This window comes from Nonomuraea marmarensis (assembly GCF_043197025.1).
Lineage (GTDB): Bacteria > Actinomycetota > Actinomycetes > Streptosporangiales > Streptosporangiaceae > Nonomuraea > Nonomuraea marmarensis.
This window is the reverse complement of the sequence record NZ_JBICRM010000049.1, coordinates 1-51,410: the sequence shown is the minus strand read 5'-3', so window position 1 is coordinate 51,410 and position 51,410 is coordinate 1. Positions and strand designations below refer to the sequence as shown.

General features: G+C 69.0%; 55 protein-coding genes and 1 pseudogene. 23 read left to right on the top strand and 33 right to left on the bottom strand.

Annotated features, from left to right (window positions below; translation table 11 throughout):
• Nucleotides 1-70: 70 nt before the first annotated feature.
• The 4 genes from ACFLIM_RS45705 to ACFLIM_RS45690 form a co-directional block, all read right to left on the bottom strand.
• The gene (locus ACFLIM_RS45705; RefSeq protein ID WP_393176302.1) at nucleotides 71-1,009 is read right to left on the bottom strand and encodes an FAD-dependent oxidoreductase; all 939 of its coding nucleotides are present in this window, start codon (nucleotides 1,007-1,009) and stop codon (nucleotides 71-73) included.
• 170 nt (nucleotides 1,010-1,179) lie between these two features.
• The gene (locus tag ACFLIM_RS45700) at nucleotides 1,180-2,079 is read right to left on the bottom strand and encodes a LysR family transcriptional regulator (protein WP_393176300.1); all 900 of its coding nucleotides are present in this window, start codon (nucleotides 2,077-2,079) and stop codon (nucleotides 1,180-1,182) included.
• A 223-nt stretch (nucleotides 2,080-2,302) separates the two neighbouring features.
• On the bottom strand, nucleotides 2,303-2,626 hold the full coding sequence (locus ACFLIM_RS45695) for an SDR family oxidoreductase (RefSeq protein ID WP_393176308.1): 324 nt from the start codon (nucleotides 2,624-2,626) through the stop codon (nucleotides 2,303-2,305).
• A complete protein-coding gene (locus ACFLIM_RS45690) occupies nucleotides 2,608-2,805 on the bottom strand; it encodes an integrase core domain-containing protein (protein WP_393176298.1) in 198 nt (65 codons plus the stop codon). The genes ACFLIM_RS45695 and ACFLIM_RS45690 overlap by 19 nt, the downstream gene beginning before the upstream one ends.
• On the opposite strand from ACFLIM_RS45690, the gene ACFLIM_RS45685 reads away from it, so the two are divergent.
• Both ACFLIM_RS45685 and ACFLIM_RS45680 read left to right on the top strand, forming a co-directional pair.
• Nucleotides 2,737-3,150 (top strand): hypothetical protein, encoded by a 414-nt coding sequence (locus tag ACFLIM_RS45685; RefSeq protein ID WP_393176310.1) that lies wholly within the window; start codon nucleotides 2,737-2,739, stop codon nucleotides 3,148-3,150. The two genes, ACFLIM_RS45690 and ACFLIM_RS45685, sit on opposite strands and share 69 nt — an antisense overlap.
• An 89-nt stretch (nucleotides 3,151-3,239) precedes the next feature.
• Nucleotides 3,240-3,773: an urease accessory protein UreF gene (locus ACFLIM_RS45680; RefSeq protein ID WP_393176296.1), complete on the top strand. Its 534-nt coding sequence runs from the start codon at nucleotides 3,240-3,242 to the stop codon at nucleotides 3,771-3,773.
• A gap of 156 nt (nucleotides 3,774-3,929) precedes the next feature.
• On the opposite strand, the gene ACFLIM_RS45675 is transcribed toward ACFLIM_RS45680, so the two are convergent.
• Nucleotides 3,930-4,865 carry a LysR family transcriptional regulator gene (locus ACFLIM_RS45675; protein WP_393176294.1) on the bottom strand — a complete coding sequence of 312 codons (936 nt, stop codon included), beginning with the start codon at nucleotides 4,863-4,865 and terminating at the stop codon, nucleotides 3,930-3,932.
• Between the two features lie 132 nt (nucleotides 4,866-4,997).
• Here ACFLIM_RS45675 and ACFLIM_RS45670 point away from each other — a divergent pair, with 132 nt between their 5' ends.
• Together ACFLIM_RS45670 and ACFLIM_RS45665 are read left to right on the top strand one after the other, a co-directional pair.
• Complete coding sequence (locus tag ACFLIM_RS45670) at nucleotides 4,998-6,254, top strand: MFS transporter (RefSeq protein ID WP_393176292.1); 1,257 nt, start codon at nucleotides 4,998-5,000, stop codon at nucleotides 6,252-6,254.
• Nucleotides 6,251-6,847 (top strand): cysteine hydrolase family protein, encoded by a 597-nt coding sequence (locus ACFLIM_RS45665; protein WP_393176290.1) that lies wholly within the window; start codon nucleotides 6,251-6,253, stop codon nucleotides 6,845-6,847. The genes ACFLIM_RS45670 and ACFLIM_RS45665 overlap by 4 nt, the downstream gene beginning before the upstream one ends.
• A gap of 96 nt (nucleotides 6,848-6,943) precedes the next feature.
• Here ACFLIM_RS45665 and ACFLIM_RS45660 read toward each other — a convergent pair whose 3' ends face one another.
• From ACFLIM_RS45660 to ACFLIM_RS45640, 5 genes are all read right to left on the bottom strand, one after another.
• The gene (locus ACFLIM_RS45660) at nucleotides 6,944-7,537 is read right to left on the bottom strand and encodes a DsbA family protein (RefSeq protein ID WP_393176288.1); all 594 of its coding nucleotides are present in this window, start codon (nucleotides 7,535-7,537) and stop codon (nucleotides 6,944-6,946) included.
• 377 nt (nucleotides 7,538-7,914) lie between these two features.
• Complete coding sequence (locus tag ACFLIM_RS45655) at nucleotides 7,915-8,328, bottom strand: SgcJ/EcaC family oxidoreductase (RefSeq protein WP_393176286.1); 414 nt, start codon at nucleotides 8,326-8,328, stop codon at nucleotides 7,915-7,917.
• Between the two features lie 267 nt (nucleotides 8,329-8,595).
• A complete protein-coding gene (locus ACFLIM_RS45650) occupies nucleotides 8,596-8,856 on the bottom strand; it encodes a GMC oxidoreductase (protein WP_393176306.1) in 261 nt (86 codons plus the stop codon).
• Nucleotides 8,820-9,398, bottom strand: coding sequence for a GMC family oxidoreductase N-terminal domain-containing protein (locus ACFLIM_RS45645; protein WP_393176304.1), 579 nt, complete (start codon nucleotides 9,396-9,398; stop codon nucleotides 8,820-8,822). The genes ACFLIM_RS45650 and ACFLIM_RS45645 overlap by 37 nt, the downstream gene beginning before the upstream one ends.
• An 87-nt stretch (nucleotides 9,399-9,485) precedes the next feature.
• A complete protein-coding gene (locus ACFLIM_RS45640) occupies nucleotides 9,486-10,475 on the bottom strand; it encodes a sigma-70 family RNA polymerase sigma factor (protein ID WP_393176284.1) in 990 nt (329 codons plus the stop codon).
• Between the two features lie 50 nt (nucleotides 10,476-10,525).
• On the opposite strand from ACFLIM_RS45640, the gene ACFLIM_RS45635 reads away from it, so the two are divergent.
• From ACFLIM_RS45635 to ACFLIM_RS45625, 3 genes are all read left to right on the top strand, one after another.
• Nucleotides 10,526-10,906, top strand: coding sequence for a hypothetical protein (locus ACFLIM_RS45635; RefSeq protein WP_393176282.1), 381 nt, complete (start codon nucleotides 10,526-10,528; stop codon nucleotides 10,904-10,906).
• Between the two features lie 278 nt (nucleotides 10,907-11,184).
• Complete coding sequence (locus ACFLIM_RS45630; RefSeq protein WP_393176280.1) at nucleotides 11,185-12,348, top strand: DegT/DnrJ/EryC1/StrS family aminotransferase; 1,164 nt, start codon at nucleotides 11,185-11,187, stop codon at nucleotides 12,346-12,348.
• Between the two features lie 312 nt (nucleotides 12,349-12,660).
• Nucleotides 12,661-13,464 carry an SAM-dependent methyltransferase gene (locus tag ACFLIM_RS45625; RefSeq protein WP_393176278.1) on the top strand — a complete coding sequence of 268 codons (804 nt, stop codon included), beginning with the start codon at nucleotides 12,661-12,663 and terminating at the stop codon, nucleotides 13,462-13,464.
• A gap of 238 nt (nucleotides 13,465-13,702) precedes the next feature.
• Here ACFLIM_RS45625 and ACFLIM_RS45620 read toward each other — a convergent pair whose 3' ends face one another.
• Nucleotides 13,703-16,666 (bottom strand): family 20 glycosylhydrolase, encoded by a 2,964-nt coding sequence (locus ACFLIM_RS45620; protein WP_393176276.1) that lies wholly within the window; start codon nucleotides 16,664-16,666, stop codon nucleotides 13,703-13,705.
• A gap of 424 nt (nucleotides 16,667-17,090) precedes the next feature.
• Nucleotides 17,091-17,753 (bottom strand): FadR/GntR family transcriptional regulator, encoded by a 663-nt coding sequence (locus ACFLIM_RS45615; RefSeq protein ID WP_393176274.1) that lies wholly within the window; start codon nucleotides 17,751-17,753, stop codon nucleotides 17,091-17,093.
• A gap of 143 nt (nucleotides 17,754-17,896) precedes the next feature.
• Here ACFLIM_RS45615 and ACFLIM_RS45610 point away from each other — a divergent pair, with 143 nt between their 5' ends.
• The 4 genes and pseudogenes from ACFLIM_RS45610 (at nucleotide 17,897) to ACFLIM_RS45595 (ending at nucleotide 20,900) form a co-directional block, all read left to right on the top strand.
• The gene (locus tag ACFLIM_RS45610) at nucleotides 17,897-18,781 is read left to right on the top strand and encodes a fumarylacetoacetate hydrolase family protein (RefSeq protein ID WP_393176273.1); all 885 of its coding nucleotides are present in this window, start codon (nucleotides 17,897-17,899) and stop codon (nucleotides 18,779-18,781) included.
• Nucleotides 18,778-19,116, top strand: a pseudogene (locus tag ACFLIM_RS45605) (alpha/beta fold hydrolase); the annotation flags it as partial. The gene ACFLIM_RS45610 and the pseudogene ACFLIM_RS45605, both read left to right, overlap by 4 nt.
• Nucleotides 19,079-19,558, top strand: a complete 480-nt coding sequence (locus ACFLIM_RS45600) for an alpha/beta fold hydrolase (protein WP_393176271.1) — start codon at nucleotides 19,079-19,081, stop codon at nucleotides 19,556-19,558. The pseudogene ACFLIM_RS45605 and the gene ACFLIM_RS45600, both read left to right, overlap by 38 nt.
• 43 nt (nucleotides 19,559-19,601) lie before the next feature.
• Entirely contained in the window at nucleotides 19,602-20,900 is a 1,299-nt protein-coding gene (locus ACFLIM_RS45595; protein ID WP_393176269.1) for a metal-dependent hydrolase family protein, read from the top strand.
• Nucleotides 20,901-21,136: 236 nt separating this feature from the next.
• On the opposite strand, the gene ACFLIM_RS45590 is transcribed toward ACFLIM_RS45595, so the two are convergent.
• Genes ACFLIM_RS45590 through ACFLIM_RS45550 form a run of 9 tightly spaced genes read right to left on the bottom strand, consistent with a single transcriptional unit; the run spans nucleotide 21,137 to nucleotide 30,137 of the window.
• Entirely contained in the window at nucleotides 21,137-22,354 is a 1,218-nt protein-coding gene (locus ACFLIM_RS45590) for a phospholipase D-like domain-containing protein (protein ID WP_393176267.1), read from the bottom strand.
• Between the two features lie 3 nt (nucleotides 22,355-22,357).
• Nucleotides 22,358-23,395: an ABC transporter ATP-binding protein gene (locus ACFLIM_RS45585; RefSeq protein ID WP_393176265.1), complete on the bottom strand. Its 1,038-nt coding sequence runs from the start codon at nucleotides 23,393-23,395 to the stop codon at nucleotides 22,358-22,360.
• Nucleotides 23,379-24,368, bottom strand: a complete 990-nt coding sequence (locus ACFLIM_RS45580; RefSeq protein WP_393176263.1) for an ABC transporter ATP-binding protein — start codon at nucleotides 24,366-24,368, stop codon at nucleotides 23,379-23,381. Before ACFLIM_RS45580 ends, ACFLIM_RS45585 begins: the two co-directional genes overlap by 17 nt.
• A gap of 2 nt (nucleotides 24,369-24,370) precedes the next feature.
• Nucleotides 24,371-25,255, bottom strand: a complete 885-nt coding sequence (locus ACFLIM_RS45575; protein ID WP_393176261.1) for an ABC transporter permease — start codon at nucleotides 25,253-25,255, stop codon at nucleotides 24,371-24,373.
• Nucleotides 25,255-26,181 carry an ABC transporter permease gene (locus tag ACFLIM_RS45570; RefSeq protein ID WP_393176260.1) on the bottom strand — a complete coding sequence of 309 codons (927 nt, stop codon included), beginning with the start codon at nucleotides 26,179-26,181 and terminating at the stop codon, nucleotides 25,255-25,257. The genes ACFLIM_RS45575 and ACFLIM_RS45570 overlap by 1 nt, the downstream gene beginning before the upstream one ends.
• Nucleotides 26,178-27,233 (bottom strand): LacI family DNA-binding transcriptional regulator, encoded by a 1,056-nt coding sequence (locus ACFLIM_RS45565; RefSeq protein ID WP_393176258.1) that lies wholly within the window; start codon nucleotides 27,231-27,233, stop codon nucleotides 26,178-26,180. Before ACFLIM_RS45565 ends, ACFLIM_RS45570 begins: the two co-directional genes overlap by 4 nt.
• A gap of 33 nt (nucleotides 27,234-27,266) precedes the next feature.
• On the bottom strand, nucleotides 27,267-28,814 hold the full coding sequence (locus ACFLIM_RS45560; RefSeq protein WP_393176256.1) for an ABC transporter substrate-binding protein: 1,548 nt from the start codon (nucleotides 28,812-28,814) through the stop codon (nucleotides 27,267-27,269).
• 13 nt (nucleotides 28,815-28,827) lie between these two features.
• On the bottom strand, nucleotides 28,828-29,166 hold the full coding sequence (locus tag ACFLIM_RS45555) for a hypothetical protein (RefSeq protein WP_393176254.1): 339 nt from the start codon (nucleotides 29,164-29,166) through the stop codon (nucleotides 28,828-28,830).
• Nucleotides 29,167-29,174: 8 nt separating this feature from the next.
• A complete protein-coding gene (locus ACFLIM_RS45550; RefSeq protein ID WP_393176252.1) occupies nucleotides 29,175-30,137 on the bottom strand; it encodes a DUF6772 family protein in 963 nt (320 codons plus the stop codon).
• 291 nt (nucleotides 30,138-30,428) lie between these two features.
• Between ACFLIM_RS45550 and ACFLIM_RS45545 the strand changes: the two genes are divergently transcribed.
• From ACFLIM_RS45545 to ACFLIM_RS45535, 3 genes are all read left to right on the top strand, one after another.
• Nucleotides 30,429-30,740 carry a hypothetical protein gene (locus ACFLIM_RS45545; protein ID WP_393176250.1) on the top strand — a complete coding sequence of 104 codons (312 nt, stop codon included), beginning with the start codon at nucleotides 30,429-30,431 and terminating at the stop codon, nucleotides 30,738-30,740.
• 10 nt (nucleotides 30,741-30,750) lie between these two features.
• Nucleotides 30,751-31,008: a hypothetical protein gene (locus tag ACFLIM_RS45540; RefSeq protein ID WP_393176248.1), complete on the top strand. Its 258-nt coding sequence runs from the start codon at nucleotides 30,751-30,753 to the stop codon at nucleotides 31,006-31,008.
• A gap of 83 nt (nucleotides 31,009-31,091) precedes the next feature.
• Nucleotides 31,092-31,508: an SgcJ/EcaC family oxidoreductase gene (locus ACFLIM_RS45535; protein WP_393176246.1), complete on the top strand. Its 417-nt coding sequence runs from the start codon at nucleotides 31,092-31,094 to the stop codon at nucleotides 31,506-31,508.
• A gap of 588 nt (nucleotides 31,509-32,096) precedes the next feature.
• Here the strand turns inward: ACFLIM_RS45535 and ACFLIM_RS45530 are convergent.
• Together ACFLIM_RS45530 and ACFLIM_RS45525 are read right to left on the bottom strand one after the other, a co-directional pair.
• The gene (locus ACFLIM_RS45530; RefSeq protein ID WP_393176244.1) at nucleotides 32,097-33,053 is read right to left on the bottom strand and encodes an MBL fold metallo-hydrolase; all 957 of its coding nucleotides are present in this window, start codon (nucleotides 33,051-33,053) and stop codon (nucleotides 32,097-32,099) included.
• A gap of 461 nt (nucleotides 33,054-33,514) precedes the next feature.
• Nucleotides 33,515-33,748: a hypothetical protein gene (locus tag ACFLIM_RS45525; RefSeq protein WP_393176242.1), complete on the bottom strand. Its 234-nt coding sequence runs from the start codon at nucleotides 33,746-33,748 to the stop codon at nucleotides 33,515-33,517.
• On the opposite strand from ACFLIM_RS45525, the gene ACFLIM_RS45520 reads away from it, so the two are divergent.
• The gene (locus ACFLIM_RS45520; protein ID WP_393176240.1) at nucleotides 33,747-34,316 is read left to right on the top strand and encodes an imine reductase family protein; all 570 of its coding nucleotides are present in this window, start codon (nucleotides 33,747-33,749) and stop codon (nucleotides 34,314-34,316) included. The genes ACFLIM_RS45525 and ACFLIM_RS45520 overlap by 2 nt on opposite strands.
• Here the strand turns inward: ACFLIM_RS45520 and ACFLIM_RS45515 are convergent.
• Together ACFLIM_RS45515 and ACFLIM_RS45510 are read right to left on the bottom strand one after the other, a co-directional pair.
• Nucleotides 34,267-34,746, bottom strand: coding sequence for a pyridoxamine 5'-phosphate oxidase family protein (locus tag ACFLIM_RS45515; RefSeq protein ID WP_393176238.1), 480 nt, complete (start codon nucleotides 34,744-34,746; stop codon nucleotides 34,267-34,269). The two genes, ACFLIM_RS45520 and ACFLIM_RS45515, sit on opposite strands and share 50 nt — an antisense overlap.
• Nucleotides 34,747-34,764: 18 nt before the next feature.
• Entirely contained in the window at nucleotides 34,765-36,198 is a 1,434-nt protein-coding gene (locus ACFLIM_RS45510) for an MFS transporter (RefSeq protein WP_393176236.1), read from the bottom strand.
• Nucleotides 36,199-36,291: 93 nt separating this feature from the next.
• Between ACFLIM_RS45510 and ACFLIM_RS45505 the strand changes: the two genes are divergently transcribed.
• Together ACFLIM_RS45505 and ACFLIM_RS45500 are read left to right on the top strand one after the other, a co-directional pair.
• The gene (locus tag ACFLIM_RS45505) at nucleotides 36,292-36,792 is read left to right on the top strand and encodes a winged helix-turn-helix transcriptional regulator (RefSeq protein ID WP_393176234.1); all 501 of its coding nucleotides are present in this window, start codon (nucleotides 36,292-36,294) and stop codon (nucleotides 36,790-36,792) included.
• Nucleotides 36,793-37,015: 223 nt separating this feature from the next.
• On the top strand, nucleotides 37,016-38,083 hold the full coding sequence (locus tag ACFLIM_RS45500) for a helix-turn-helix domain-containing protein (protein ID WP_393176232.1): 1,068 nt from the start codon (nucleotides 37,016-37,018) through the stop codon (nucleotides 38,081-38,083).
• Here ACFLIM_RS45500 and ACFLIM_RS45495 read toward each other — a convergent pair.
• Nucleotides 38,058-38,369, bottom strand: coding sequence for a hypothetical protein (locus tag ACFLIM_RS45495; protein WP_393176230.1), 312 nt, complete (start codon nucleotides 38,367-38,369; stop codon nucleotides 38,058-38,060). The two genes, ACFLIM_RS45500 and ACFLIM_RS45495, sit on opposite strands and share 26 nt — an antisense overlap.
• Nucleotides 38,370-38,415: 46 nt before the next feature.
• Here ACFLIM_RS45495 and ACFLIM_RS45490 point away from each other — a divergent pair, with 46 nt between their 5' ends.
• Nucleotides 38,416-38,550, top strand: a complete 135-nt coding sequence (locus ACFLIM_RS45490) for a hypothetical protein (protein WP_393176228.1) — start codon at nucleotides 38,416-38,418, stop codon at nucleotides 38,548-38,550.
• A gap of 241 nt (nucleotides 38,551-38,791) precedes the next feature.
• Here ACFLIM_RS45490 and ACFLIM_RS45485 read toward each other — a convergent pair whose 3' ends face one another.
• A complete protein-coding gene (locus ACFLIM_RS45485) occupies nucleotides 38,792-39,796 on the bottom strand; it encodes a hypothetical protein (protein ID WP_393176226.1) in 1,005 nt (334 codons plus the stop codon).
• Between the two features lie 163 nt (nucleotides 39,797-39,959).
• Between ACFLIM_RS45485 and ACFLIM_RS45480 the strand changes: the two genes are divergently transcribed.
• Both ACFLIM_RS45480 and ACFLIM_RS45475 read left to right on the top strand, forming a co-directional pair.
• Nucleotides 39,960-41,261 carry a sensor histidine kinase gene (locus ACFLIM_RS45480; RefSeq protein ID WP_393176224.1) on the top strand — a complete coding sequence of 434 codons (1,302 nt, stop codon included), beginning with the start codon at nucleotides 39,960-39,962 and terminating at the stop codon, nucleotides 41,259-41,261.
• Nucleotides 41,262-41,313: 52 nt separating this feature from the next.
• Nucleotides 41,314-42,009, top strand: coding sequence for a response regulator (locus tag ACFLIM_RS45475; RefSeq protein ID WP_393176222.1), 696 nt, complete (start codon nucleotides 41,314-41,316; stop codon nucleotides 42,007-42,009).
• A gap of 205 nt (nucleotides 42,010-42,214) precedes the next feature.
• On the opposite strand, the gene ACFLIM_RS45470 is transcribed toward ACFLIM_RS45475, so the two are convergent.
• Nucleotides 42,215-42,994 (bottom strand): alpha/beta fold hydrolase, encoded by a 780-nt coding sequence (locus ACFLIM_RS45470; protein ID WP_393176220.1) that lies wholly within the window; start codon nucleotides 42,992-42,994, stop codon nucleotides 42,215-42,217.
• A gap of 130 nt (nucleotides 42,995-43,124) precedes the next feature.
• On the opposite strand from ACFLIM_RS45470, the gene ACFLIM_RS45465 reads away from it, so the two are divergent.
• The gene (locus ACFLIM_RS45465) at nucleotides 43,125-43,523 is read left to right on the top strand and encodes a winged helix-turn-helix transcriptional regulator (protein WP_393176218.1); all 399 of its coding nucleotides are present in this window, start codon (nucleotides 43,125-43,127) and stop codon (nucleotides 43,521-43,523) included.
• Nucleotides 43,524-44,221: 698 nt separating this feature from the next.
• Here the strand turns inward: ACFLIM_RS45465 and ACFLIM_RS45460 are convergent.
• A complete protein-coding gene (locus ACFLIM_RS45460) occupies nucleotides 44,222-44,773 on the bottom strand; it encodes a TetR/AcrR family transcriptional regulator (RefSeq protein WP_393176216.1) in 552 nt (183 codons plus the stop codon).
• 130 nt (nucleotides 44,774-44,903) lie between these two features.
• Between ACFLIM_RS45460 and ACFLIM_RS45455 the strand changes: the two genes are divergently transcribed.
• On the top strand, nucleotides 44,904-45,545 hold the full coding sequence (locus ACFLIM_RS45455; RefSeq protein ID WP_393176214.1) for an oxidoreductase: 642 nt from the start codon (nucleotides 44,904-44,906) through the stop codon (nucleotides 45,543-45,545).
• Nucleotides 45,546-46,058: 513 nt separating this feature from the next.
• Here the strand turns inward: ACFLIM_RS45455 and ACFLIM_RS45450 are convergent.
• Together ACFLIM_RS45450 and ACFLIM_RS45445 are read right to left on the bottom strand one after the other, a co-directional pair.
• Nucleotides 46,059-46,943, bottom strand: coding sequence for an alpha/beta fold hydrolase (locus tag ACFLIM_RS45450; protein ID WP_393176212.1), 885 nt, complete (start codon nucleotides 46,941-46,943; stop codon nucleotides 46,059-46,061).
• 116 nt (nucleotides 46,944-47,059) lie between these two features.
• The gene (locus ACFLIM_RS45445; RefSeq protein ID WP_393176210.1) at nucleotides 47,060-48,139 is read right to left on the bottom strand and encodes an RNA polymerase sigma factor; all 1,080 of its coding nucleotides are present in this window, start codon (nucleotides 48,137-48,139) and stop codon (nucleotides 47,060-47,062) included.
• Here ACFLIM_RS45445 and ACFLIM_RS45440 point away from each other — a divergent pair.
• A complete protein-coding gene (locus ACFLIM_RS45440) occupies nucleotides 48,123-50,162 on the top strand; it encodes a S9 family peptidase (protein WP_393176208.1) in 2,040 nt (679 codons plus the stop codon). The two genes, ACFLIM_RS45445 and ACFLIM_RS45440, sit on opposite strands and share 17 nt — an antisense overlap.
• On the opposite strand, the gene ACFLIM_RS45435 is transcribed toward ACFLIM_RS45440, so the two are convergent.
• Nucleotides 50,144-50,575: a VOC family protein gene (locus tag ACFLIM_RS45435; protein WP_393176206.1), complete on the bottom strand. Its 432-nt coding sequence runs from the start codon at nucleotides 50,573-50,575 to the stop codon at nucleotides 50,144-50,146. The genes ACFLIM_RS45440 and ACFLIM_RS45435 overlap by 19 nt on opposite strands.
• Before the next feature lie 24 nt (nucleotides 50,576-50,599).
• Nucleotides 50,600-51,410 (bottom strand): MFS transporter (locus tag ACFLIM_RS45430; protein WP_393176204.1); only part of this gene is annotated, 811 nt, incomplete at its 5' end.

The following is a 51,410-nucleotide window of genomic DNA, read 5'->3' as shown; positions in this document are numbered from 1 at the left end:
GGACACAAGGTCACCGTGGAACCGAACCAGAGCACCTGACTCATATCGCACCCCATAAGCCCGACCATGATCACCAGGTCGAGGTTCGCTGCCGCCTGCCCAGTGACCGACCGATCTTCGAGTCAGTACCGGTCGCCCGCATGCTCGCGTCCACCGTGATCGGCCCGTCGGCCGCGAGGCCGACCGTCTCCAGGCCGATGCCGTCCACGGCCAGCCTGCGGCCGGTGGCGACGAGGATCTCGTCCGCGTCGATCCGGGAGCCGTCGTCGGTATGGACGGTCACCGGGCCGCCCGGGATCGGCCGTTCGACACGAACAGCCGAGCGTCCGAGGCATACCTCCATGCCGGATGCGGCGAATGATTTGGCCACCAGTTCCCCGGCGATCGGCTCCGTCCGGGTGAGCAGGCGATCTCCGCGTACGAGCACGGCGGTCTCCTGCGCGCCGAGGGCATGCAAGGCCTGGGCCATCTCGCACGCGACGGGCCCGCCGCCGATCACGACGAGCCGCTTGGGCACCTGCTGAACACTGGTCGCCTCCTGGTTCGTCCAGGGGCGCGCCTCCCGCAACCCGGGTACGCCGGGGATGACGGGGGCGCTGCCGGTGGCCAGGACGACGGCGTGCCGGGCCCGCAGCGGCCGCGTTCCGCCGTCAGGCATCCGCACCTCGACACGCAACGGCCCGGCCAGGCCGCCGCGGCCCCGGATGAACGTCGCGGGGAGATCATGCAGCCAGCTCACGTAGCCGCTGTCGTCGAAGTGGGACACGAACTCGTCGCGGCGGGCCAGCACCGCGGCGGCGTCGATCGGGCCACGCAGTTCGAGACCCGGCATCCGGCCGACCTCGGCCGCGAGTTCCATCGGCCACAGCAGCGCCTTGCTCGGGATGCAGCCGTAGTAATTGCACTCGCCGCCCACCAGGCGCTCCTCGACGACGGCCACCGTCAAACCGCCCCGTACGACACGTGCGGCCGCCGTCTCCCCGACGGGCCCTGCACCGATGACGATCACATCGAAAACGTTATTCTCGTCCGCCACGAAGGCCTCCGATCTCATCGGCACTGACATCTGACTAGAAATAATTGGAGTAATAAGGCGCTAGATCGCCTTTGGAATATCGGGCACACGGAAGCGCGCAATGTGAACGAGAGGCGGTCAGCCGAGCAGGCGCCGCCTCCCGGTTACGTCGGCGTGGACTGGCCGAGAGCGACGATGAGGTGGCCCAGGTCGCGGCGATGGGACTCGGCCTTCCAAGCGGCCCAGGTACGCCGGACGAGAGGATGACCGACCAGCGGGGACCAGGTGATGCCGTCGGGGATGGGATGTGGCCAGTCGGGGGGCGCCAAGGCGAACGCATGGCCCGTACTGACGGCGGCGAATTTCACCGGGGCGATCAGTTCCTGCCCCTCCGGGGCGGGCGGTCCCAGGTCCAGGCCGTGGCTGCGCAGAATGGCGGTGAGTTCGTCGTACCAGGCAGGGCTGCCCGAGCGTGGAAATCCCACCCAGTCCAACCCCGCGAGCGCGTCCAGGTGGATGCCGCCGGGACCGACGATCTTCGCGGCGTGGTCGGTGGAGACCAGCACCCCGAGTCGTTCCTCGGCGACCTGGACGGCATCCAGGTCCGGGCCGACGGGATGCTCGCGCAGCAAGCCGACATCGAGCTCGTCAGCGCGCAGCGCGGCCACCTGCGCGGCCGTGGACAGGTGATAGGGCTGCACCCGGGTGTCCGGATAAGCCTCGGCCAGATCGGCGAGCGGCCGGGTGAGCAGGTCGAGCGGCAGCTCGAGCGGGATGCCGATCCGCAGGACGCCCCCGCCGGTCGCGGTGTGCCGAGCGACGGCCGCCAGCGCCTGATCGTGCCGCGCCAGAACGGCGCGGGCCTCGGTGAGGAGCGTAAGGCCGGCCTCGGTGATCTTCACACCGGTGGAACTGCGCATGAGCAACTCCACCCCCAGTTCCCGCTCCAGGGTGCTGATCGTCTGGGACAGCGCCGGCTGGCTCAGGTGCAGGCGACGCGCGGCCGCGGACAAACTGCCCTCTTCGGCGACCGCGACGAACGCCCGCATCTCCCGCAATTCCACATATCGATCGAATCACGCCTGGTAGCGCAGGTGCCACCAACCGGCCATAGGTATGGCTTATGCCGGTCTTCTGTAGATCGTCTACCCCGATCAAAGACCACCTTCATGGGAGGCATGCCTGATGACCCCCAACGCGAGTGGCGGCAGCAGCTCGAACACTCCCGGCAACGACCACGCCGACGCCCGCAGGTCGCCGATGGCACGGCCCGGCGGGCTCTGTATGTCAGACGGCCGTACGGCCGCCGTCTACGGGCAGCACCGCGCCCTGGACGTAACTCGCCGCGTCACTCGCCAAGTAGGCCATCGCCTGGGCGATCTCCTCCGGTGCGGCCGGGCGGCCGATCGGGGCCTGCGCCGCAAGGGCGTCGAGGTCGTCGCTCATGCCGGCGGTGCTCTCGGTACGGGTAGGGCCGGGTTCCACCGCATTGACCCGCACCCCGCGTGGCCCGAACTCGGCGGCCCATGCTTTGGTGAGCAGGTTCAGCGCCGCCTTGCTCGACCGTGTGGGGTCCGAGAATCCGCGTTCAGTTAGGCGACCTGGGAGTATTCGTTGATCAGTCCGCCGAGGATCTTGCGTCGGGTGAGTCGCGCACGGGCGAGGTCGGTCGCGGTGCAGCGGGGTTCGGGCGGGCGTTGCTGCAGAGCCCGATGCGGGCGGTGACAGTTATAGTGCTGGAGATACTCAGCCAGGACCGTCCGCAGGTGACGTTCACTTACGATCAGCATCCGGTCGGAGCATTCGCGGCGGACGGTGCCCACCCAACGCTCGGCATAATCCTGCCCCGGCCCGCGTGGGGCGCGACCGGCAGTGCCCCTGCCGCCAATTCCGTCAACTTCGCCACCCAAGCCGCCATCAACGCCGGCCTGGCCGGCCGGTTCGAGGTGAGCAAGCCGTTCGCGGCCATCGGCGACACCCGCAAGGTCTTCAAGGCCGACATGCGGGAGAACAACGACTGCCCGGCCATCGAGGTCAATGCCAGGACCCTGGAGGTGACGATCAACAATCGGCTTGTCGACAGGACGGAGTACGCCACCATCCTGCCGATGGCCCAGCGGTACTTCCTGTTCTGACCCTCCCACACCACACCGTCCCACACGGTCCCGCACCGCTTCGCGGGGCACACGACCCGCACGGGGAGATGAAAGGTAGACCGCGCACGATGAATCACGCCGCCCTGCTCGTCCTGGCCGACGGCCGTTTCCCCGCCGGAGGGCACGCCCATTCCGGCGGCGCCGAGGCGGCCGTCACCGCCGGGCGGGTGCGTGACGTGGCCGGCCTGCAAGAGTTCTGCCGCGGCCGGCTGCACACCAGCGGTCTGGTCGCGGCGGGCTTGGCCGCCGCGGCCGCCGCCGGCTACGCCCCGCTCCTGCTCGATGAGGCCGCCGACGCCCGCACCCCCGTCCCCGCCCTGCGCCACGTCGCGCGCAGGCTCGGCCGGCAACTGCTGCGAGCCGCCCGGGCCGGATGGCCCTCGGCCGACCTCGACGCCCTCGCGGTGCTCACCAGAGCGTCGTGCTCGGCCTGGCCGCCCGCGCCGCAGGCCTGGCTCCGCTGGACGCGGCGTACGCGGCGGCCTATGAGAGCGGCCCGGCCCGGCCACCGCCACCGTCCGCCTGCTGAGAGCCTCTTCGTGACGCCCCAAGGCGGCCAGGTGGGTGGCTTTCATCGCAACAGCCGCCGCACGGTCCGGTAGGTAGGCCGGGTAGAGCTGGGTCAGCAACGTGCGGCTTTGATCACCGTCAAGGCGTATGAGGTGTGCGGAGGGGGAAGGCCGGAGTGTGTCGATGGCCATGCCTGCCCCGAGCCACCGTCGGTCGATCCGGCCACGAGGTCGCAGACGCGGCGGCGTTCAGTGCGGAATCACCCAGCCCGGCGCCCAGGTCCCGGCGGCGTCGTGGCTGGTCGCTGTGGCGGCGAGGTGGGCGCGGAGGGTGGCCAGCCCTGGGTGGGGGTTGTCGCGGTGCCACAGGAGCGAGTGCGGGTAGACGGGCGTCGGGTCGGTCACCGGGATGCGGCGCAGGCCGTGGTCGGCGGGCCAGACCAGGCGGGTCTGCTCGCTCATGAAAGTGGCTAGGGCCGGGGTGTCGGCGATGGTGTCGAGGAGCGCGTCGGAGCCGAAGTTGGGGCCCGTCGCCTCGATGGTGAGGCCGAACTCGGCGACGAGATCGTCGTAGTAGGCGGCCCACTCGGTACCGGGGACGATGCCGGGCATCCAGATCCGGTGCCCGGCGAGCTGAGCGACGGTCACCGTCCGGGCGCCCGCCAGCGCGTGGGCGGGCCCGGTGAGGAGCTGGAGCGGCTCGTCGAGCACCCGGACGGACTCGATGTCCTCGGGAAGGGGACGGCCGGGCACGGCGACGGCGCGGAAGGACGCGTCGATCGCACCGGACCGGATGGCGGCGACGGCCGTCTCGACATCGAACAGCATCACCACGTCGAGCTCGATCTCGGGGTGCGCGCGGTGGAAGCCGCGCATCAGGCCCGAGGCCGCGCTGCGTGAGGCGATCACGTCGACGCGCAGCGGACGGCTGCCGGGGAGCACGGACGCGACCGCGCGCTCGGCGACGCGCAGCAGTTCGCGCGCGTGGGGCAGGAACGCCTGCCCGTCGATGGTGAGCCGGGCCCCGCGCGCAGTGCGGGTGAACAGCCGCACGGCGAGGTCCTTCTCCAGCCCGGCGATGCGCTTGGAGACGGCCTGCTGGGTGATCGACAGATCTGCGGCGGCGTGCTGGAACTGGCCGGTGTCTACGACGGCGACGAACGTGCGCACAGCATCGAGATCCACACCAACTGACCTTAGTGCACAACTCACAGTTGTGTACTTTCGGTCAGCCGGTTGTTTGACGAGCCTGCTAGCTGCGCGTTTTGATCTCTCGAATCAACGGGTGGTTGTTTCCAAGAGATGGCGGGGTGCGCGTTGGCAAGGTCGCTGGGGCGGCAGTTCAGGTGGTTCTGGGCCGCATATGCGGTCAGCACGTTCGGCACGCGGCTCGCGTTCGACGCGTTCGCCCTGATCGCGATTCTCGCTCTGGACGCAGGGCCTGCCGAGGTGTCGGTTCTGGCCGCCGCGGGGCTCGCGGTCGGGGCGGTGGTCGCGGTGCCGCTCGGGCCGTGGGTGGAGTTCCGGCGCAAACGGCCGGTGATGATCGCGATGGACCTGATCCGGTTCGCGGCGCTGATGAGCGTTCCCGCCGCCTACGTGCTCGGCTGGCTGAGCTTCGCTCAGCTCCTGGTTGTGGCGGTCGTTGTCGGCGCGGCCGACATCGCCTTCACCGCTGCAAGCGGAGCATGTCTGAAGGCGCTCGTCCGGTCCGAGGACCTGCTCGTTGCGAACGGGCGGTTCGAGGCCACGACCTGGACCGCCACCGCGCTCGGGCCGCCGCTCGGTACCGCCGCCATCGGGCTGGTGGGCCCGGTGACGAGCGTGGCGGCCAACGCGGTCAGCTTCCTCCTCTCGGCCGCGGGGATCCGCGCCATCGGCGGGCGGGAGCCACGTCCTGCGCGAACCGCCACACCGCCCCGGCCCGGAGCCGGCGACCTGCTGGAGGGATGGCGGTACATCCTCGCCAGCCCGGCGCTGCGCCCGTTGTTCTTCAACACTGTCCTGGTCAGCGGCCTGATCATGGCAGCCTCGCCGTTGCTCGCCGTCCTCATGCTCGTCGACCTCGGGTTCGCACCCTGGCAATACGGCCTCGCCTTCGGCGTCCCCTGCATCGGCGGCCTCATCGGCTCGCGACTGGCCCGCCCGCTCCTCGCACGGTTCGGACAGCACAAGGTCATGCTCACCGCCGGGACGCTGCGCGCGTGCTGGCCACTCGGATTGGCCTTCATCAGCCCCGGCCCCACCGGGCTCTTCCTCGTCATCGCCGTCGAACTCGGGCTGATCACCTGCATGGGCGTGTTCAACCCGGTATTCGCTACCTACCGGCTCGAACAGCTCCCGTCGGACCGGGTCGTCCGCACGCTGTCTGCCTGGTCGATCACCAGTAAAGCCACCATCGCGGCCATGACCGGCGTGTGGGGCCTGCTGGCCGGCCTCACCAGTCCCCGCACCGCGATCGCGATCGCCGGTCTCCTCCTCCTGGCGACGTCGCTCCTCCTGCCTCGACACGACCGCACGCCCCCACTCAAGAACGCCGACCAGGCGCCACCGGAAAGGCAAACACTCGCATGAGCACCGCCCCCGCGCTCGACCCCGCACACACCGCCCTGCTCGTCATGGACTATCAGCCCGCGATCCTCGCGCTGCTACCCGAAAGTGACAGTGAAGCCCTGCTGGGACGCATGGAAGAGGTAATCGCCGACGTTCGCGCCAGGGGCGGCACCGTCGCCTATGTCCGGGTCGGCTTCACCGAGGCCGACTGGGCTGCGATCCCGCCCACCAACAGGTCTTTCGCACCGATCGCCCAGCACCGTCTCATGCACCACGCAGACCTTGACACCGCTATCCACGAACGTCTCGCTCCCCAGGACGGAGACATCATCGTGCGTAAGATCCGTTACGGAGGCCTATCCACCACCGACCTCGATCAGCGGCTGCGCGAACACGGCATCACCACTCTGATCATCGCGGGCATCAGTACCAGCGGCGTCGTCCTGTCCACCGTCCTCGACGCGGCCGACCGCGACTACCAGCTCTACGTCCTGGCCGACGGCGTCGCCGACCCTGACCCCGAAGCGCACGACGTCCTGCTCCATCACGTCTTTCCTGCACGGGCCCACGTCCTCGAAACCGCCGAGTTGCACACCCTCCTGCGGGCTGACTGACGCCGGCCGTGCCCGCCCGGCGTGGCACGGCCCGCGACTCCCGAGGATGTCCCCAGCCCCAAAGAAGCGGGGCCGTGCGCGCTGACCTGCTGTGATTCAGCGCGCACGGCGACGGGCGAGCGGATCGTTTTCGGCGGTGATGCGGGCGGCGACATCGTCGCCAAGGCGGACGTACTGACCAAGGGCGGCCAGGTGGCGGTGGCGGTTCTTGGCCTGAAGTTCGGCGGCGGAGCGGCCGGCGGCGGCCAGGTGGGTGAGGGCAGAGTGGCGCAGCTGATGCAGCGTCCAGCCCCGACCATGCGGATCGTGCTCTCCCGTGGACGCTAGAGCATGGTGGGATGTCGGGTAGTCGTCACCGGCCAGGACGGCGCGCAACTTATCGGACTCCAGGCCGGCCTCGTCGCCCAGGCGCTGCAGGACCTGCGGGTCGGCCACGTTGAGCCCTTCGGTGTAGGCGTGCAGCAGCGACTCCATCCTCTCCTCGGCCTGGCCGCGGTCGGCGGCCAGTTTGCCCAGCCGGTGCGCGTCTAAGGTGCTCACCGGCCGGGCCAGATGCAGGTTCAGCTCCAAGCCTTCCGCGGCGCCCAGCGATCGGATCCGGGCGATCCGGGCAGGCGCCTGGATGCTGTAGAGGGTCAACCGCCCGGCCCCCGCGCCGTCGGCGTGGGCACATGCCAGAGTGGACCGCACGGCCACCACCCTTCTCTTCGAAGCATTCCCACGACGAAGATGAGGCTGGTGGCCGCCCCACGCTACGCGACATGCCGTACCGAAACAGTGACATCCGCTATGGGCGGATAGATCACCACGCGGTCATCAACGGCCTGGCCACGGCATACGTCCCGGATTTTGGATAAGAACAGCTCACGCTTCTCCAGCACCCAGGTTCAGGTCGCGTACACCATGCGCTCGGCGGGGGCCTCGGTCTCACCCGGGAACCTAACGCCGGTCTCGCTCACCGCGACCGATGTGGCTGCGCCAGCGGGTGGAATCGGTGATCGAAACGCTCAACGACCGGCTCGGTTATCGAACGTCCCGGGGCTCACTTCGCGCCGCGCAACCGCGGCTCACTGCTCAGGCGCCAGCACCGGGCTGTTGTGATAGGCGGCGATCAGCCACTGGCCGTCCCGCTTCTCGAAAACCCAGGTCGCGTTCACCTTACGCAGGTCGTCCGGAACCTCGGTCTCGCCGGCGAACAGGATGGCGGATTCGCTGACGACGATCGCGCCGTCCCTGCCGACGAAGCGGATGCTGAGCTGCTTGTTGTAGGTCGAGCTGCCCTTGAGCGGCCCCTCGAAGCCCAGGGCCATGTTCTGACGGATCACGTCACGGCTGTCGCGGAGCGAGCCGGTCATGATGGCGGTCGCGTCCGCGGTGTAGTTGGCGACCATGCCGTCGGCGTCGCCGGCCTCCCACGCCTTGTAGGAGTCAACCAGTACGGCCTGGATTGCAGCCGCGTCTTCCGCACGACTGTTCGACATCAGATTCTCCCTTGTGATCGGCTCGCCCGGAGTATTCCGGCGAACTCGCTAATACATACCGGCGGCGGGGTCGGAACTCATCGCGCCCGCGTCAAGAGATGTTGAGGCGTGCTCGGCGCACAGGGCGGGCGACGTGACGAGGCCCCGGTCATCGCCCGCGCAGCTGCAACGACACCATCGCCGCGACCATCAGCACGCTCAGCAAGGGGTTCGCGCACACCATGGTCGCACCACCGAGGCGTCGGCGACGTAGAGTCCCTCCGTCCCCTAGATGCCGCAGTACTGGTCCACCACGGCGGCCTCGTCGTCCGCGGCGCCCATCCGCGCCGTGCCGATCGGGTTGAAGGCGGTGTCTATGGCGGAGTCGATATAGGCCCGCATCCCCTCCTCGGAGGCCAGGGTCTGTTCGTTCACCATCACCACACGCGTGCCGTGCTCGAGGATCGCCGGGGTGGTCGCCAGCTCCCAGCAGCTGCGCACCGCCTCGGCCATCAGCGGGTAGTCCGGCTCGTCGGACAGGTATCCCAGGTCGATGCGGGGCGGTACGGACGGGTCCGCCGTCTGCAGGGTGACGCTCCCGCGCGCGAGTGCGCGCGCCGGGCCACCGCCATGACCCCGAACACGATGCTGCCGTCGGCATCCTTGCGCAGCTCCGGAAAGTGGTGCGCCAGGTCGAAGCGGTTGGCCATCGCGTAGTACATGTCGTTCTCCCGGCGATGGGCGCCCGAGGAGGTCGTGCGCAGCACGATCTGTCCGGTCGACGCGCCCTCGTTCTCCCAGCCGGCTTGGGGGCCAGGAACACGCCGATGCGCGGCTGGTTGGCCAGTCCCGCGCCGACCCCGGGCAGGTCCACGCGGACCTCGATGCCCAGCCGGCGCAGCTCGGCAGCCGGGCCGATCCGGCCGCCACAGGATGGCGGGGGTCCCGAGGGCCCCGGCGGCGAGGATCACCCGCTCGGCACGCAGCTCCTCGCCGTCCACGACGACGCCGACCGCCCGGCCGTCGCGGATCACTATCCGCTCCACGTGGCTGTCGGCGAAGACGTCGAGGCCAGCCCTGTCCCACGCCAGCCCGATCTCCCGTCCCCATCAGCCCGAACCAACACATAGTCCAAGCAACACGGCCACGTTCGACGAGCCGTCCCCACCCTCGCCCGGCTAGGCCTCGGCGATGGCAAGTCCCTGGTCGTCGAGCCTGGCCGCCAGGCCGAAAGTCGCGTAGACGTTGGAGTCCTGGAACACCGAGTTCCGGCTGATGCCCTCGTCGGTGACGGTGAAGATCTGGAGCGTGTGCAGGTCGTACCCGTCGCCGACGCGCTGATAGGCGGCGAATCCGGGCTGGCCGCCGTTGGCCGCGACCTCCTTGAGAAGCCAGTCCTTCCCGGCCGCACCGAAGACCCATTCCATGAACAGGCCGTAGTTGCTGCGGCCGGAGAACCAGTTGAGCATCGGCGGCATCTCCATGACCACGTCCTCGGTGAGCAGCCGCTTGAGGCCCTCGACGTCGGCGAGCTCGAACGCCTTCATGTAGCGTTCGACCCAGGCGCGCTGCTCGGCCGCGGACGGCTCGCTGACCCGTTCCTGCCGGACCCCGACCTCCTTCACGCGGGTACGCGCCCGCTGCAGGGAACTGTTCACCGACACGACGGTGGTGCCGAGGATTTCCGCCGTCTCGGACCCGGAGAAGCTGAGCACGTCACGCAGGATCAGCGCACCGCGCTGACGCGCCGACAGGTGCTGCAGGGCGGCGGCGAACGCCAAGCGCAGGCTGCTGCGGTCGATCACGGCCCCAGCCGGATCGCCCGCGTCCAGCAACGAGTCCGGCAAGGGCTGGAGCCAGGCGGCGTGCTCTCCCTGGACGAGCGGCCCGAGCGGATCCGACGCGGCCACCAGCCCCGACGGCAGCGGTCGGCGGCCGTGAACCTCCAGGGCGGTCAGGCAGGCGTTCGTCGCGATCCGGTAGAGCCAGGTGCGCAGTGAGCTGCGAGTATCGTCGTACTGCTCCCGCGCCCGCCACGCCCTCAGGTACGTGTCCTGGACCAAGTCCTCTGCGTCGTGAGCCGAGCCGAGCATCCGGTAGCAGTACGCCAGCAGCTCCGTCCGGAACGGTTCGATCCGACGATCGAAGCCTTCTTCCCCCGTCAACACGCCACGCCCCTTCTCCACTGCCGTCACAACCACCGTACCTGCCGACTCCAGTGACAATCCGCCATGGGCGGATAGATCACCACTCGGTCATCAACGGCCTGGCCACGGCATACCTGCAGGACGTCGGCAGCACCGCCAAGTTCCTCGTCCGTGACCGGGACGGCAAGTTCAGCGCTGCCTTCGACGCCGTGCTGGCCGATGCCGGAATCCGCATCATCAAGAGCGGCGTCCGGATGCCGCGCATGAACTCCATTATGGAACGCTGGATCCAAACCTGCCGGCGCGAGCTGCTGGACCGGACCTTTGATCTGGAACCAGCAGCACCTTCTGCACGCGCTGCGCGAGTTCGAGACCTTCTACAACGACCACAGGCCACACCGCTTCCTTCGGCAGGCAGCTCCGCTTCTACCGCTTTCCGATTCCAGCACTGACCCGGCGTGGAGCACGCCGCTCGATATCCGTCGGCATGAGCGACTCGGCGGAATCTTGAACGAATACCGCCATGCGGCTTGACCAGGCCGGATGATTAATCGGCACCCGCACTCCCAGCCACCGGCACCGCACCGGCCGGGGTCGCATCGACCGGGCTCGCATTCACCGGGACCGCCTCCACCCGGGCCACCGCCGCCGAGGCCGTACCCCTTGAGGCCGCGCCCGCCACAGCCCCGCCGGCAGATCCCGACGGCTCGCTCGCGAAGGGACCACTCGAGTGACGCTCGCCATCCACGGCGGCACCCCCGTCCGCACCACCCCGTGGCCCATCCGGCCTCCACCCCTCGACCCGGCGCAGCGCGAGCTCGTCACCAAGGTCCTGGAGAGCGGCCTCTGGGGCGCCACACAGGGCGGTTCCGTCGTGGCGGACCTGACCGACGCGTTCGCCCGCCGCTCGGGCGTCCGCTACGGCGTCGCCGTCGGCAACGCCACCCTCGGCCTGTTCGCCGCCCTGCGCGGCCTGGGCGTCGGCAGGGGAGACGAGGTGATCGTGCCGGCGTACACGTTCGTGGCCTCGGCCACCGCCGTGCTGCTGGCCGGCGCGACGCCCGTGATCGCCGACGTGGACCCCGCCGACCTGCACCTGTCCCCTGACGCCGTACGGGCCGCGCTCACCGGCAGGACGGTGGCGATCATGCCGGTGCACCTGGCGGGCAGCCCGGCCGCCATGGATCCGCTGAACGACCTGGCCTCCAGCCACAGCCTCGCGGTCGTCGAGGACGCCGCGCAGGCGCACGGCGCCACGTACAAGGACCGCCCGGTCGGCGGCCTGGGCGACGCGGGCGTCTACAGCTTCCAGGCGAGCAAGGCGATGACCGCGGGTGAGGGCGGCCTGATCGTCTGCCGCGACGAGAGCGTGCACGAGCGCGTCTGGTCGACCTGCAACCTCGGGCGCAAGCTCGGCGGCCAGTGGTACGGTCACCCGTCTGTGGGCTGGAACCTACGGCTCACCGAGATCCAGGCCGCCCTGCTGCTGCCCTGGCTGGACCGCCTCGACGAGGAGATCGACCGCAGGAACGCCTGCTGCGCCGCCTTGGAGCGCGAACTGGCCATCGTCCCCGGGGTGAGCGTGCTGCCCCAGCCGGAAGGCACTACACGGGACTCCCGCCACCTCCTCATGCTCCGTGTGGATCCCGGCGTGGACCGCGAGTTCCTGCTCGCCGCCATGGCTGCGGAGGGCGTGCCGCTCGACGCCGGATACCCGCCGCTCGGCGCCATGAACGCGCTCACCGCCGAAGGGGCCCGTGCCGAGCCGTGCCCGGCCGCGGAGGAGGCGGCCAGAACCGTGGTGTGGGTGCGCCAGTCGATGCTCATGGATCCGGCGGCCGCGGGCGACATCGCCGAGGCCCTGGCGAAGGTGCTGTCAGGCAAGCCGGCGTAGTCACGCCGGCGGGGCCCATCGGAACACTCTGACCCCGGTTCCATCACTCCTGGTCACCTGAGCCACATCGCCGCACTCCGCTGTCGTATCTGAACGCCTGGCAGTCACACAACGTCACACTCGGGAGGACCCTCCGAATCATGACACCAAAGGTGCCCTAGAGCGACCGGCGTCTGCGTGGCGCCAAATCGAGTCGCACCTGCCTGTCTTGATCTGTGCAAGACCGTGCGACACCCTGGTCGTACGCCGGACATCCGGACTCGGGACCCTGTCAGCCACCTCAGGCACGGCGGAAGAGAACGGAAGCCACGCGTGAACGGTTCCGGCCAGCAGCCCCCGCAGATCGACACCAGCCGGGCGCACTCCGCCCGCATGTACGACTACTACCTCGGCGGCAAGAACTGGTACCCCGTCGACCAGGAGGCCGCCGAGAAGGTGAAGAAGGTCTTCCCCTTCATCGTCACCGGCGCTCGGGCCAACCGCGACTTCATGCACCGCGCCACGCGAACCCTGGCCTCCGAGTACGGCATACGCCAGTTCGTCGACATCGGCACGGGGATCCCCACCGAGCCCAACCTGCATCAGGTGGCCCAGGAGGTGGCACCCGACGCCCGCGTCGTCTACGCGGACAACGACCCGACTGTGCTGGAGTACACCGACGCGCTGACGCTCGGCAGCCCGCAGGGCAGCACCGCCTACGTGCACGCCGACCTGCGTCACGACTCCGTTCTCGAAGACCCCCGCCTCCGCGAGACCGTCGACCTGGACGAGCCCGTCGCCCTGTCCCTCCTCGCGGTGACGCACTTCCTCCCGGACGAGGACAAGCCGCAGGAGATCGTGAGGGCCATGGTCGAGCGGCTCGCGTCCGGCAGCTTCCTCGTGCTCTCGCACGCCACGCCCGACTTCAACCCCGCCGCCCACGACGCCGTGGCGGTCTACCGGCAGAGCGGCACCCCGGCGCAGATCCGCACCAGGGCGGAGATCGAGCGCTTCTTCGAGGGCACGGAACTGATCGAGCCCGGCCTGACCGCCACACACCGCTGGCGTCCCGACGGCGAATCCGGGATAACGGACGCGGACGCCTTCTTCTACGCGGGGATCGGCCGCAAGCCCTGATCTGCGGGCCGCCGCGCGGCCGTCGCCGATGCGGCCGGGCGGCGTCCGTCCCGCGCGCTCCGCGTGGGATGTCACTCGCCGTCGACGGCGGCATGTCGGGCCTGCGGCTACCCCGTATGAACGGCTGCCCCGTACCTGACCGGTCACAGCGGCCCTCCCCATCGCACGAATACGAGAGGGCCGCCGTAACCAGCATTCACCTACCGGGCTTAACGCCTCGGCCGGTCAGTTCGTCCGTCTACAGCCCGGCGCACTGCCCCGACTTCGGACCGGACGTGGTATTTGGCTGCCCGGCGTTGGTCGGCGCAGGGGAGTTCCCCGCGCACGACAGTGGCCCGCCAATGTGGTTACCAGCGACAATCGTCGCCCCCGTGTTGTTCTGCAGGACGAGCGGGCCACCCACGGTCGTGCCGTCGATCGTCACCTGCCCCGTCGTGCCGGTGACGCTCACCGGGCCCTTGATCGTCGCCGGCGCGCAGTTCCCGTTGCGGTTGCCGAGCCAGACCCGCGTCCCGCTGGTCAGGCTGGCCGGCCCGGACACTGTGGTACCGCACAGCAGAACGTTGACGGCCCCGGACGCCGTCAGCGGGCCGCGCACTTCGGACCCGGACGCGTAAAGCCCGGCACCTGTACGCACGGTCACGGATCCGGTGATCGTCGCGTCATCGAGGCACGTGACACCCGAGGAGACGGTCAATGGGCCTTGGTGCGTCCCGGTAATCGTCTTCGTGCAGGACGGGACGCCGGTCGCGGTGAACGGCACGCCCCAGGTCTGGTCCTGATAACTGTAGGTGACGGTTCCGTGGTACACCTGGTCCGCCGGATAGGAGTGGCTCCCGCTGACTGACATCAGGCTTCTACCCTGCCGTTGGCTCGCCACGTAATCGCGTCCCGCGATGCTGGCGGGCTCCGTCGGGGATCCGTCGCCCCAATCGATCACGGCCGCGAATTGACCGGGCGGAATCGAGCCGGCGGTCATACGCGCCAGGGGCGCATTGCTCAGGGTCTTGTCCACGCCGAAACGGGCGACCGTTCCCATCGCCGCCGTGCTCCAGGTGACCTGGGATATGGTGCCGAAGTTCACGTTCGCGAACGCCCACCGGGGTCCCGCCACGCTGAGCCGCTGCCGATACGCGTCGTAGTCCTGGGTGAGCGCTTTGGGGGACCAGGCCTTTTCGAGGATTCCGGCCAGCCGCGGGAAGACCATGTACTCGTTCGTGGCCAGCCCACGCATCTGCTCGCCCCAGATGGGCGCCTCGATACCGATGATGTCCTCCGCCTTCGGCCCGCCGTAGGCGGGTTGAGCCCAGACCGACCGGTACTTTTCGTACACCCATTCCGGGTCCCACGAGTAGGACTGGAGAAGTTCCGTCCGCGGCGTTCTGCCGGGGGACCCGTCATACCCGAAGTCGAGATAGGCGTTGTATTCCGGGGTCACGATGACGTCGCGGCCTTGGTTGAACCACTCAGGCTTGATGAGAGGGGGCCCACCGCCGGTGTAGTCGGACCAGTAGTGGTTGATGGAGGTGGAATTCGGTGCGTATCCTTCCAGCGCTGGGTTCCAGCCCATCAACCGCTTGCCGTTGTCGTTGACGATGATCTCCATCTGCCGGATCCACCACTTGTAGTCTTCGTGGGGCATCCCGATGGCCTCGTCCCCGCCGATGTGGATGATGGATGCGGGAGAGATCGCGGCAAGCTGCGCGATCGTGTCTCTCCAGAACGCGAGGGCCCGCGCACTGGCCGGGTCATTCGGATTGGTGCAGAACCGGTCGGTCTGGGTCTGGCCTTGGCACCCCATGACCGCGCGGCCGCCCAGGGCTGTGACTGCCGCCGTGGCATGGGCCGGGCCCTCCAGTTCGGGGACGATCTCGATGAACCGATCGGCCGCGTACTTGACCAAGCCCTTGAAGTCCTCTTGCGTGTAGAAACCCGCGAGGCAGCCCGCTCCGTTGCACCCGGTGCCGTTTAGTGCCGGGTAGCCCTTGATCTCAAGACGCCAGGACTGGGAGTCGCTCAGGTGCAGGTGCAGTCGGCCGCCCTTCAACGCTGCCAGTTGGTCGATCATGGACCTTGTTTCGGCCACCGTCAGGAAGTTACGGGCAGGGTCGAGTTGGAGACCTCGATGCGCATATCGCGGGTAGTCCACGACCGTTGTGGGCTGTGCCGTCCATGGCCCGATGCCAATAGTGGGCGAGTAGCTCGCCGCCGGCAACAACTGCCGAAGGGTCTGAAAGCCGTTGAACAGGCCGTGCGCGTTCGGGGCCACGACCTTTACGCCCGCACTCGACACCGTGAGGGAGTAGCCTTCGGCCGCGGCGACCTCGTTGCCCTGTGGAAGGCCGGGCACCGGCGCGAGGGTGAGGGCGATATCGGCGGCGGTGGCAGAACCTGTCACCACAGGGAGTTGGTACCCGGTAGCCGGCCGCAGGTAGCCCGCAAGAACCTCAGCCGTGGCAGCGAGGCCACTGCCGGAGACCACGATCCGGGACTTAGCCGTGAGCTCCCACGGCTGACCGGTGCCGGGCGTCTGCTGCACCGGCACGGGAATGATCTGGCCCACGACTGGCGCCGGCTTGGGGCCGGACCATACCTCGAACTCGTTGATCGTGTATCCGGTCTGGGAATTCGTGGCCAGGGCCTGCATCCGGACGCAGGAGATCGGGTCCTTGCGGTCGATCACCTGGGAATCCTTGTCGCTCGGATTCACCACGTGGGCGACCGCCGACCACGTCTGACAGTCGGCGTCCGTGGCGACCTGGAGGTCGTACTCCGTCGGCTTGGCCGGCGACGTCCAGAGGCTGAACACCTCGTAGACCGGGGCGGGCTTGGCCAGCTTGACCTGGAACCAGTCCTGAGTCGGGTCATAGCCATTCCCGACCGAGGCATAGTTCGAGGTCCAACCGTTGTGGACGAAGACGTCGATGGCGTTGGCGGGCGCGTACGTCGCTGCGGGCGAGGTCATACGTTGAGACTTGGCGGAGGCGACCGCACCCGGCAGGAGGGCGAGATTGACGCTCTCGGAAGATGAGGGATCGGCGGACGTCGTGGGCGTGTCGGCGAATGCCTGTCCCACTATCAGCGGGACGAGAGATGTGGCCAGAAGCGCACCGATAATCAGAGCGGAGACCGCGCGGGGGCGAGACCGATGGCCTCCGCCATACCTTCGCTCGCGTTTCGGCGATAAGAACGAGAACTTCACGTCACTCCTTACACGAGGGTGCCGCATACCTCCAGCACAGGTCACATTCGGGCATTGGTTGACATGTCCGGTCCACCCGCTCGGCATAGGAGCGTCCGTGCAGGTGTCAGATCGGTGCTGGGCGGTGTCACGCGGCCTGGAGGGCGACCGTCCCGGCGATCGTCTCGCTCGACTCGATTACCGCCTCCTTGTCCTTGGGGGGTGACTGGTCTGTACCGGTTGGTGGCCAGGACGGCGGATATATCCTTTTTATAAGGATCTTGGGTCAGCTTAAACAGACAGCACGGTTCGGTCTATACCGCCGAGTATCGGATTTGCAACGACGGGAGCGTGGGCCCGGCAACAGGTCTATACCGGGATGCCGGTGACGCGGAGCAGCCGCGGTGGTAGGGCCGCCGGCATATCGCTGGGGGGAGGGCGGCCGTCAATGTCTGCCGAGCAGGCTGTCGGAGACGTGTTGCAGGTGCTGGCGCATGTTCTCGCCGGCGCCGAGGGGGTCGCGGTCGTGGAGCGCCTCGACGATCGCGGTGTGCTCGTCGTGGTAGCAGCGCCGTAGCTCAGGTGTGGACGTGCGGCGTTTGAGGCTGCCCCATACGGGGAGCGCGCGGGCGGTGTTCATGACGTCGAACATGTTCATCAGCAGCCCGTTGTGCGCGGCCGCCGCGATCGCTCGGTGCAGGGTGGCGTCCCAGCGCTCGAAGGCGTCGAAGTCGTCCGCCGCGCCGCCGCGCGCGAGGCACTCGCCGATCCGGTCGAGGTCGGCTTGGGTGGCGACCCGTGCGGCAAGCGTCGCCACTTGGGGTTCGAGCAGCTGACGCACCTGCATGATCTCCGCTGGGCTCGTGTCGTCCGGCGCGGCCTTGATCTGGTGCATGGCGGCCTCGGTGAGGAACGTGCCCCTGCCGACGTGTCGGATCAGCATGTTCTCGTTCTCCAGCGTCTCGAGTGCGCGACGTACCGCGCTGCGTGGCGCGGCGAGCCGCTGGACGAGCTCGCGTTCGGTCGGCAGTTTCGAGCCGGGCCTGAGGGTGCCGTCCTCTGTGCCGCGGGTCACCAGTTCACGCAGTGATTGCTCGACCGTCGTCATGCGAACAGAATATCTGACGAGACCAATCGAGACCAATTATGAGCGAGACGATATTGTTTCGGCCGCATGTCGACAGAGTTGCCCTTCCGGCGTACTGTCGGCCATATGCATATTGGTCGCAATTGGTTCAGATTGGTGTGGCGATGAAGCTGGTGACGTTCTCCACCGGGACGGCACATCGGGTCGGCGTGGCCGATCCCGAAGCAGGAGTTGTCCGGGACATCGGCGAACTGCTGCCGGCGGGCGCGGGACTATTCGACGTAATAGCGGACTGGGAAAGGCTCGGCCCGGTGCTGCGCGACCACGTCCCGGCACTGCCCTCGGTGGCGCTGGACTCGGTTGAGCTATGCGCGCCGATCCCCGTACCGCGCCGGAACGTGTTCTGCGTCGGGAAGAACTACCGCGACCACGCCGCCGAGTTCGGCCGTAGCGGCTACGACACCCCGACGAAGTCCGAGGATCTGCCTGAGAAACCGATCTTCTTCACCAAGGCCACAACGGCGGTCACCGGGCCCACCGCCGCGGTCGACCCGCACCACGGCGTCACCGCGGAGCTGGACTACGAGGGCGAGCTGTGCGTGATCATCGGTCGCGGGGGCCGGGGCATCACCCGCGAGCGGGCCTACGAACACGTGTGGGGCTACACGATCGTCAACGACGTCACCGCTCGCGACCTCCAGCGTGACCACAAGCAATGGCTGCTCGGCAAGTCGCTGGACACGCACTGCCCGATGGGCCCCTACGCGGTGAGCGCCGACGAGATCGGCGATGTGACCGTGCTGGAGGTCGAGACGACCGTCAACGGCGAGCGTCGCCAGTTCGCCCCGGTCAAAGACCTGATCTTCGACATCCCCGAGCTGATCGCGACCCTGTCCGCCGGGATCACGCTGCTGCCCGGAGACTTGATCGCCACGGGAACGCCCGCCGGTGTCGGCATCGGGTTCGATCCGCCTGGCTTCCTGGCCAGTGGCGACCTTGTCGAAGTGTCGATCAGCGGCCTGGGCCGGCTGTCCAACCGCATCGCGTGAAGGGAGCACTCGTGCACGTCAACGGACACGAACTGGCTGTCGAGGTCGATGGACAGGGCCCCGCCGTGCTGCTGGTGCACGGCCTGGGCGGCACGTCGAACTTCTACCAGGTGCAGGCCGACGCGCTGGCCGAGCGGTACCGGGTGATCCGGGTCGACTCCGCCGGTGCGGGCCGCTCGCCGGTCGTTGACGGGATCAGCGTCGAGGCGCACGCCGACGACCTCGCCGCCGTGCTCGACACCCTCGGCGTCGGGTCGGCGGCGGTCGTCGGTCACTCCATGGGCACGCTCGTGGTGCGTGCGTGCGCTCGCGGCGCGTCATCCCGGCCGCGTCTCCGCGCTCGCGCTGCTCGGCGCGGTCGCCGTCCCCACCGAGGCGGTTCGGCAGGCGCAGCGGACCCGCGCGGCGACCTTGCGGGCCGAGGGCACCGCGGTCGTGGCGCCAGGCGTCGTGGCGAACGCGCTGTCGGAGGCCACCCGGCGGAACAAGCCGGAGGTCGCCGCGTTCGTGCGGGAACTGGTGATGCGCCAAGACCCCGAAGGCTACGCCCGTAACTGCGAGGCTCTCGCAGCGGCGACGGACCCGGGCTCGATCGCCGCCCGCCTGCCGCTGCTGCTGGTCACTGGTGCCGACGACAAGGTCGGCTCGCCCGAGGTCAGCCACGCACTCGCCGCCGCCCATGGCGACGCGGTCGTGGAGATCCTGCCCGGCGTCGGGCATTGGACCGCCGTCGAAGCCGCTGGCCCGACCACCGACCACCTGCTCAAGTTCCTGTAATCCCGCCGACCTCCCCGACCACTTCGACGCAGGAGCAGTCGCCATGCCCGCACTCCCCACCGCCATCCTCTTCCGCGACGTCAGCATCCTCGACTCCACCGGTGCCGACCCCTACCCCGGTGACGTCCTGGTGGAGAACGACCGGATCGTCGCGGTCGGCGCCGTCGACCCCGCGCAGGCGCGGGACGCGCGGGTGATCGAGGGCCGAGGTCGGACCCTCATGTCCGGCCTGTGCGACGCGCACACCCACTTCTCGTGGAACAACAGCGCCGACCTCGACGGGCTCGGCACCATGCCCGTCGAGGAGCACCTGCTGTTCTGCCTGGAGTCGGCGCGCACCTACATCGACTCCGGCTACACGATGTGCCTCGGCGCCGCGTCCGCGAAGGACCGTCTCGACGTGGTGTGCCGCGATGCCATCAACGCGGGCCGGGTGCCCGGACCCCGCTACCTTGCCAACGGCCCGGAGATCGCGGTCACCGGTGGCGCCCTGATCAAATCGATCACCAAGTTCGCCGACGGCCCCGAGGGGATGCGCAAGGCCGTGCGCGAGCTGATCGAGTTCGGCGTCGACCAGATCAAGCTGTCCATGACCGGTGAGGAGATCACCGGCACCCAGCGCGCGGAGGACACCTATTTCTCCGACGAGGAGGTGGCGGCCGCGGTCACCGAGGCGCACCGGCGGGGCAAGCGCGTTTGCGCCCACGCCCGCAGCGCCGAGAGCGTGAAGATGTGTGTACGCCATGGCGTCGACATCATCTACCACGCGAGCTTCACCGACGCCGAGGGCATGGACCTGCTGGAGGCCAACAAACACTGGGTGTTCGTCGCACCCGGCCTCAATTGGCTCATCGCCACCCTCTACGAGGCCGAGTCGTTCGGCTTTCCACAGGAGGCCGCCGAGGCCGTCGGCTACAAGAAGGAACTCGACACGGCGATCGCGGGCCTGCGCGAGATGCATCGCCGCGGCATCAAGGTGCTCCCCGGCGGCGACTACGGCTTCGCCTGGACCCCGCATGGCACCTACGCCCGCGACCTCGCGCATTTCGTGGAACTGCTCGGATTTACCCCCATGGAGGCCATTATCGCCGCCACCGCATGGGGCGGGGAGATCATGCTCCGCCCCGACGAGCTCGGCAAGGTCCAGCCCGGCTACCTCGCCGATCTCCTCCTGATCGACGGCAACCCCCTCGCCGACATCACCATCCTGCAGGACCGCACCAAGATCAACTACATCATGAAGGACGGTCGGTTCCACAAGGAAGCCACCGACGTCGCCGCGCCGACGCCGCCCAACCCCGGCAACATCGACCGCAACCAGTCCGCACCTGCCCAGGCCTGACCGGCAGCCAGCACCCTGGTCCGGCCTACAAACGCACCCGGTGGGATCGTCGCGGTGAGGGTGCCTTCGTCCGTCGTCCAGGGGACGGATGCCGGGCCGTACGTTCTGTTTGGCAACCCCCGGATGCGATATGACGCGCTGTGGCCTGCCCCAACGTGCGGAAACGAGGTTCAGTACGCGAAAGTGGCATGAGCGGAGCAGGCCCCGGTACTCACGAAGGCACCGGGGTCGGCCCGTTACGGCAGGGTGGCAGGCGGGGCGATGGCGCGCATCCGCTCGAAGTTCGCCACGTACTGGTCATACACAGCCCTGTTGTCGAGCCTCAGCAGCGTCTCGTCGTTGCGGCGCAGCGACGTCTCGTTGTAGTTGTGGCTACCGGTGAACACCCAGCGGGTGTCGCGGACGCCGCCGTAGGTGCCCTGGACGAGCAGGTACTTGGAGTGGACGCGGCCGGGCAACGCGTTCCCGTCGCCCAGTACGCGCAGGTCGACGCGTGGTTGGGCCAGCAGGAGCCGCTTGACCTCGTCGTCCATGATCCCGTACACGATCCGTACCGTGCAGCCGCGTGCGGCCAGGTCGCGCAGCTTCTGCGGGATCGCGATGCGGTAGGTGTCCCACTCCGACATGCCGACGCGGATCGTGGTGCCGCCCGTGCAGGAGACCTTGTCGAGGTAGGTGATGATGGGGTCGCCGGTCGCCTTGGGGAAGAAGTGCGCCTTCACGGAGCCGTCCGGCCCGCTGGTCCGGGTGACGCGCCAGTAGTCGAGGTTCTTGCGCTCGGCCGCCAGGTCGGCGAAGTAGCTCGCGTAGGCCGCGTACAGGGCGCTGTTGCCGGGCAGGACGACCGCGTTGTTCCAGTACGTGGAGGAGTTGAGGTCGGTCAGGTTGGCCGACGACTGCACCACCACGTCGCCGGCGTCGCCGGTGCGGGAGAACAGGTAGAACTTGTTGTGCTGCCCCTTGTTCCCGATGCACGCGGCGGTGCCGCCGGAGGGCGGGCCGGTGCACACGTGCACCCACGAGCCGGCCGCGGGGTCCGTGCCCAGCTCGGCCGTCAGCTTCGCCGCGATGGCCGCGCCGCGCGTGTCGCCGTCCAGGACGACCTGCACGTCCACGTCGCGGTGGTGGGCCTTGATCAGCTCGTCGGCGAACTCCGTGCCCGCCGCGCCCGACATGACGAAGTGGGCGACCTGGATGCGGGCCCCGGAAGGGGTCTGGCGGACGAGGCCGCAGATCGTGCGCACGAGGGCGGCCCCGTCACCGGCCACCGGATCGTTGAACACCGCACGTGTGGTCACCGGCGTCGCCGGGGCATCCGCGCAGGCGGCGGCGTCGGCCGAGGTGCTCGCTAAGGCCGCGGCCGGGCCGCCGCCCGCGAGCCCCGCGGTGGCCAGAACCGTGGCCATGATCGTGGCCATCACTGTGGCCAGCGCGGACAGGAACTTACCTGGCATGGATCACTCCTTCACGAGGTGGCCGCTGTCGGCCTCCGTCGTCGTGGGGGTTGGAACCGCTCCGGGAAAATGGCAGGCGACGGGGTGACCTGTGTTCCGATCGATCAGCGCCGGCTCCTCGTCGCGGCAGCGGTCCTCGGCCCTCCAGCAGCGCGTCCGGAAACGGCAGCCCGTCGGCGGGTTCAACGGCGAGGGGACGTCCCCGGTCAGGACGATCTCGCCGCGCCCGCCCTCCCGCCAGTCGTCCAGGCTCGGCGCCGCCGACAGCAGCGCCTGCGTGTACGGGTGGGCCGGGCTCCGGTAGATGCGCTCCTTGGAGCCGGTCTCGACGACCTTGCCCAGGTACATCACCGCCACCCGGTCGCACAGGTGGCGGACGACGCCCAGGTCATGCGAGATGAACAGGTACGCGACGCCCAGGTCCCGCTGCAGTTCCTGCAGCAGGTTGAGGATCTGCGCGCGTACCGAGACGTCGAGCGCGGACACCGCCTCGTCGCAGACGATCAGCCGGGGCCGCACGGCCAGGGCCCGCGCGATGCTGATGCGCTGCCGCTGCCCGCCCGAGAACTGGTGGGGGTAGCGGTCGGCGTACTCGGGGCGCAGGCCGACGCGGCTCAGCAGGGCGCGCACCTCCTCGTCCCACCGCTCGCGCGGCACCAGACCCTGATGGATCCGCCACGCCTCCTTGATCAGGGCGGCGACGGTCATGCGCGGGTTCAGGGCGGCGTACGGGTCCTGAAAGACGAGCTGGATCTCCCGGCGGAGCCTGCGCAGCTCCTTGGCGGGCAGGGCGGCCAGGTCGCGGCCCTCGAACAGGACCTTGCCGCTGGACGGGCGCACCAGGCCGACGATCGTCCGCGCGATCGTGGACTTGCCGCATCCGGACTCGCCGACCAGTCCTACGGTCTCGCCCTCGCGGACGGTCAGGCTCACGCCGGCCACCGCGCGCACCTCGCCGCCGGGCCGGCCGATCCCGGCACGCAGGCGATAGCCGGCCACCAGATCGGTCAGCTCCAGCAGGGGCTCAGCCTCGGTGGGCATTCGCGATCACCTCCTCGGCGAAGTGGCAGGCGCTGGCCCGGCGGGGGCCGAGCTCGCGCGGCGCGGGGTCGTCCGTCCGACAGACTTCCCTGGCGAACGGGCAGCGCGGGTGGAAGGCGCAGCCGGCGGGCGGTGCGGCGAGGTCGGGAGGCTGGCCCTCGATCGCCTCCAGCGCGGCGCCGACGTCGCGGGGGTCGGGCACCGCCCGCATCAGGCCCAGCGTGTACGGGTGCGCGGGACGCTCGTACACCTCGGCCACGGTGCCCGTTTCCACGATGCGGCCCGCGTACATGACGGCCACCCGGTCGGCCGCCCGCGCGACCACGCCGAGGTCGTGGCTGATGAGGATCATGCCGAGCCGTCCGGCCTGCTGGCGCTGCCGCAGCAGCCGCAGGATCTGCGCCTGGACGGTGACGTCCAGCGCCGTGGTGGGCTCGTCGGCGATGAGCAGCACCGGGTCGAGCGCCAGCGCCATCGCGATCATCACCCGCTGCCGCATGCCGCCGGAGAAGCGGTGCGGATGGTCGTCCAGCCGCCGCGCGGCGTCCGGGATGCCCACCTGCGCCATCAGCTCCGCCGCCCGGTGGCGGGCCTCCGCCCGGCCGGTGCCGCGGTGCCTGCGGAACATCTCCGCGATCTGGTACCCCACGGTCAGCGACGGGTTCAGCGCGCTCAGCGGATCCTGAAAGATCATCGCGATCCGCTCGCCGCGCAGCTCGCGCCACTCGCGGTCCGGCAGGCCGACCACGTCGCGGCCCTCGATCGCGACGCGCCCTCCCGCGATCCGCGCTGACAGCGGCACCAGTCCCATCAGCGTCTGAGCTGTCACGCTCTTGCCACTGCCGGACTCGCCGACGATCGCGAGCGTCTCGCACTCGCCGACCTCGAAGGACACCCCGCGAACGGCCCGCAGCGGCCCCTTTGGCGTGTCGAACTCCACGGCGAGGTTCTCGACCTCTAGCAGGTTCACCATCGTCACAGCTCCGTCATCGGGTCGGAGGCGTCGCGCAGCAGGTCGCCGAGGATCCCGATGCTCACCACGACGAGCGCGAGGGCGGCGCCGGGCGCGGCCGCGATCCACCAGGCCGACGCCAGATAGTCGCGGCCCTCGGCGATCGTCGAGCCCCAGGAGGCCTGGGCGGCCGGTACCCCGAGACCGAGGAAGCTCAGCGACGCCTCGGCGACCATGGTCAGGCCGACCTGCACGGTCGCCGCCACGAGCAGCGGCGGCAGGCACGACGGCAGGATGTAGGTGAGGAGGATGCGCGCATGGGAGGCGCCCATCACCCGGGCGGAGTCCACGAACTCCCTGTCGCGTACGGCGATCGCCGAGCCGCGCACCACCCTGGCGAAGATCACCCATCGGGTGACCGCCAGCGCGATGATCACGTTCACCATGCTCGGCCCGAGCACCCCTGCCAGCAGGATGGCCAGCAGGAGGCTGGGGAAGGCGAGCTGGATGTCGCCGATCCTGGAGATGATCCCGTCGGCCCAGCCGCCGAAGTAGCCCGCGAGCAGGCCGAGCAGCAGTCCGACCGACCCGCCGACGACCACGGTCACCAGGGCCACGGTCAGCGACGTGCGCATCCCGGCCAGCACCTCGGCCAGGATGTCCTGGCCGACCTGGTTGGTGCCGAGCCACGCGACGGCGCCGTCGGACAGCCGGGTGCCGGGCGGCAGCAGCCGATCCACGGGACTGGTGCGGGCCGCGTCGAACGGCGCCAGCAGTGGCCCGAGCAGGCCGGCCAGCACGAACAGCAGCACGGTCCCGAGCGCCAGGTGCGCGCGCAGGGGCAGCCCCGCGAGCCGGCTGGGGAGCCCTGTGCCCGGAGGACCCGTGACTTGGGTGTTCACTGACATCAGGCGTTCTCCAACTGGATCCTGGGGTCGAGGTACACGTAGAGCACGTCGACCAGCAGGTTGAGCAGGATGTAGCAGACCGTGATCACGGTCAGGACGGCCTCGACCACGGCGTAGTCGCGGAAGGTGATCGAGTCGATCAGCAGCGACCCGATCCCGGGCCAGGCGAAGATCACCTCGACGATGACGCCGTTGGCGATGAAGTAGCCCATGAGCAGGCCCAGCATGGTCACCACCGGGACCAGGGTGTTGCGCAGCACGTGGATGTAGAAGACCACCCGGTGGCTCAGCCCCTTGGCGTGGGCTGTGCGAACGTAGTCCTGGTTCATCTCCTCGAGGATCCCGGTCCGTACGAGACGTCCCAGCCAGCCCACGAAGGGAAGCGCCAGCGTGAGCGCGGGCAGCAGCAGGCTGACCATGGTCCCGTCGGCCGTGCTGGGCAGGATCTGCAGCCAGCGCGCGAAGATCAGCGACAGCATGATGCCGATCCAGAACGGCGGCAGCGCCTGGCCGACCAGCGAGGACACCGAGACCAGATGGTCGGCCCAGGTGTTCGCGCGGCGGGCGGCGAACGAGCCGGCCGCGAAGCCCAGCACGATCGTGATCACCATCGCCCACGCGGAAAGGGTCAGCGTCGAGCCCAGCCGTTCCAGGCAGGCGTCCAGGGCGCTGACGCCCTGCCGCCAGGATTGGCCGAAGTCCAGGGTGACGATGTCGCGCAGGTGGTTGAGATACTGGACGAGCAGGGAGTCGTGGAGCCCGAGCCGGATACGCAGCGCCTCCAGCGCCTCCGGCGTCGCCTGGCTGCCGAGGATCAGCTCGGCCGGGTCGCCGGGCAGCACGCGCAGGGCGATGAAGACGATGGTGATGGCGCCCCAGATCTGGAGCAGCGCCTGGGCGAGCCGCCGTCCGAGGAACGCGGTCATGCGCCGCTCCCGCTGCTCGACGCCCGTACGACCAGCCGGGGCGGGAACAGGATCTGCTCCGGCGTCCCCTCGGCCACCGGCCCCTTGAGCCGCTGGAGCAGGTGGTCCACGGCGGACACGGCGATGTCGGCGGCCGGTAGCTCCACGGTGGTGAGCGAGGGGATCACGTAGGGGGCGAACGGGTGCCCGCCATAGCCGACGACCAGTATGTCGTCGGGGATCCTCAGCCCGGCCTCGTCGGCGACCCGGTAGACGCCGAGCGCGAAGTAGTCGTTGCCGGCGACGAAGGCCATCGGCCGTTGCGCCGTCCGGACGACCTCTCTGGCCAGCCGGTACGCCTCGCTCGGGTCCCACGGCATGGCGCTCTGCTCCAGCCGCCGGGTCGGCACCTTGATCATGGTGTCCGGCTCGACGGGGAGCCCGCTGTCGGCCATGGCCCGCCGGTAGCCCTCGACGCGATCGGCGACCGACGAGACGCCCAGGTCCTCCTCCAGGAAGTAGATCTTCCTGGCGCCCTGGGCGATGGCGTGCCTGGCGGCCTCGTAGCCGCCCTGGACGTGGTCGACGCCCACCAGGTCGGTGTTCAGCTCGGGCACGTCACGGTTGATCAGGACGACCGGGACGCCGGCCGCCCTGAACCGCCGCCAGTGGTCGGCCCCCTCCTGCACCGTCACCACGAGCACCCCGTCCACGCCACGCCGCAGCAGCTCCTCGGCCGCGCGCCGCTCGTTGGCCAGGCTCTCCTCGGTCGCCATCAGCAGTAAGGAGTAGCCGTGCCGCCGGCAGTGCTGCTCCATCCCGCTGATGAGCTGGGCGTAGAAGGGGTTGGACGGATTGGTGATCACCATGCCGAGCGTGCTCGCGGAGCCCAGGACCAGGGATCTGGCCGTCGAGTTCGGCACGTAGCCGAGCCGCTCGGCCTCGGCCTTCACCCGGTTCCTGGTCTCCACCCCGACGCTGTCCTTGTCGGCGAGCGCCCTGGAGACGGTGTTCACCGAAACGCCGAGGCTCTCGGCGATGTCTTTCAGTGTGGTACGGCGTGCCTCACGCATGGCGCTCCCGGGCTGGATCTCGTTCCACATGGATCACCCGGCGGTGGACACCGTGTGGAACTCGGGCTGGCTGTTGGCCGCGGGGACGAATCCCGCCACGGTGGAACGCAGCCCGTACGTGCTGGACAGCGCCGCGGGGAAGACGCCCACCGCGTCACGCCAGATGATCTCGCATGCCTGCCCGTACAACGACTTGCGCTCGTCCTGGTCGGACGTCGATTTGGCCTTCGCGAGGATGCCGTCGAGCTCCTTGTTCTTGTATCCCATCCGGTTGGCCTCGCTGGTGTAGAGCCGGCCGAGCGTGTAGTCGGCGTCGCCCGTGGTCACGGTGTTGACCTGGAGCTCGATCTCCCAGTCGAGCGCGGTCAGCCGCTTCAGCCAGGCCGCCTTCTCGATCTGCTGCGGCTCGACGACGACGCCGACCTTGGCCCAGGCCGAGATGATCGACTGCGCCAGCTCGGTCGCCAGCGGGCCGGTGTCCTTGAACCACATCATCGAGGTGCGGATCCCCGAGCCGAATCCGGCCTCGGCCAGCTCGCGCTTGGCCAGGTCGGGGTCGTAGTCGTACGGCTGCTGGGGCGCGTGGCCGAAGACGGCGGACGGGATAGGGGCGTCCATGACGGCGGCGGCGTCGCCGTACAGGCTGGAGACGATGTTCTTGATGTCGAGCGCGTGGTGCAGTGCGCGGCGCACGCGCGGATCGGAGAAGGGTTTCTTGCCGCAGTTGAACCAGGCGAGGAAGTAGTTCACGCCCGGCTTGCTCTCAATCTTCACGCCGTTGACGCCGCCCAGCCGCTTGAGCTCGTCGGGCGGGATGATCCAGGTGACGTCGACCTCGCCGTTCTGCAGGGAGGTCATGCGGGTGGAGGATTCCGGGATGTACGGCAGGCGCAGGCCGGGCAGCTTGGGCGCACCGCCCCAGTAGGTGGCCGAGGGCTTGAGCAGCAGCTGCGACGACGGCGTGAACGACTCCACGGCGAACGGGCCGCTGCCGATCGGCTTGCGCGACAGGTCGCCCTTGCCGATCTGGGCGGCGGGGAGGATGAAGGCGAGCGTCAGGTTCACCAGCAGGGTGCCCAGCGGGTCCTTCGTGGTGATCTTGATCGTGCGCGCGTCGGGAGCCTCGATCGTGTCCACCGCGGACCACAGGGGCTTCTGCGGGCCCTCGGAGGCGGCCAGCCGCTCCAGCGACGCCTTGACGTCGGCCGAAGTCAGCTTGGTGCCGTCGTGGAAGACGACGCCGTCGCGGAGGGTGAACTCCCACGTCGTGTCGTCGGGCTGGCGCCACGACGTGGCCAGGCGCGGCGCGAGCTCCGCGCCGTCCCTGGCGACGAGCGTGTCGTAGATCTGCCGGTTCGCCAGGAGCGACGCCTCGTCGACGGCGCTCGCCCCGTGCGGGTCCAGGTCGTTGATCGCCTGGTAGAACGCGGCGCTGAGCGGCCGGTTCCTTCCCGAGACCGGTCCCGTCCCCGGGCCGCCGGGGGCACACCCGGCGAGCAGGGCGGGGAGGGAGGCGCCGGCGACCCCGGCTCCCAGGAGGGTCAGGAACTGCCGCCTGCCCACTCCCTCCGATGCTGTCATGTCCGTTCCTCTCTCAACTCTTGAGCGCCAGGTAGATCAGCACCTTGGCCTGCGGGTCGCCACCGGTCAGCGTGGCCCGCAGCCGCAGCCAGTGGCCGAACTCGCGGACCCGCAAGGACACCAGTCCCGGCTCCGTGGCGATCTGCTCGGTGCCTTCGTCGTCGTCGCACCAGTGCAGGCCGTCCGGGGAGATCTGGGCGGTCAGACACAGGGCGGGGGCGTCGCCTTCCAATGCCAGGGTCCGCACGAACCAGCGCGCCTCAGCCGCCCACCCGGCCTCGTACGGCTCGGTCGCGAAATCGGCGGAGAAAGTGGTGTTGCGCTCCAGAACGGCGGTAAGAGCGTGCCTCATGCCGGTGTTCACCAATCCACGGAAATCAGTGCGGAATCAAGGAAAAGAAAGTTACGCACCGGAGAATGGGTGCGCACGCTCACATAGAAATTGAGCAGGTTTTCCAGGCCGTCGTACTTGTCCGCGTACTGGGGCACCGGGACCTGGCGCATGTCCATGATGCGGTCATTGACCTGCAGCTCGATATTCGTCCGCGTCCTGGTGTCGAACTGCCAGCGCAGGTAGTGCCAATTGACTTTGGTCGGGACCTCGTTGTAGCAGAGGTATTGCGGCTCCTCGTCGAGCGCGTGCCAGTCCTCCGGGTCGAAGGCGGTGAAGTCCTCGACGGGCGACAGGTTCTCCTGGTTGTGCAGGTTCTCCTTGGGCGTGGGCTCGGGCACCACGGGGTAGATCCAGCGCCTGGTGAACTGGTTGTCCAGGTCGGTGTTCTGGTAGCGGGCGACGCAGTGATAGCGGATGCCCTCGCCGTCGCACAGGTCCGTGGCCACGGTGAACGCCCCGAACTGGGCCTCGGACGGGTGCGAGTTCCCGTCCCACTCGATGTCGCCGAAGTTGTTGCCGAGCGAGGAGTCGGCGGTGGCCGCCTCGCTCTTGTAGGTGAAGTACGTCTCGAACTGCACCACCCCGCGCTGGGCCATGGTGAGCCGGCGGATCGCGACCGCGGTGTGACCCTTCACCGGGCGGGTGGCGATCTTGAGGGCGTAGTTGCCGCTCATCGCGGCGTGCGTGCCGATGTCGAAGAAATCGCACGAGCTGAGCTGCGGCGGACGGAAGTCGCGCATGTGCACGTCGACCGTGTCGAGATTTCCATGGCCGTCGTGGTTGCCGATAAGTTCGCACCAACCGTGCGTTCCGGTGTTGAACTCGTCGAAGGCGAGTATGCGGGGGAGGGGATTGAACTTGGAAAGCCTCGGATCCGCCGCAATCAGTGCGCGCCGTAGATCGTCGGCCGGAACATGGGTGGTATCCACGCTCAAAAGCGTCCTTCCCATCGGTAATTACCTGGCGAGGATGAACGTTCACGTGAACGTTAATCCCAGGTTTCGAGGACGCTAACTTGTCGCGTCTGCGGATGTCAAGGGATCAGCGCGACAGAACCGGACACACGGCACTCGCTGGACGCGGCCGGCCGGCGGCGGCGAGCGCGAGGTCTGCGCCTGCCGATAATGTCATCCGCACAGGTCATGCGGCTTGCCCGGCTTCTTCCGGCGTGCGCCCGCTTCGGCTCTCGAAAGGTGCTGATCGCGGGAAAATGATCACTTGTGCTCTTCCGTCTGGCCTATCTGACCGTCACGAATGCCTTTGCCGCGCTGCGGCTGCTGCCGATGGGAGACCGGGACAAGGACGTCGAGATCCTTGCCCTCCGCCACCAGATCACCGTTCTTGAACGACAGCTCGGCGCGGACACAGTGAGGCTCGCTCCCGAGGATCGAGCCTTCCTCGCCGCGCTCCTGGCATCGTTACCTCGCGAGGTCCTGCGCCAGGCTCACCGAACCGGCGGCAGGTTGACCAGGGCCGCCCTCGCGCCATGGCAGCCGTCCTGCGGACGCACCACACCCCATACGACCGGCTAGGAGCCCCCTCATGACCACGCTTGAACGCACCCTCGCCAAGGCCCTCACGGAGATCGTCATCACGCTTGATCACAGCGAAGACGGCGCCATCGCACCCGAGGCCACGATGCAGCTGCTCGAGCCGGTGATCACTCTCCTGCAGGACCTCCCCGAGCAGGACCGGCAAGCCCTCGCCGACATGATCAACCAGTTCGCGCAGCAGGAAACCGACCCCGAGCGGCAGCTGACCGCCTGGGAAACGCCCCAGACCATGGGCCTCCTAACCTGAGGGCATCACTGCACATCAAGACCCCGCCCGGCAAGATTGACGCTCTTGACCTCAAGCACACTTAAGGTTCTATCGTCCACGTCATGAGCACAATGAACATTGCCGACCAGACGAGCCAGACCGACATCGAAGCGATCAAGCAGGTGGTGGCCGCGGTTGAGCACTCCCAGAACAACGAACTCCCTGACGAATTCGTTACTCTGTTCCGAGCTGACGCGATCTGGACAACGGGCCACGGCAAGCGCCTCTTCGGCCGTGACGCGATCTCGACGTTCACGCACCAGGTGCTTCCCGGAGGGATGCAGGACACCACGGTCACGTTCGAGGTCGAACACGTGCTGTTCATCCGTCCCGACGTTGCAGCCGTGAAGGTGCGCCAGGTCTATCGGAATCCCGACGGGACGGAGGAGGTGGGCACGCCACTGTTCGTCATGGCAAAGGAGGACGGGCAGTGGCGCCTGACCGCCTGCCAGAACACCAGCGTGCTCAGCAGCGACTGACCGCATTCGACCGCGACACACCTCCAGCGACAAGACGCGCACCAAGCCGCCAACCCGCACATCAAGACCCCGTCCGGCACGGGCTGCACCTCGTGATGCTCGCGGCGATCCGGCCCGCCGACGGCGGGGCGGCGGGTGACCCGGGCGGCCCCGCCGGGGGCGACCCGATCGCGGCCGAGGCCGCGCTGGTCGGGCTGCACGAGCGGTGGTCCGGGGCGGCCGCCCGAGCGGCGTTGGTGCTCGACAGCGGCTACCCGCCACAGGTACGGCTCACCGGAGCACTAGCAACTCAGCGTCCTTGGAAACGTCCCGGCGCAGCAGCACCGCTGGCACGGACAGCAGACGACGCGCAACAGCGTAGACAGTCGAAAGGATCACTCACCCATGGTTCCCTTGACGGCAGAACCACTCGGACGCGGCAGCCTTGAGCAGCGACATCGTGTTTTCGAGCGGCACAAGGGGCGAGCTATGGCCGCCCACGGCATGATCCTGGACACAACGACCCAGATCACGAACCGTTGCCCGCGTGTCGTGAGTTAGCCAGCAAGGTCAGCTGGGCTCCGTACGGTCATGAAATGCGGCCGGCCGTCAGCAGCAGGTACCGGTCGCTCTCACGGACGGACGGGCCGCCGAAAGGGAGCCGGTGTTCGCCTCCTGGTCCGTGGCGATACGGCCCCGCAGCATGGTTTCCATGACCTTCATGAAGCGCTGCGCCCTGGGCTCGCCGATGACGAACGGGTTCCTGGATCCCGAAGCCCCGCTGCGCAGCTCTTCCATGCGCTGCAGGCCGTGATCGCTGGCCCCGTGGTTGTTCAGCTCGACGTCCACCCCCACCCGTCGCATCCGGGAGGCGAAGGCGAGCACGGAGGAGACATAGGTCCGCTTGTCCGCAGTCGCGGTGGGCGGGTTGGTCCCACCCCACAACATCGCGGTGTGCCGCCGTCCCTTCCAGCGCACCGGGAAGATCGACGACACGGTGCCCGGCGTGTGTCCGGGCGTGTGCGCAAACGTGATCGTGGTGTCACCGAGGGTCAGCTTCTGGCCGTCGGCGATCTCCAGGTCTCGTTTGGGAGCGTTGGCCGGAGATTCGGCGGCGATGAGATTCCAGTCGGCCGGGCTCATCATGACCCGGGCGCCGTATCGGTCGGCGAGGTACTGGGCGCCGCCGAAATGGTCGCTGTGACCGTGGGCGGCCACCACATACTTGATCTTCGTTGGATCCACACCCACAGAACGCAGTTCGGGAATGATGATCTTCTCGGCTTCCTCCGGCGACCCCAGCGCGTCGATGAGAATGACGCCCTGCGACGTGACAAGCGCGGTCGCCGAGACGAAGTCCGTGCCCACCACCGCCACGTTGTCGAAGATCCTCAGCGGCTTGGGGTCCTTCGCAGGCGACGCCACAGCGCCCGGGGTGAGCGCCCTGACGAGGCTCCGCAGGACCGGATCGTCGCCGGCGAGTTCGGCTGCGCGGTCGTAGTAGTCCTGCGCCCTCTTGGGCGCGCCGACCGCCGCCTCGGCCGCGCGTCCCGTAGCCAGTGGCACGAGAGTCGCGGCTATCAGTACGGCACGGCGGGACCAACCAGACTGCTCAACGGACATTCGGTAGTACCAGCTTTCCACTCGCCCGGACATCGATTCCCGCCCAGCAGACCAGGGCCGGTCACGTGATGTCCAATATTGATATCGTCCCTTATTCATAGAAAAACCAATATCGACGCAGGTTATGCAGCTGATGGCGCGCGACGAGATCGTGGCCGCCTGGCTGCGTCACAGGGGAATGTGCGCCGGTCAGCTCTTCCGGCAGATGGCCGCGGATGGGCGTTGACAGGGGCCTCGCCGGGGTCGATCGAAGTTGCCCATGACGCCCATCCGCCCGGCGAGGTCGTGGTGAGTATGCGCCGCTGCCTGGCACCGCCGTAGCAGTGGATCACACCGTCAGACGCGGCACCTTCTCACCGGCGGCCGGCCCGCGGAAGACTCTGCGTAAGACACGGCGGCCGGGATCACCAGGCCGCGACAAGGGGCCGTCCGCCCACCGTCGTGGCCTGTCCGTCGTCAAGCCTGGTCAGTGCGTGAACGTTGCTGCCGATCAGCACGCGGCGCCCCGTCCTGTCGTAGTGGATCGAATCCCATCGGTGCATCGTCGTGCCCTGACGCCCCGCGCCGAACAGCGTGCGGATCCACCGTCCGCCGGACACGGCGTACTCGTCGACGGTGTAGCGATGAGTACCGATCATGATGACCCCTCCGGGCATCGGGGCGCCCGACACGGTCCTCCTGTACGGAGGATCGGCGGAACTGTTCGCCGAACACGAGCAGGCCCTCAGGGTGCTGGGCGGCCGGACCACCCACCTCAGCCTCGACGTCGGCATCCCCTCGTTGTACGACGTCGCGCTGCTCGGCATCATGTGGGGCACCTTCAACAGCTTCATGCACCCCCTGGCCCTGGTGGGCACCGAGAACATCGCGGCCACGGAGTTCTTGCCGTTCGCGACCGGCTGGCTGGGCGGCGTGACCTCGTTCATGTCGACCTACGCACGCCAGATCGACAAGGGAGAATACCGGGCCGGGGACGCCACACTCGAGACCCAACTGCCGCCGATCGGCCATCTCGTCGAGAACTCTTTCCTCTTCCTCGACACCTACACCCTGCCCTTCTGGACTGAACCCTACTCGGGGCCGCAGTCCGGAAGGTTGAGGGCACGTCAGGGCGCCTGGGGGAATCCGCAGGGACGTGAGGTGGGTTCTGCGGACGTCAGGCTTCGGCTTGCCAGATCTGGCTGTGCAGGTCTGTGCCGCGGATGACCTGGACGCGCCACGGGGTCAGTCGTAGGACGTGCAGCTCGGGGTCTGCGGGGCTCTTCCAGAAGTTCCCCAGGTCGTAGCCGGCCCCGCGGGGGCTGCCCTTGCGGTAGAGGGCCCACACCCGGCGTTTGATCTCCGCGTCGTCGATCCATTCGGCAACGGTGTCGACGTTCACGGCGTTCTGGCGCGGCGTCCAGTAGGAGAAGGTGGTGTGCGGGTTGTTCGCCAGGTGTGCCACCTTGACCGGAGTCCGGTACGTGGCGAGCCAGCCGGCCGGGCGGCCGTCGACCACCTCCCAGGTCGGGATCAGCACGCGCGCCCGGGGACGTCCCTTGGCGTCCACAGTGGTCATGGTGGCGTAGACGATGTCGCCGATGTAGGCGTTGAACTGGTCCTCGATCGCGGTGAACGACTTCACTTTGCCGGCCATCCGATGCTCCTCTCGTGGTCAGGCCGAGACGTCGGCGGGTGCTGGGGCGGTGTCCGGGGTGGCGCTACGGGTCCGAACGCCGAAGGCGATGATCAGCACGGCGACGACCGCGACGGTGGCGGGCACGATGAGCGCGGCCTGGATGGCGTCGAGCTCCGCTTGCGGGGTCGTGGCGTCGCCGAGCGCCGCGATGTTCACTGCGGTCACCGCCGACAGACCCAGCGCGGTGCCGAACTGCATCGCCGTGTAGAGCAGGCCGCTGGCCAGGCCATGCTCGTGTTCGTCGATGCCTTCGGTGGCGGCCATGGTCAGCGGGCCGTACGTCAGGGAGAACGCCAGGCCGAGCAGGACCATGGTCGGGAGCATGGCGGCGTAGGTCCAGTCCAGCCCGATCGGCAGGAACAGCCCGTAGGCCACGGCGGCCAGCACCAGCCCGCCGAACAACACGCGCACGTTGCCGAACCTGTTCACCAGGCGCGGAGTCACCGTCGGGGCCAGCACGGTGTCAATGCCGATCACCAGCATGGCCAGGCCGGTTTGCAGGGTGCTCCAGCCGCGCAGTTCCTGGAGGTAGAGGGTCGCCAGGAACTGGAAGCCGGCGAACGAGGCGAGAAACAGCAGCGCCCCCAGATTGGCCCGCACGAGCGGCCCCGAGCGCAGGATTCCCAGTCGCACCAGGGGGTTGGCCGACCGACGTTCGATCACGATGAAGGCCATCAGCAGCGCCAGTCCCGCGGCGAAGGTAGCGAGCGTGGCCCAGACGTCATTGCCGGGGTGCTCCAGCCGGACCACCCCGTACACCAGCAGCAACATCGCGCCAGTGATGCTGAACGCGCCGGCCAGGTCGTAGCCGCCCCTCGGACGCTCCGGCGTGCCGGAATCCTTGAGCAGGGGGATCGCCGCCAGCAAGATCACCGCCGACAGCGCCACGGGGGCGAAGAACACCCACCTCCAGCCGAGCGAGGTCAGCAGGCCGCCGGCGACCAGACCGAGGGAGAACCCGCCCGCGGCCGTTCCGGCGTACACCCCAAGCGCCTTGGTGCGCTGCGGGCCCTCGGGGAAGTTGCTGGTGACCAGCGCCAGCCCGGCGGGCGCCATGAACGCGGCGGCGACTCCGGTGATGAATCGGGCGACCAGCAACATCCAGCCTTCGGTGGCCAGGCCGCCCAGACCGGAGAAGATCAGGAAGATCGTCAACCAGGTCAGGAACATGCGGCGGCGGCCCAGCAGATCAGCGGTACGGCCGCCCAGCAGCATGAACCCGCCATAGCCGAGCACATAGGCGCTGACCACGCCGCTGAGCATCCCTGTGGACAGGCCCAGATCGGCCCGGATCGCCGGCAATGCCACATTCAGCATCGCCACGTCGATTCCCTCCAGGAAGATGGCTCCGGCCAGCACGAGCAGCACGCTCCAGGCGCGTACGTCCATGCGGTCGTTCGATGTGGACATGGTCCATTCCTCTCGGGGAACGGGACCGGCTCGCGGTTACTCACGCGATCGCCGGTTCCCTCTTGTAACTAGCAGCATCATTGGTCACCATTGATGGCCATGGAAGACGGCACTTCAAAGTCCCTCGGTTACTGCGGGGATACCGGCGGCGACTACGACGTTCTGCAATGGGACACGCGGGAGGACTGCGAGGTCCGGCAGATTCTCGATCGTGTCGCCGACAAGTGGTCGCTGCTGGTCATCGCCCTGCTCGATCGGCGCAGCCTGCGCTTCACCGAACTCCGCCACATGATCGACGGGATCAGTCAGCGGATGCTCACCCGAACCCTGCGCCACCTGGAGCGCGACGGGCTGGTGAGCCGCACCGTGCACCCAACGGTGCCGCCGCGTGTGGACTACGAGCTCACCTCCCTGGGCGCAACCTTGCATGACACCATCCGCGCACTGGTCACCTGGACCGAAGAGCACCAGAACCAGATCGCCGCCGCCCGCGCGGCCTACGACGTCCGCGTGGCAGCCGAGCAGAAGGCGGCGGAGAACGAAGCCGCCGAACGGGAGGCCATCGCCCGGGACGTCCTGGCGGGCAGACACTGACGGACCCGGGGGTAGGTGATGGGGGTCGCGCCTGCCGCACGGGGCGACTGCCCAACTCGGCGGCAACTCCGGCGGCCAGGGATGGCCGGGTCCAGCAGCGGGGCGACCTGGGCGGACGCCAAGAGCCTGAAGGGTGTCAATACTCCGTTCACAGTTGTGAGCTGCGGGTTTGTCCCGGCTTCCTGGTCGAAGCAGTGGTCAGGATCGGGCATGCTCGAGGCTCGTGGCGCTCCGTCTCTTCTATTTGATCTCCTGCCACATCGTGGGCTGGCTGACACTGCTGGCTCGTGGCGACACGTCCAAGACCTTGGAGATCCTCGTGCTTCGGCATGAGGTGGCAGTGCTGCGCCGTCAGGTGGGCCGTCCGAGGCTGTCGTGGGCGGATCGAGCGGTGCTGGCCGCGCTGGCTCGGGGACTGCCGGCGGCGCTGCGTGCCCATCGGTTGGTGACGCCGGGGACGCTGCTGCGCTGGCACCGGCGTCTGGTCGCGCGTCACTGGACCTACCCGAACCGGGGGATGGGACGGCCTGCGACCGATCCGGCGGTCGTGGCGTTGATCCGGAAGCTGGCGCGGGACAATCCGCGCTGGGGTTACGAGCGCATCCGTGGCGAACTGCGGCATCTGGGCCATCAGGTGAGCGGTGCGACGATCCGCCGCATCCTGAAACGAGCACGCCTGGGGCCGGCGCCGCGACGTGCCGATGACCGATGGCGAGATTTCCTCCGCGCCCACACTGCGAGCACGCTGGCCTGTGATTTCTTCACGGTGGACACCGTCACGCTACGCCGGTTGTACGTCTTGTTCGTGGTGGAGGTCGGCACTCGGCTCGTGCACGTGCTCGGCGTGACCGCCCGCCCTGATGGGGCATGGGTTACCCAGCAAGCCCGTACCCTTCTCGCCGATCTGAAGGACCGGGCCGGGACGTTCCGGTTTCTGATTCGGGATCGGGACGCGAAATTCACCGACAGCTTCGATGAGGTCTTCGCAGGCGACGACATTCACGTACTGAAGATCCCGCCGCGGTCGCCTCGCGCGAACGCGTTCGCCGAAGGATGGGTACGGACCGCACGCACGGAGTGCACCGACAGGCTGCTGATCTTCGGCGAGCGGCACCTTCGTACCGTGCTGGACGAATATGCCGATCATTGCAATCGGCACGGGCCGCACCGCTCTCTAGGCCTTCGAGCTCCCACCGACGACGACTCCGACGTGATCCCGCTACCGACGGGCCGGATCGAGCGCCGTCACGTCCTCGGCGGGCTGATCAGCGAGTACCAGCGAGTCGGCTGACCAACTGGGTGGAGTCATGAAATAAGCAGGTCAGGGCCTTGGGCCCATTTTTGACACCCTTCACGATCGGGACAAGGACGCCGAGATCCTCGCCCTGCGCCACCAGATCACCGTCCTCGAACGGCAACTCGGCGACGACACCAGAGTCAGATTCACGCCGGAAGACCGGGCCTTTCTCGCCGCCCTCCTGACATCGCTGCCCCGCGAGGTCCTGCGCCGGCTGCGGCTTCTCGTTCGACCAGATACGATCCTGCGCTGGCACCGCGATCTGCTCAAGCGACGTCATGCTCGTACCTGCCGCCCGGCCGAAGCGGCCTGGGTGTCCGCCTACCGTGCGCTCCATCCGCGCTCTCATCCTGCGCCTGGTCCGGGAGAACCCCGGCTGGGGCTATCGGCGGATACACGGAGAGTTCGCCACGCTCGGCATCAAGGTCGCGTCGTCCACGGTGTGGGAGATCCTCAAGTAGGAAGGTGTGGGGTTCGAATACTCGACTCACATGGTGACCTGCAGCTTTTGGCAGACGCGCGGATCTTGAGCGTCACCGTCTAAGCGATCGCTCAAAACGACTTGTGCAGTAGCCGGGCAGACCCTTCGTGGCCGAGTTTTGACGCGGTACAGGGTCTTCTGGGGCAGGGCGGGCATGGGAGCCGGCCTCTGGCATCGTCACCGCCCGCGAGGTGCAACAGGAGATGAGGGCTTGTCGTGGATCAGCGGGCACCATCGCCGTCGTGCCGCGTGCGCCGGGCCAGCAGGGCCAGCAGGCCGATCATGACGAGTCCGAGCGTGGCCAGCGACACGCGGTCGGTGGTGTTCTCGCCGTTGGCGATCATCCCGAACACGGTGTGCGCCACGAGCGCCCCACCGGCCAGCGCCAGGCTGTGCCGGTCGCGCCACCCGCCGTGCGCCGTCCACCGGCGCAGCAGCACCCCTGCCACCACCGCCAGGAGCGCCGCCGCCACCATCGGGACCACCACCCAGCCGCCTTGGGTGAAGGCCGGGTGCCGGGCGCCGCCGAAGGGGAACAGCAGCGCGAGATATCCGAACGCCGCCAATCCGGCCAGGCACGCGACCACCGGCGGCGCGGGAACCGTCCAGGGCGCGGCGGCCGGCAGACCCGGCGAGCGGGGGACGAAGCGCAGCGCGAGCAGCGCGAGCACCGCGATCACCAGCACGAACGCCGCCAGCGCCGCCGGCGGCGCCTGGTGGCCGGGGTCGACGAAGGACGTCGTCCACCGCAGCAGCAGGGCGCCCAGCACGAACACCACCCCCGCCACGACCAGCCCGGTACGCCCCAGATAGGGCCGATGGCGAAGAGCCGGGACGATAAGATCCACCAGCAGGATCGGCAGGGCCACGCTGAAAACCCCGTGGTAGGGGATGTTCAGCTCGGTGTAGGCGCTGTTGAGGCCGAGGATCCTGGGCGCCCAGCCGGCCACGCCGTAGATGGTCGGGCTGGTGAGCGCCTGCAGCGCCAGCCCTTCCTCCACGATCCCGTACGCCGCGCCGAGCAGTAGGATGGCGGGCCAGCCCCGGCCGGTACGGCGTACCAGCTCGCGGATCAGTACGGTGCCGGCGCCGTAGATCGGCATCCACAGCAGCAGCAGCCACGCCTGGCGGAGGGGCGGATTGCCGAGCGTGAGCTCGGCGACGACCGGGGTGAGCCCGGCCAGCAGAAGCGCGGCCCACCGGCCGCGTGCTCGTGAGGTGACCATGCGTCCACGGTCTCCCGTGGCGGGCGTGGCGCGCTGCTGCCGCCAGGCCGGGCCGTGGCCTCTTCGGTCGCTCCTTGGAGGTGACTTTGGTTGCCATGGCGGGGCGGCGATGGTGACCTTGGTTGCTTACCAAACGGAAGGCCGGCGGATACGATCTGCGGTTGTGTTCGCAGCACAGGGCCGGGACGGGGGCCGCCGCAACGGCGAACCCTGGAGGCACGGAGAATCCGCAGGCGACGACGGCGCGGGACGGGACCGCGAAGCCACGAGCGGCGAGGCCGGGAGCCGCTGGGGCCCGGGGGCGGGTGGGCAGCCGGGTTCGGGGCGGTCGCGGCGTGACTGGGCGGTCGGGTCCGGCGGCATAGTGCTCGCGGTGGCCGGGGCCTGCGCGGTGGTCTGGGGGGATCTGGCCCCGGGGACGCCCGGCTGGTACCTGTGGGCCGACGCGGCCGGCGGGGCACTGGCGTGCGCGGGGCTGTGGTTGTGCCGGCGGTGGCCGGTGGCCGCCTCGCTGGCCGTCATCGCGCTGTCCGTCCCGGCCGCGGCAGCGTCGGTTGCCGCGGGGATCGCCACGCTCGTCGCGGCGCTGTACCGGCGGCCGCCCGCGGCCGTCGCGGTGGGGGTGGCGTGGGTGGCGGCGACGCTGGTCAGGTTCGCATGGCGGCCGCCCGGGCTGGCGCCGTACCCGGTGTGGGCGCTGGTCGGCGTGCTGTTCGGCGGGGCGATCACCGGCTGGGGCATCCTGGCCAGGACCCGGCGGGAACTGCTGGCGTCACTGGCGGAACGGGCCCGCCGCGCCGAGGCCGACCAGCGGCTTCGCGCGGAGGAAGCCCGCCGCGCCGAACGCCTCGGCATCGCCCGTGAGATGCACGACGTGCTCGCCCACCGGCTGTCGCTGCTGGCGGTGCACGCGGGGGCGCTGGAGTTCAACGCCGAGGCCAGGCCGGACGAGGTCGTCGAGGCGGCCGGGGTGATCCGGACCAGCGCTCACCAGGCCCTGCAGGAGCTGCGCGCGGTCATCTCCGTGCTGCGCGAGAGCCCGTCGGCCGAACTCCCGCTGACCGGGCTCGCGCCGCTGGTGGAGGAGTCGCGGCGGGCCGGGATGCGCATCGAGCTGCACGAGAACGACGTACGCTTCTCCGACCTGCCGGAGACGACCCGGCGCACCGCCTACCGCGTCGTCCAGGAGGGGCTCACCAACGCGCGCAAGCACGCGCCCGGCCGGCCCGTCACCGTCGTGGTCTCCGGCGCGGCCGGCGGCGAGCTGGCGGTCGAGGTGCGCAATCCGCTGCCCGCCGGGCGGGAGGCGGCGGGGCTGGCCACGACCGGGGCCGGAGCCGGGCTGGTCGGGCTGGAGGAACGGGTCTCGCTGGCGGGCGGGCTCCTGGAGCGGGGACGCACCGACGACGGCGGGTTCCGGCTGGCGGCGCGGCTACCATGGCCACGTGAGCGGCCCCATGAATGAGCCGGTGAGCGGGTCTGCGGATCCCCCCGTGAGTGGCTCTGCGAGTGCCCCCATGGATGAGGGCGGGGCCGCGCCCCCCGGCGGGCCCGGGAGTACGTCCGCCGCGATCCGGGTGCTCATCGTCGACGACGACGCGCTCGTCCGCGCCGGGCTGACGCTGATGCTCAAGGGCGCGCCCGCCCTCCAGGTGGTGGGCGCGGTGGCCGACGGCGCGCAGGTCCAGGCCGCGGTCGGCGAGCACTCCCCCGACGTGGTGCTGATGGACATCCGGATGGTCGGCGTCGACGGCATCGACGCGACCCGCAGGCTGCGCGCCCGCCAGGACGCGCCGGAGGTCATCATCCTGACCACGTTCGACGCCGACGAGCACGTGTTCCGGGCGCTGCGCGCGGGGGCCAGCGGGTTCCTGCTGAAGGACACGCCGCCCGAGGGGATCGTCGAGGCGATTCGGCGCGTCGCCGCCGGGGAGCCCAGCCTGTCGCCGAGCGTCACCCGGCGGCTGATCGCCCACCTGCTGCCCGAGGAGGACGACTGGCGGCGGGCCGACGCCCGGCGGGTGCTGTCGGCACTCAGCGACCGCGAACGGGAGGTGGCGCTCGCGGTCGGGCAGGGCAAGACCAACGCTGTCATCGCCGCCGAGCTGCACATGAGCGTGGGCACGGTCAAGGGCTACATCTCCCGCATCCTCACCAAGGCGGGCCTGGACAACCGCGTCCAGCTGGCCCTGGTCGTCCACGACGCCTCATAGGGCAGCCGCGCGCTCACAGCAGCCACGCGAGCCTGCGCGCAGCGCTCCCATATCTCGAACAGTCGACGGTTGCGGTAAACCGTACAGTCCCATCTGCGCGCCCATCTCCGCGCGGATGTTGTCTGCAGGTGGGCGCTGTCATTTCTCGCCAACGTTGAGGGCCAGACCAAGTAGGCCTGAAAGGGTTAACAGGCTGGCGAATGAGCTACCACTGCCTGAGGTGTGACGGCCTGCCCTCGGCCAGGAACGGCAGCACGTGGGAGAGCACGTCGGCGGATCTGTCCCAGCCGCCCTTGTGGTCGGCGTCCGGCAGGGAGAAGAAACCCGCGCCGGTGCGTTCGGCGAACGCCCGCATCGGCTCGTGCCAGGGATCAGATGTGCCCGCGTACATCAGGATCGGCACGCCGCAGGCCGCCAGCTCGGTGTCCAGGCCGGGTTCGCGCGAGAACGCGTCGTAGTTGGCGCGGAAAGCGCCCAAGTCCCCAGCGCCGATCAGGGCGGCCTGGTACGGGTCAGCGGAGGCCCCCTCCTTGACGATCCCGTAGGCGTCGATGTCGGCGGGCAAGCCGAGTTCCCGAATCGCCTGGTCGACCGCGGAGCGAAAGCCGTTGATGGGATCGTGGGCGCCGGCGACCAAGCAGGTCAGGCGTTCGGGTGCGTGCGCGGCGACCGCATAGCCGGTCATGGCTCCCAGCGAATATCCCCAGAACGCGGCCCGGTCGGCCCCGACGTCGTCGAGCACGGCGGTGACGTAGTCGACCCGGCGCTGCAAGGCGTAGGCCTCGATCTCGCGTGGGGCATCGTTGGCTCCCAGTCCCAGCGGATCGATAGCGATCACCGTGTGGGCGGCGGTCAAGGCCGGGGTGTATCCGCTGTGGGCCCAGTGCGCGCCGTCCTGGAACATGCCCGGGTGCAGCACGACCGGCGGGCCGTCCCCGAACACGTCGTACGAGATCTTGAAACCGTTGCTACGTGCGACGGGCACGTGTCGCTCCTTGTCGTCTAGCGAGTGTCGTTGACAAGGGACCGATGATGGACCTTTGCCCGGGAACGTTACGATTTGTAACGGGCTTCATCCTTCAGCAAGATTGAACGGTCCGGAAGGAGGCACTTTCTTGTCGCAACGGAACACCGTGGTAACAGACCAGCTCACAGCCCCCGCCGATGCGCCCTCGCCCGAGGATTGCCCGCTGCCTGAGGTCTTGGCCCTGATCGGAGACAAGTGGAGCGCCCAGGTACTGGTCCAACTGGGTGGCGGCCCGCACCGGTTCACCCAGTTGGAACGGGCGATCGAGGGCATCAGCCGGCGGATGCTGACAGTGAGCCTGCGCAACCTGGAACGCAACGGGCTCATCACCCGGACCGTCTATCCCGACGCCCCGCCCCGGGTGGAATACGCCACCACGTCTCTGGTCGAGGACATACGCGCTCCCCTGGAGGCGCTGTCGACATGGGCCCGCCACGCCGGACCCGTCATCGCCGCAGCCCGGCACGCCTACGACAACCGCCGCTGACCCGCTCGCCTGGCGGGCACAGCCGCACCGGCTCCGCCATATCCATGCCACTCGCCTGGGGCAAGCCGGCGCCAAGCTCGCCCCGGGTGCAGGCGCTCCTTCGCCAGGCTTCTGTCGACACCACCGCCCGCCACTTCCGCACCGGTAGCGCCCGAGCAGGCCGTCATCGACCGTCTTCGAGCAGTAGCACCCTCGGGGTCTTGCCGCTTTCTCGTCGTTGATCCTGTTCCATGACGTCGGGATAGTTGGATCAAATTGGCTCGCCCGGATGGGGCCAAAAGAGTCGTTCGTCGTCCGCGCTCAAGATGGCCTACTGGGGCCAGAAGACTCGTTCCCTTGGGGCCGGAAGACTCGTTCGAAGCCAGGCGGCGGCACGCGACGTCTTGAAGCACGGCGACATCTGCCTAAAGGGCTCACACGCCTTCGGGCCGGAAGCGACCGCGATGCTGCTGGCCCGTCCCGATAACACCGCGGCACTGCTTGATTAGTCGGCAGTCGCGGCTACGCAGGAAGCTCCCTGCTGCGGCTGCGTCCTGCTGTGTACCGCGGGTGTGTGGCCGAGCGCGGAGGTGCGCTCCGGGCACCGGGCCTGCACAGGGTTGCCCGGGCCCGCCGACCTGAACGATGCCCCTCGCGGCGGATCGGATCGCGCGGGCACCCGGGGTGTGCAATGCCCTGCGCGACGGATCCGTGGCCGTTCATTCGGTCAGTCGAGCTGCTGCCTTCCTCGCGGCTCGCAGGATCTCCTCGGAAATGGGGGAGCCCGCCGTCGCTCGAGCGAGCAGGAGAGCGCCCACGAGGGTGGACAGGGCCGCCAGCCCGGTGTCCTCAGTAGCGATCCATCCGGCCATATCGCGGACTCCGGCGGCGTAAGTATCGCGCCATTCAGGCTCTCGGGCGAAATCACCGGCGAACCCGGCTGCTGGGCATCCGCTGCCAGGGTTATCACGTGCTTCGGGTGAGAGGTAGGAGTCGATCAGTGACGACCACGCGGCATCGTGTCCACCGTGGTCATCGTCCAAGGCCGCCAAACACCCCACCATGTCGGCAAAGGCCTTGGCTGCGGCCTCGTCGACGAGCGCCGACTTGGAGGCGAACTGCTTGTAGAAGCCGCCCTGCGTCAGACCGACCGACTGCATGACGTCCGCGACGCTCACGTTCGGCACCCCCTTCTCACGGAAGAGTCGCGAAGCGGCTTCCACCACACGCTTTCGATTGGTCTGTGCCTCAGCCTGCGATACTCGACTCATCTTCGATCCCTCATCACTTCGGCCGCTTCGAGAACGTGTCGGAGGACCAATTCCAGGCATCGGGAGCCCGGCGTACGGTGCGGGAAGATAAATTATAGCTGAAATCTATGCGTGCCGCCGCGCTCCTCGGATGTCCGATGGTGGCGGCTTCGACCCTCGAACCAACGGGAACAGCTCGTGGGAGCGGGGCGGGGGCGGGCTGGGCGAAGGAGGCCGAGGCGGTGCACGCGGCGGGTGGGGGGATCATGCCGCAGTTGTGACACGTCAGCATGGTGGGGGCGCAGGGTCAGCCGCGTTCGTAGAGGCGCCCGCGGTCGGTCCTCAGGCTTGCCGTCGACGGCACCGCAGGGACTGGCTACGCCATGACGCAGCCGACCATGGACGCCGTCATCGCCGCGTTCGCCCGAGGCTGCCGGGGCGGCGGAACAGGCGGGCTTCGACGGGGGTGGAGCTGCACGGCGCCCACGGCTGCCTGATCGACCAGTTCCTGTGGGCGCGTACCAACCGTCGCATGGACGCCTACGGCGGCGACCTCGTGGCCTGTGCGAAGTTCGTGGTGGAGATCGTGACTGCGGTCCGCGAGGCGGTCTCGCTGGACTTGCCGGTCGCCCTCCGTTACTCCCACTGCAAGCAGGATGCTTGCGACGCGAAACTCGCTGGTACTCCGGAAGAGCTGAAGGGGATCTTGACACCGCTCGTGGCCGCCGGCGTCGATGTCTTCCAGGCCTCCACCGTCGCTACTGGCTTCCGGCACTCGACCGCTCCGACCTGATCCTCGCCGGCTGGACGACCTGGTCTGGCCACAGGTGCAGCGCGCGATCCCGCGCTGCTGGCCGCGCCACTGGGACGTGATCGAAGAGCTGAGCATGTTGTCTTGCGCCTGGCGCACGGCCTACCTGCGTGAGGAACGCACCGACCACCACGCGTGTGAGTACCTGGACCGGTGGCTGCCGGGCGCGCTCGAGCGCGCCACCGTACGGCTGCGCCCCTGCGCTGAGAGCCACCAGCCCGACGGGACCCGCCGCGACGACGCCGAGGTGGTCGACCGCAGCGGCCGGACGGCCGAGCGCGGCCAGCCCGACCCCCACCGGCGTCACCCGCAACCTCGTCCGGCCCAGCGGGCGTATGCCCAGCCCATTCCGGTATGGCGCTCCAGCTCTCCGCCGTCATGCCGCCAGTTCACCACACGCTCACGGCCGCGGCGGCGGGCACCACTCGCGAGGTCGTGTCGGCCCGCCGCGCCTGCTCAGGTGGTCAGGCCTGATCCACTGACCGACGTCCGGGCTCAGCCGTTGACGAAGTCGGCCACCGCGCGGGTGAACGCCTCCGGTCGTTCCAGGTGGGCCATGTGCCCGCAGTCCAGCACGAGCAGCTGCGATTTCGGCATCGAGTCGTGCAGCATCCGTCCCCAGCGGGTGCCGCAGATGAAGTCGTCCTCGCCGCTGATGACCAGCGCGGGCACGGTGAGCGAGCCGAGCGCGTCGCGTACGTCGAACGGGGCCGGCTCCTCGCCGCCGGACGGTGCGATCCAGGCGCGGAAGGTGGCGAAGACCGGCGCGATCTCGGCCTCCTGGGCCCAGTAGTCGCCGAAGTACGCGGGCAGGACGTGGCTCATCCGCTCGGTGAACGTGTCGTCGTCAGCGGAGGCCAGCGCCTCCGGGAACGCGGCCGGGATCCCCGCCGCCTCCGGGCGGTGCGGCAGCCGCGCCGGCAGGTTCTGGAGGTTGGCCATCGCGTCGGCCCAGAACTCGGGCCCGGTGACGGGGGAGGTGGCGAACAGGATCAGGCCCGCGACCCGGTCCGGGTGGTCCAGGGCGTACCGCTGGGCGACGAACCCGCCGTGCGAGTGCCCGAGCAGGTGCACCCGGGGCAAGCCGAGGTGTTCGACCACGCCGTGCACGAACCTGGCGTACGTGTCGATCCGGTATTCACTCCGGTCGGCCAGCCGGCCGGAGTCGCCGGTGCCGATCGGCTCCAGGTACACCATGGTCAGGTGCTCCTCCAGCGCCGACATCCGCAGGTACTCCCAGCTCATCCCGGGGCCTCCGGAGTGCACCAGGCAGACCGGGCCGGTCCCGGCGACGTGGTAGACCTGCCGTACGCCGTCGATGTCTATCTGGTGGGTGCCCGGGGTGAGCGCGGCGTCGGCGGCGGGGACGATGGACCTCATATGGTGACTCCTGCAAACTGCGATCTGATGGCGGGCTGCGCCCGCCTGGACGCCAACCAGATGCAGCCGAGTCCCGGAAGGTTCGATCGTCGCGGAGGTTTCTTCCGCAGACTCCCTCAAGCTTGGGGTTGAGCGGCGCGCGGGTGGAACAACCGCAGCTGCCGGACCCGCCCCTCACGCAGGTGCTGCAGCCAGATCACGCCCGGCGGGCAGTGCTCCGGATCGTCCGGCGGGCTGATCAGGTCCGCCTCCCAGATCATCACGTCCCCGCTGGCCAGCACGTTCGTGATCCGCTGGCGCACGCCCTGCGACAGGTCCTTGTCCATCCCCCGCAACAGCAGGTCCCGGCCGCTGCCGTCATCGACGCGCTGACCCCACGGCAGGATCGCCTCCAGGTCCGGCCACCAGGCTTCCCGTACCACCCGCTCGAACTCGCCGCGCTGCGCCGCCTCCAGCGTCTCCTCGGCCTCCCGGCGGCGCGCGCCGTTGAGCGCGGCGACGTCGTCGTGGGCCGCGTCGGCGGTGGCCCGCAGTGCGGTGGCGAGCTTGCTCCGGCCCTGGTTCAACCGGCTGCGTACGGTGCCGACCGGCACTCCGCACAGTGCGGCGATCTGCTCGTAGGACGAGACGTCGCTGAAGTAACGCAGCATCGTGACCAGGCGGACCGGCTCGGACAGCTCGCTCAACGCGTGCCAGACCCAGTCGCGCCGCGCGTGGTGTTCCAGCAGCTCGTCCGGCGTCGGCTCGCGCGTGGGCAGCCCCAGCCACTCCAGGTCACCCAGCGGGACCGGCCGGGAGGTCCGCAACCGCATCCGGCAGTTGTTCCGGACGACGGTGCGCAGCCAGGGCCCGATCGCCGCCGGATCGCGTACCTCGTCGATCCGGCGCATCGCCACCAGCATCGCGTCCTGGACCGCGTCCTCGGCGTCCGGCCCGTACCCCAGCAGGCTCAACGCGACCGCCAGCATGCCGGCCCGATGCCGTTCCAGCAGCACGGCGAGGCCGGTCATGTCCCCGGACTGCGCGGAGCGGACCAGCTCCGGATCCGACTCCAGATGCGGAAGCACGCTCGTTCCGTCCTTCTCCGGCGTGTGGGTGTGGATGCCGACGAATGCTATCCGGTCCACCTGCTCGTACCGGCGGCCGGTAGGCGCGGACTCGTGTTGTAGGTTCTGCGAAATGAGAAACCGCTCCATCGAGACCCCTTACGGTGCCTGGGCCTCACCCATCGACGCCGAGCTGGCCACTGCGGGGATGACCGCCGGGCAGATCGCGGCGCCGGCGTACGTCGGCGTGATCGGGGACGAAGTGTGGTGGGTCGAGCCGCGTCCCGATGACGACGGACGCGTGGTCCTCATGCGCGGGCCGGCCGAGGGCGCCGTCCGGCCGGTGTTGCCGGGCCCATGGAACGTCCGCAGCAGGGTCATCGAGTACGGTGGCCGCGCCTGGGCCGCGGCGGCTGACGATCACGGCATCCTTGCGGTGTTCGTTCATTTCGCCGATCAGCGGTTGTACGCCTACCGACCCGACGTTCCCGGCGCGGAGCCGCGGCCGCTGACCCCGGTCTCGGGAGTCGGCGGCGGGTTGCGGTGGGCGGAGCCCGAGATCGATCTCGTCCGCGGTGAGGTCCATGGTGTGCTGGAGGAGTTCACCGGCGACGGCCCGGGAGACGTGCGCCGTGTCATCGCCGCGGTTCCGCTGGACGGATCCGCGGCCGGCGACCGGTCGGCCGTTCGCGAGCTGTGTGACGACGGCCGTCGTTTCATCTCCGGTCCCCGCTACTCGCCCGATCGCAGGCGTGCCGCCTGGCTGGCGTGGGACCACCCGTACATGCCGTGGGACGCCGCCGAGATCATGATCGCCGACGTTGGCGAGGACGGGATCATGCGGCGGGTCCGCACGCTGGCCGGTGGCCCGGGTGATCCGGTGGCCCAGGTCGAGTGGGCGGCGGACGGTAGCCTGCTGGCCGCCCTAGAACGCACCGGATGGTGGAACCTGTACCGCGTCGACCCCGACACGGGCAGGCTCCGGGCCTTGTTCCCGGCCGAGGAGGAATTTGGCGGTGCCCAGCGGCTGGGCCTGCGCTGGTTCGGTCCGCTGACCGACGGGCGGGTCGCCGTGCTGCACGGCCGCGGTGCCCAACGACTGGCCCTGCTCGACCCCGGCACCGGGGATCTCGTCGACGTCAGCGGCGAACGGTCCGAGTGGCTGCCCCACCTGGCCGTGTCCGGAAGCACGCGCGTCGTGGGGGTGGCCGCCGGCCGCTTCAGGCCGTACGAGGTCGTCGAGGTGGACGTCGCCACCGCGGAGGTCCGGGTGGTCGCGCAGGCGCGTTACGGCGCGGTGGATCCGGCGTTCCTCCCGGAGCCGCAGGCGCGGGTCTTCATCGGGCCGGAAGGCGGCGAGGTGCACGCGAACCTCTATCTGCCGCGCAACCCGCACGCCACCGGTCCGACGGGCGAACGTCCTCCCTTCGTGGTGTGGGCCCACGGCGGTCCCGCACTCCGTGCCTCCCTCGCCGTCAACCTGGAGATCGCCTATTTCACGTCGCGTGGCATCGGCGTGGTCGAGGTGAACTACGGCGGAACGCCGGGATTCGGCCGCGCCTACCGCGAACGACTCCGTGAGCAGTGGGGCGTCGTCGACGTCGAGGATTGCGCCACCGTGGCCCGCGCGCTGGTCGACGAAGGGCTGGCCACCGCCGGACGGCTGGCGATCCGCGGCGGCAGCGCCGGCGGCTTCACCGCCGCCGTCTCACTCGTGACGACCGACGTGTACGCCTGCGCCACGATCCTGTATCCGGTGCTGGACCTGTACAGCCTCGCCACCGGGCAGACCCACGACTTCGAGTCGCACTACCTGGACTCTCTCGTCGGCCCGGTAGCCGAGGTCCCCGACCGATACCACGACCGCTCACCGGTCACGCACCCGGAACGGATAACCGTCCCTTTTCTCCTGCTCCAGGGAACCGACGACGTGATCTGCCGACCCGCCCAGGCCGAACGATTCCTCGACCGGCTGGCCGGCCGCCCGGTCCCGCACGCCTACCTCACCTTCGAGGGGGAGGGCCACGGCTTTCGCAATCAGAAGACCATGGTCGCCGCTATCGAGGCGGAGCTGTCTCTGTACGGGCAGGTCTTCGGCTTCGCCCCACCCGGAATCCCGGCGTTGCCCATGGCCGTCACCGACGAGCGGGGCGATCACGCCGAATCCCGCTGACCGCGATCACGGCCTGTCCGGCGAAGGATGTCGCGGATCGCTCCGGCGGACAGGTCGGATTTCGTGAGGAACGCGAGGGTGGGGCCGTCGGCGAAGTCGCTTTCGGCGTAGGCGGAGATGAGGATGACCTTCGAGACCTGTTCGGGGCGGTCGAAGCGGGCCTGGCCAGGATCGCCCTGCACAGCCCGGATCTCCTGAAGGGTAGGACTCGGGACCGCCGCCAGCAGCTCGACGTCGTGCGGTGACAGCCGCCAGGTCATCGCCTCGGGCAGTACCGACGGGAAGGGCGCCTTACCCGCCCGCCACTCCGGAACCCGCTCCTGCTCGAGTCCGAGTGTTTCCGAGTAGAACTGCAGTGCTCGCTCAACGTCCCGCACATTGAGCACCAGGTGATCAAATGCTTTTACGCGCACCGCTAATCTCCTCTGTTAGCTGGCTTATTCGCTGGGAGCCAACGCATCGTCGGGGACAGTGCGTGAGGTCCTCTGGCGGGTGCTGAGCGTGAGGAGCAGCGAAGCCGCTGTCAGCGCCACGCCGAACCAGACGACACTGGTGACACCCAGATGATCGACGAACAGTCCACCGAAAAGCGCCCCGAGCGCGATGGAGCTGTTGTAGGCCATGGTGTTGAGTGACATCGCGGCTTCGAAGGTCTCGGGCGCGGCAGCTTGCGTCATGTTGACCTGGCACAACTGGACGACGCCGAAGGAAAGTCCCCAGAGAATCAGCGAGATGACCGAGCCGACCTGCCCGTGAGCGATCGTGAGCAGCAACAGCAAGGACAGCACGAGTCCCGCGCAGCCGACAATGAAGCTGCCTCTCAAGTTTTTGTTCACCGTGTGTCCGGCGACGAAGTTTCCGGCCGCGCCGCCCGCGCCGTAAACCATCAGCAGCACTGTGATGAAGAGGGGTGCGGCGGACGAATTGCCCTCGAGGTAGGGGCGCACGAAGGTGTACGCACCGAAATGGCCGAGCACGAACAGTACGACGGTGAACAGCACCAAACGCAGCTGCACGTTCTTGAGCGGGAGCCCGAAGACTTCCCGTACCGAAACCGCGTTCGCCGACGGCAGCGATGGGATGATGGTGACGACCGCGAGGAACACCAGCGCGCTGAGGCCGGCAGGGCCGAAGGAGTTCTCACTATGTGAGACCGAGGGCGATGAGCGGGTGACGGAAGTCGTCGCGTGCCCACCGGGCGCCTTCGGCGATGTTGGTGAAGTTGAGCAGGCGTAGCGCGCCGATCGC

Bases quoted from the DNA above. Each gene is read 5' to 3' on its own strand.
- ACFLIM_RS45690 (WP_393176298.1), bottom strand. From the start codon at position 2,805: ATGCTGATCGTAAGTGAACGTCACCTGCGGACGGTCCTGGCTGAGTAT.
- ACFLIM_RS45680 (WP_393176296.1), top strand. From the start codon at position 3,240: ATGAATCACGCCGCCCTGCTCGTCCTGGCCGACGGCCGTTTCCCCGCC.
- ACFLIM_RS45665 (WP_393176290.1), top strand. From the start codon at position 6,251: ATGAGCACCGCCCCCGCGCTCGACCCCGCACACACCGCCCTGCTCGTC.
- ACFLIM_RS45655 (WP_393176286.1), bottom strand. From the start codon at position 8,328: ATGTCGAACAGTCGTGCGGAAGACGCGGCTGCAATCCAGGCCGTACTG.
- ACFLIM_RS45615 (WP_393176274.1), bottom strand. From the start codon at position 17,753: ATGACGACGGTCGAGCAATCACTGCGTGAACTGGTGACCCGCGGCACA.
- ACFLIM_RS45610 (WP_393176273.1), top strand. From the start codon at position 17,897: ATGAAGCTGGTGACGTTCTCCACCGGGACGGCACATCGGGTCGGCGTG.
- ACFLIM_RS45595 (WP_393176269.1), top strand. From the start codon at position 19,602: ATGCCCGCACTCCCCACCGCCATCCTCTTCCGCGACGTCAGCATCCTC.
- ACFLIM_RS45590 (WP_393176267.1), bottom strand. From the start codon at position 22,354: ATGCCAGGTAAGTTCCTGTCCGCGCTGGCCACAGTGATGGCCACGATC.
- ACFLIM_RS45585 (WP_393176265.1), bottom strand. From the start codon at position 23,395: ATGCCCACCGAGGCTGAGCCCCTGCTGGAGCTGACCGATCTGGTGGCC.
- ACFLIM_RS45580 (WP_393176263.1), bottom strand. From the start codon at position 24,368: ATGGTGAACCTGCTAGAGGTCGAGAACCTCGCCGTGGAGTTCGACACG.
- ACFLIM_RS45575 (WP_393176261.1), bottom strand. From the start codon at position 25,255: ATGTCAGTGAACACCCAAGTCACGGGTCCTCCGGGCACAGGGCTCCCC.
- ACFLIM_RS45570 (WP_393176260.1), bottom strand. From the start codon at position 26,181: ATGACCGCGTTCCTCGGACGGCGGCTCGCCCAGGCGCTGCTCCAGATC.
- ACFLIM_RS45565 (WP_393176258.1), bottom strand. From the start codon at position 27,233: ATGCGTGAGGCACGCCGTACCACACTGAAAGACATCGCCGAGAGCCTC.
- ACFLIM_RS45560 (WP_393176256.1), bottom strand. From the start codon at position 28,814: ATGACAGCATCGGAGGGAGTGGGCAGGCGGCAGTTCCTGACCCTCCTG.
- ACFLIM_RS45555 (WP_393176254.1), bottom strand. From the start codon at position 29,166: ATGAGGCACGCTCTTACCGCCGTTCTGGAGCGCAACACCACTTTCTCC.
- ACFLIM_RS45540 (WP_393176248.1), top strand. From the start codon at position 30,751: ATGACCACGCTTGAACGCACCCTCGCCAAGGCCCTCACGGAGATCGTC.
- ACFLIM_RS45535 (WP_393176246.1), top strand. From the start codon at position 31,092: ATGAGCACAATGAACATTGCCGACCAGACGAGCCAGACCGACATCGAA.
- ACFLIM_RS45520 (WP_393176240.1), top strand. From the start codon at position 33,747: ATGATGACCCCTCCGGGCATCGGGGCGCCCGACACGGTCCTCCTGTAC.
- ACFLIM_RS45525 (WP_393176242.1), bottom strand. From the start codon at position 33,748: ATGATCGGTACTCATCGCTACACCGTCGACGAGTACGCCGTGTCCGGC.
- ACFLIM_RS45515 (WP_393176238.1), bottom strand. From the start codon at position 34,746: ATGGCCGGCAAAGTGAAGTCGTTCACCGCGATCGAGGACCAGTTCAAC.
- ACFLIM_RS45510 (WP_393176236.1), bottom strand. From the start codon at position 36,198: ATGTCCACATCGAACGACCGCATGGACGTACGCGCCTGGAGCGTGCTG.
- ACFLIM_RS45505 (WP_393176234.1), top strand. From the start codon at position 36,292: ATGGCCATGGAAGACGGCACTTCAAAGTCCCTCGGTTACTGCGGGGAT.
- ACFLIM_RS45495 (WP_393176230.1), bottom strand. From the start codon at position 38,369: ATGACGTCGCTTGAGCAGATCGCGGTGCCAGCGCAGGATCGTATCTGG.
- ACFLIM_RS45485 (WP_393176226.1), bottom strand. From the start codon at position 39,796: ATGGTCACCTCACGAGCACGCGGCCGGTGGGCCGCGCTTCTGCTGGCC.
- ACFLIM_RS45475 (WP_393176222.1), top strand. From the start codon at position 41,314: ATGGATGAGGGCGGGGCCGCGCCCCCCGGCGGGCCCGGGAGTACGTCC.
- ACFLIM_RS45460 (WP_393176216.1), bottom strand. From the start codon at position 44,773: ATGAGTCGAGTATCGCAGGCTGAGGCACAGACCAATCGAAAGCGTGTG.
- ACFLIM_RS45455 (WP_393176214.1), top strand. From the start codon at position 44,904: ATGTCCGATGGTGGCGGCTTCGACCCTCGAACCAACGGGAACAGCTCG.
- ACFLIM_RS45450 (WP_393176212.1), bottom strand. From the start codon at position 46,943: ATGAGGTCCATCGTCCCCGCCGCCGACGCCGCGCTCACCCCGGGCACC.
- ACFLIM_RS45440 (WP_393176208.1), top strand. From the start codon at position 48,123: ATGAGAAACCGCTCCATCGAGACCCCTTACGGTGCCTGGGCCTCACCC.
- ACFLIM_RS45445 (WP_393176210.1), bottom strand. From the start codon at position 48,139: ATGGAGCGGTTTCTCATTTCGCAGAACCTACAACACGAGTCCGCGCCT.